The organism is bacterium (genome assembly GCA_016703265.1).
Classification (GTDB): Bacteria; Krumholzibacteriota; Krumholzibacteriia; order LZORAL124-64-63; family LZORAL124-64-63; genus CAINDZ01.
The window spans coordinates 346030-403700 of the sequence record JADJCK010000004.1; the positions used below are offsets into that span (position 1 = coordinate 346030).

A 57671-nucleotide genomic window follows, 5' to 3' on the forward strand; every position below is an offset into this window, starting at 1 on the left:
ACGCGCCGTGACGCCCTGGCCTGGGGGCTGGTGGCGGGCGCGGGCCTGGCGCATCACCTCACGGCGCTGCTGCTGCTGGTGCCGTTGACGTTCGTGCTGGCGAGGGCCGCCGGTCGCCGGCTGTCGGTGGGCCTGGTGGCGATGGCCGTGCTCGGCGCGCTGGCGCCGCTCGCCGGCTACGGCTGGGTGGCCTGGCGTGCGTTCCATCCCGGTGCGGCGCAGTGGCCCGCGCTGGCGCCGACGTGGGGTGCGGTGTGGGACCATGTGACCGCGTCCCAGTACGCCGGTTATTTCGGCGCTTTCCGGCCGTCGGCGGGGCAGGCCGGCCTGCTGGCGCGATACGCCTATCCGTTCCTGGCCGTGGCCGCCGTGGCGCTGGCTCTGGCGATCCGCGCCGCGGGCCGCGGTCCGCGACGGCTGGTGCTCGCGGCCGTGGCGGCCGGGTGCGTGCTGCAGCTCGCGGTGGTCTTAGCCTACGGCGTCTCTGATCCCGGTTCGTACTTCGTACCGGTGCTGGGATTGGGCTTGATGGCGCTGGCGCCGGCGCTCGTGAGCCTGGCGCCGGGAACACGCGGCACGCGCGGACTGTGGGCGGTCGTGGCGCTCGCGATGCTGGTCTCGGTGTCGTTGGGCGCGGTCTGGACGGGCGCCGCCCGGCAGCGCCGCGCCGTGTTCACGACGCACGAGACGCTGGTGCGCCGCATGTGGTCGTCGATCACGGTCGAGCCCGCGTTCGTGCTCTGGCACAGTGACATGGTGCACCAGCTGCTTGCCTGGCAGGTGCTGGACGGCGAGAAGCCGGGGCTGGTGGTGCTGAACCCCGCCACCCTGACGCATGCGTGGCCGCGGGCGCAGTTCGCCGGGCGCTACGGTGTCGACCCGGTGGCCGGCCTGGCCGTGCCCAAGCCGGGACGCGAGGCGGTCGGCGGTGAGGCGGCGCTGGTCGAGGCCATCGCCGGGCGCCTGAACGAGGGCAGCGAGCTGCCGGTCATCATCTTCGATGCGGCGGTGCCGTCGGTGCACATGTTGCGGAAGGGCGAAGTGCCGGCGCCGGGCTCATCCCGCCCGTAGCTTCTGCGCCCGCTGGATCAGGCGCTGCGCCATGTCCTGCTGTTCGGGAAACCCGGCCGCCCGCGCCAGCAGCTCGAGCGCCTGGTCGCGACGGCCCAGCTCCAGCGCACAGTAACCCTGCATCAGCCACGCGCGTCCCGACTCGTCGCCGTCGGCCGCCACGCGCGCGAACGCGTCGAGCGCCGCGGCATATTCCTCGCGCAAGTAGTGCACGTCACCGGCCAGCGACCACAGGCGGGTCGTCGGCGAGCGCTCCAGCGCCGCCTTCAGGACGTCGAGCGCCTGCTCCGTCTCGTGGGCCGCCACCAGGGCCGAAGCCAGGCGTTCGACCTCGGCGGGCGTCGCCTCGGGCGACAGGCCGCGCCGATAGTGTTCGCTCGCGAGCTGGGCCACGCCGGCGGCGAGCAGCAGGTCGCCCATCTGCTTCTCTTCGGCGGGTGACAGCGGTCGCAGCAGGCCCACGACGCGCAGGGCCACCGCGGCGGCCTGGAAGTCGCGGCGGGCGGCATCGTACTGGTAGCGCAGGTACCAGGCGTCGGCATCCTCGGGATTGGCGTCGAGCAGGTGATGCAGCGCGTGGGCCGCCAACTCGGGCTTTTCCAGGCGAGTAGCGGCGGCGAGGTAGGCCTGCACCCAGCGCAACTGCGGCGGCTGGGCGGGGTCGGTGGTGAGCCGCTCCAGCACGCGCACGGCTTCTTCGGGACGCTCGGCCATGAGCCACGAGGCGGCGGCGTAGTAGAGAACATCGACAGGGCGCGCGGGGTCCACCGCATAGCCGCGCTCGAAGGCGTCGGCCGCCACGGCGTACTCGGCCAGGTCGTAGGCGGCGTCGGCCAGGCCGAACCAGGCGCGCTCCAGGGCCGGCTGCATCTCGACGGCGCGCCGGTAGTTGTCGCGCGCGGCGGCGGCGTTACCGGCATCGGCCTCGTTCTGCGCCAGGTGCAGGCGGACCAGCGGATGGTCCTGGTCGGGGTGATCGCGCAAGTGCTCCTCCAGGATGCGCGCCGCATTCACGAAGTCGCCGGACTTGGTGTACATGGATGCGTGCATGAGCGCGCGGCGCTCGAAGCGCGGGGCGCTCTCGATATCGTAGTAGTCGGGGCGTACGGGAGGCTCGGCGCGCACGCCTGCCGGCCAGCACGCCAGGGCCAGCGCCAGCAGGTTGCAGCCGAGGAACGGAATGGCCCTGCGGGCGGGATGGTGGTTGGTCATGTCCCGACTCCCGTCTAGTTCAGGTCGAAGCGCAGCGTCGTGGTCACCCAGGCGGCGACCGCGTCGTTGCCGAGCCGGCCGGGCTGGAACTTCCAGCGCACCAGCGCGCGGCGCACCGCGTCGTCGAAGACGCCGGCGGGCTGCGCCTTCAGGATATTCACGTTCCCGACGCTGCCGTCCGGTCGCACCAGGAACTTCACGGCCACGTAGCCTTCGATGTTCTGCTCGCGCGCCTTGAACGGGTACTCGGGCGGCACCTGCACCATCGCCACGGGCGCCTGGTCCAGGTCGATGGAATCGAAGATCGCCTCGCGCGCCGCATCGTCGCGCGTGGCGCCGCCGATGTTCACGTCGATGGCGATGTCGCCGATGCCGGCGCCCAGGTCGGGCTGGAACAGGTCCGGTTCCACTTCGGGCTTGTCCTCGGCCGGCGGCGGCGGCGTTTCCTCGCGCGCCTTCTCCTGCTTCGGCGGCGCGGGCGGGGCCAGGTTCACCAGGCTCACGCCCACCGGTACGGTGACGTCCTGTTCCGGCGCCCGGCTGGCGTTGATCAGGTACGAGGCCACGCACAGCAGCGCCACGTTGATGGCGCCGGCCACAAAGACCATCAGCACCGCGCGCGCGGCGCGGCGCGGGCCTCCGCCCGATGGGACGCCCGGCTGGGCCATGGGTGCCAGCGACGGCAGGCTGCCGGCCAGGTCCGTCACTGCCCGCCCTCGGCGCGGCTGGCGGCGAGGCTGACGTCCTTCGCGCCGGCCAGCCGGCACTGGTCCATCACGCCGACCACGGCGCCGGTGCGGCTGGCCTTGTCGGCCACGACCACCACGCCGCCGTCGGGGTTCTCGGCCAGCGCGCGCTCGATCAGGCCGCGCACGCTGCGCACGTCCACCTGCTTGCCCTCGAAGTAGACCTGCCCCTCGGGCGAGACGCCGATCATGACGGTGGCCCGCTGCTTCAGTTCGGCCGTGGCGGCGCTGGCGCGCTGTACGTCGATGCCCGATTCCTTGACGAAGCTGGTCGTCACCACGAAGAAGATCAGCAACAGGAAGACCATATCCACCAGCGGACCCATGTCGATGTTCACGCCGGTGTTGCCGCCGCGATTCTTGCGCACGTTGATCATGAAGCCGCCTCCATCAGGCCCGTGGCGCGCGCTTCTTCGCGCAGCGAGCGGTCGAGTGTCAGCGAGAATTCGTCCAGCGCGCTTTCCAGCCGCCGCGCCCGGCGCGAGAGCGCCCCGGCGACGAAGAGCCCGGGAATGGCGATCAGCAGGCCCGTCTCGGTCGTGATCAGGGCCACCGAGATGCCGCTGGCCATGGCGCGCGCGTTGCTGGTGCCGAACTGCGCAATGACCTGGAACGTCTGGATCATGCCCAGCACCGTGCCCAGCAGCCCCAGCAGCGGGGCGATGGCGGCCAGCGTCCGGATGACCGGCAGCCGCCCGTGCAACTGGCGGCGGGCGCGGTCGGTGACGTGCCGCAGCACGGCGCGGTCGATGTTGACGCGGCCGGTGCGCGCCCGGAGATAGCGGTGGAGCACCATCCGCCGCAATCCGCTGCCGCCCTCCGGCGCGCGGCCGCCGCCCAGCACGGCCAGGGCGGCCGGCGCCTCGATATCATCGCGGTCCAGTTCGGCGAACGTACGCAACCGGTCGATGATCAGCGCCCACATCGCGATGGAGCCGATGATCATGGGCACCATCACCCAGCCGCCGGCCATGGCGTAATCCCAGGTGGACCAGGCCAGTTCGGTCAGGTCGAGACCGGCGATTGCAATCGTCCCGGGCGCCGGCGCCATCATCACGCACCACCCGCCGCGGCCATCGTCCGGCCGCCACCGCTGCCGCCGTTGCCGCCAGGCCGTACCTGGCTCGCGCGCGCCGCCAGCTCGTCCTCGCGCCGCGCCTGCAGGATGTTCGTCAGCTGCACGGCCTTTTCTTCCATCTCGCCGATGATGTGGTCCGAGCGCCGCGACAGCAGCGTGTGCAGGAGCATCACCGGAATGGCCACGATCAGGCCGAACTCGGTGGTGACCAGGGCCTCGGAGATGCCGCCGCTCATCAGCTTCGGGTCGCTGGTGCCGAAGAGCGTGATGACGCGGAAGGTGTTGATCATGCCCGTCACGGTACCGAGCAGGCCCAGCAACGGAGCGACCGCGCCCAGGACTGCGAGCACCGACAATCCCCTCTCGATGCTCGGCAGCTGGTGCAGGATCGCCTCCTGCAGCACGCTCTCCTGGGTCTCGCGGTCGCGGTCGCGCACGGCCAGGCCGGCCTTGATGACTTCGATCACCGGCATGTGGCGCTTCGCGTGACGGGCGACCATGTCGTCAGCCGCGGCCCAGTCGCCGCGCGCGGCCATGCTGTTGACCTCGGTCATGAAATGGTCGGTGTTGGCGTGGATCCGGTTCAGGTGCCAGGCGCGGGTGATGACCAGGAAGAGCGCCACCAGCGCCACCCCGAGGATGGGCCAGACCACGGGGCCGCCCGTCTGGAACTGCTCGAGGAAGCTGATCTTGTAGGCGATCTGGCGCACGGCGTCGCCGCCAGACAAATCGAGCGGGACGATGTCGGACTCGCCCTTCAGGTAGTTGCCGAGGTTGCGGCCGACGCTGCCGCCGGGCAGCTCCGAAGTGGCGAAGAAGGTGCGCGAACCGGCGACCCAGTTGAGGAAGCCCGCTTCTTCCGGCACTTCGTACGCGGCGGTGAAGGGCCCGAGCGTCATGATCGTGCCGGAGGTGATTTCGCCGTCACGGCCGATGAACTCGCCCTTGTGCAGCGCCACGCGTCCGTTGAGGTCGAACTCCGAGAGCATCACCGACGCCATCGCCGAGATGTCGTCGATGCCCGGGTAGTAGCCCGTGTCCAGCAGCGGGCTGATGTGGGCCACCCGCGTCGTGTCGAAGGCGGAGAAGTACGACTGGTTGAGCATGATCTCGAGATCGCGCGCGGTCAGGCGCACGTTGCCGGAGATCTCGCGCGTGTCCAGTTCGCGCGTGCCCCACTCCTTCTCGAGGGCGTCGCGCCGCGCGGTGGACGCGGTGACGCGAACCTGCGCCGCCTTCAATTCCGCTTCCAGCCGCGTGCGCGCCGATTCCAGCGAATCGACCGCCGCCAGCAGGCGCGTGCGATCATTGAGCACGGCCTGCTCGCTGGCCGCGGCGCGCGCGCGGACAGCCTCGCGCTCCTGCTCGGCCTTGCGGAACGCCTCGCGCAGGTCCTGCGCGGGGGCGGGGGCGGCGACGGCCAGCGCCAACGCCATCAGCGTCAGCGCCATCAGGCGGTTGCGGTTCATCGGCTGATCCTCCCGAGCGGCAGCGTGACGAGGTCGATCGGGCGCGTGCGGGCTGCCATCTCCATGGCCTGCGAGATCACGCGGTTGTGCTTGCCCGGCAGTTCGGTCCAGGCCGTCGTCGCGGGATCCCAGGTGCCGACGCGCTTGCCGTCGGGGCTGCGCCAGAACAGAGCCAGCCGCCCGATGCGCAGGATGTCGGCGTGCGTTTCGCGGCCCCCGACCATGATGGTCTGCGGCTCGACCTCGACGCTGTTGCCGTACTGGGCCTCGATGAGCAGGGCCTCGAGCAGCAGGCGCAGCTTCTCGGCCGGCGCCAGGTCGGGCTGGGCCATGGCCAGGCGCAGGTTCTTCAGCCGATCCTGCCGCTCGGCGGCCAGGAAGGGCAGGTCGCCCGCCACCGCATTCTCCAGCCGCCCGAGCACCACGTTGAGCGTGTCCTGGATGACGGCCTGCATCCGCGTCGATTCGACCATCCGGCGCTCGAGTTCGCGGATCGAGGCATCCAGCGCGGCCTGCTTCTCGTCCTCGCGCGCGACCTGGTCCCCATACCAGTCGGCCGCGGCCTGGGCAGCGCGGTACCGGCGCTCCAGGTCCTTCCGCTCCTGGGCCCAGCCGTCAAGGCCGGCCTGGGTCTGCCGGGCGGCATCGATGGTCCGATTGACGGTGGCGGCGAGGGAATCGGGGGCGGAGGCGGTGGCGGCCGGTTCCGCGGACTGGGCCGTGGTGTGGGCAAGTGCCATCAGCACCGCCACGGCCCCGGAGCAAGCGAGACGTCGAAGCATGGTCCACTCTTTCGTGATCGGCCCTGATGGATGCGCGGCGCGACGTTGGTGACGCAGCCAACCTACCGGGGTCCTGTTAGGGAGTGGTTATGGACCAGCGAATTGTTGGTGAATCCGGGGGTGGGGGCGGGGAATCGTGGTGGCGCTATCGTGGCGCAGGCTCGACTGCGGGCCGGTGAATCGCGACGGCATCTTGTTCTCGGACAGTATGATGCGCCGTTGCCGACGCATTACTCAGTATGTTGAGTAAAATATCTCACCATGATGAGCAAAGCCGGTAGCGCGAGATTCTCACGCTTCTGCGAGGACTTGCGCCGGCGCAAGTGGCGGGTGTTGGGTGCCCAAGCCGGGCGCCGTTTTCGCGGAACTCACGTCGCGACACCACTTGCGCCGGCGCAAGTTGCTAGCGAACGCCAGCCGCACCCTCCTCCAACAGCGTCACCGCCGGCGCCAAATCGCCGGCCTCCTCGGACGGCTCCCGCCCGAACCCCTCCAGCAACGCCAGTCGCCCATCTTCCAGAACCAACAGCCGCGCGTCAGCCGCCGCGCCCGGCACGGCCAGATACACGCGACGCACCAGCGCGCCGTTCGCCGTGAACTCATCGAAGCACGCCACCACGCCTGCGGGCAACTGCACTCCCAGCGGCTCGACCCAGAGATGCCCGTCGGGACGCCAGCGCACCAGCCCGATGGCGGGTTCCGTCTCGAAGATGTGTCCTGTATCGCTGCCGATTTGGCGCCGCGCTTCTGACTTGGCCGCCGGGCTGCGGTCCACCGGCCGCCAGGGCCGCTCCAGGACGAATCCCGTGCCATCGACTTCGCGCACAGCCACCAGCCAGCGGTCGCGCTCGGGGGCCATGGCCAGCCTGCCGGTCGCACTCAGGTCGCAGCGCCCGGAGGCGAAGGGCTCGTAGGTGTCGCGCTCATCGGTCACCGGTTGGCCGAGAGCCAGCGAGTGCAACTGCCTCGCCACGATCTCCCGTTCACCACTGGCAGCATCGAGCAGGCTCAGCTCAAGCACGGACGTCATCTTCGGCGGCTGCACCTGCGCGCGGTAGGTGACCGCGAGGATCCTTCCGGCCGCGCCGCGCACATCGCGCGGCACGCAGACGGGCACGCCACCCGGATCGCCACCGGCCATGAGCTCGCCCGCGGGCAGGTCATCGCGATCAAGGATGACGATGTTGCCCCGTGTCCCGAACTGGATGCCCGGCGCATCGCAACCGTCGGCGATGCCCATCCGGCCGTCGGGCAGCGTCACGGCGCGGAACGCCCCAGTCAGCTCGCCGGGGCCATCGCCGCAGCGACCCACGGTGCGCTCCACCTTCCCTTGCGCGGACACCACCAGCACGTGGCACAATTGCCCATCGGCCAGCAGCACGCGGCCGTCAGGCGCGGCAGCTACGGACACGATGTCGCCGATCAGGGGCTCCGCATCATCGCCGCACTCCAGGCGCCAGATCTGCTGCAGCGGGAGCGTGACTTCCGCGGGGGCGCGCTCCGGTACCGGCCGCGTGGGCCAGGCGGTGTGGGGGGTGATGGGGAGCAGTTCGGCGTGGGCATTGGCGGCTAAGGTGAGAACGCAGACCGCAGATATGAATGCGGAGGCCAGCACGCGAGTGCGGGCGCGCGGGTGCCGGCGAACGGCGCGGGGGGCGGGAGTTTCGAGATTTTGAACGTTCATGGATTTGGCCCCCTATACGCGTCGGGCTTCATGCTGGCAGGCGATGACGGTCGCAACAGCATGAACTTAGGGATGGACTGTGTCGATTCGATTTTGGGAACTTGGCACGGGCGGCATGGTGATCGCGATACTCATCATCATTCCTGGTTCATTGGGCTGAGGCGGCCAAGCCGCGAAGACTTGCGCCGGCGCAAGTCGCGGCCGGCGGGGAGGCGGTCCGGCTATCGGAACGAGGCCTTCAGGTCTCCCCACGATGTGGACTCGGTCGGCAGGGACTGGCCGGCGAAGGGGCTGTAGAGCACAGTCGCGTAGATACTCGGATCGTCAACCATATCGATAATCCATTCCTGAATCTGTGATTCCTCCGAAGCGCCCCAATAGTTGTTTGCAACGTCGTGTGCTACCAATCCAAGGGCGGCCTGTCTGGAGCTCCTGATGACCGGCCCGCTGCCACGCACAAAGTCACAGCCGTGGATCGTCACGGCATCTGCATCTCGCAACCGCACCACAGAATCGGAACCACCACTGAGTATCGAATTTTCCACAAATGCGGACGTCCTGTGGTCAACCCGAAGAGCGTAGAAAGTTGCTGAGATCTGAGAATCGTGTATTTCACATCGCGAGCCCACATAGCCTGTCGTTAGGCCGATCTCGACGTCTGAAATCGTGCAATCCCACAATTCGCAGGTGCCGCGGGCAGAATAGAAACCAATGATGTCCGGCCCGCGCATGTCGCATCTGCGAAAAACTGACTCGGAATTGTCAACCAGCGGATATGCTCTTACGAACTCACAGTCTTCAACCAGTACCCCCGCAACGCCTCGAACATACAGGCCAATCGGATCAAGTGCATCGGTTGTCGAGAACCGACATTCCTGAACCGTGCCGCCCGCGCCTCGGGCCGTCCAACTCAAACCAAACTCATTGTTTTCGACGTGACAGCGCTCCATCTGAAGACTGCAACTGAGCGCAATGCCCTTGAAGCAGTTGCGAACTGTCAAGTCTGAGATCGCAATGCTGTCCTTGGGCGCGTCGGTGGCGAGACCTTCCGGACTTTCTGCATTCCAGTCTGGAGCGTGCACCGTCGGGCCGATGATGGTGACGTCGGCGCCGGCACCGATGATGGTCAATCGCTGTTGCCGGATCTCCCCATACACTTCCAAATCACCGGGCCAACCTGGCGGGTGAATTGTCGTCGTCTCCGTATATTCGCCCGGCCCAATCAGGATCGTGTCACCGTCCGCTGCCGCATCCAATCCCTGCTGGATCACCGAATAGTCACCCGTCCCATCCCTACGGACCGTGATCGTCGCCGCCGAAGTCGATAACGCCGACAGCAGGCAGAGCCCAAGAAGGAAGATTCGGAAGCACATCGCCAACCTCTCATGCATCCGCATATTCACAAGAGACAGACTTTCCGACCAACTGCAGGCAGTTCGATTTCCAGACCGCAATTGAGTATACACCCCTAGCAGCAGGCAATCCAACCCGACGAACCGCTCGCCGCCGTAAACCACCCCCCAACAAAACAGAAAGGGACGCCGGTCAACCCCGGCGCCCCTTCCCCATAACGGCGCGGTCCTGTCTGTGCAGTCGGTTGCTACTTCACCAGCTGCATCTTCTCGGTGACCTGATAACCGTCGCCGCTGAGGCGGTAGAAGTACGTGCCGCTCGGCAGGCCTTCGCCGCTGAACTGCAGCGCGTGGTCGCCCGCCGCCAGTTCGCCGTCGACCAGGCTCGCGACCTTGTGGCCGCGCAGGTCGAAGACTTCCAGGGCGGCCCGACCGGCCTTGGGCACGCTGAACTTGATCGTGGTGCTCGGGTTGAACGGGTTCGGCTGGTTGCCCAGGGTGACCCGCAGTTCCGGCGTTCCACCCACAGCGGAGGCCGGCATCGTGTAGTCGGCGTCCTGCGGGTTGAAGTTCGTCCACCAGGCAGTCCACTGGCGGCTCATCGGCAGGGCCGGGTCGAACGCGCCGCGGTAGCTGACCTGCTGGAAGTACGGGTCGGCCAGGTAGCTGTCGGTCCAGTCGGCCGAACCGATCAGCACGCTGCCGGCCTGGGGCACGGCATCCGGGCTGTTCAGGCTGATCGACGCGCCCAGGCCGACGACCGAAGGCACGCGCACGACGGTGTCGAGGTTGGCGTGGGCCATGAACCAGCCGCCCAGGCCGGCGTTGCCGGCCACCGAGTTCCAGTTGGCGCGGTCGTGGATCATGTTCGTGGCGTACAGGTAGTTGCCGGTCACTTCGTTGTTCTCGAAGCGCAGCGTGTCCTGCTGGGCCTTGGTGACCGACAGGTTGCGCACGCTGATGCCGCGCGGGAAGCCGGCGATGACCGAGTTGAAGATGCTGGTGCGGCTGTTGCGGCGGATCAGCGCGGCATGCTGGTAGCGCTGGCCGACCGGCAGGGGATCCTGCACGTACAGCGGGCCCACCGAGGTCACGTTCGAGTAGATCGGGGCGGTCTGCGGCCAGGCCGACGTGCCCGAGCCGTCGTTGTCCGACTCGAAGCTGTTGCTCTCGCCGGTCGGGTCCCAGGTGTTCGGGTCGCGCAGCGCGAAGGCGAACTGCACCTTGCCGCGGTAGCCGAAGTCGGTGTCGAAGTCGTCGTCGGTGCCGCCGAAGGCCACGATGTGGTGCAGGTTCACGGTGCCGCCGAAGCACTCGTAGGAGTCGTCGTCGGCGTAGCTGACCTGGATGTGGTGGATTTCGGTGCCACGGCCAACGCCACCGAGGGTCAAGCCGTTGATCTCGTTGTTCAGGGCGAAGCGGTAGCCCGGGTACTCGATGCGGACGTACTTGAAGACGCCGCTGTTGTCGTCGTCATCCGTGCCGCCGTAGGTGCCCTGCGAGATGATGCCGCCCTCGATGATCGGGTTCAGCTGGTTCACGCGGGCCCGGCCCAGGATGACCACGCCGCCCCAGTCGCCGGCCAGCCGGTTGCCCGGGGCCTCGCTGCTGGTGAAGATGATCGGCTTGTCCCAGGTGCCGGCGGCATTGATGGTGGAGCCGGGCTTGACGATCAGGGTCGCCGCAGGCACGCCCTGGATGACGGTGCCGGCGGGGATCGTCAGGGTCTGGCCGGCTTCGACGTAGTACTGGCCGTACAGCGTGTACAGCGTGTCGGGGCTCAGGGTGCGGCTGGTGTTCTGGTTGAACACAGCCAGGGGGTTGCCGTCGTTGGTGCCCAGAGTCTCCGTCCCCACAAAAGCGAGGGCGGGCAGGGTGGCAACGGTGGCGACCAGCCCGAGCAGCAAGGCGATCGCGTTCTTCTTCATAAAGTTGCTTCCTCCTAAAGGAGCCTGGATGCGGGGGACGGCCGGCCTTGCGGCAGACCGCCCCGGAACCTCTTCACCGTCGCCCTTGCCGGGCGCACGTGTCCGGTGGCCGTTTGTCAAGAGATGGACCGTCACGTGGTGGAAAGGCGTGTCGGGCCGGGGAGAGGATGACGTCGAAAGTGCGAAGGCTTGTCGTTAGGAATACCTGAGACGCCCTCGTTCGAACTGGCCTGCTCCCCAGCGTCGACAGGGCACAGTCTAGCGGTCGATTGTTGGCGCTCGGTCAGCGGTTGGTGGATTCATGGCCAATCCGGCGTAAGCAAACGGCGATGATCAAGTCAGGATCCTGTTAACGAAGGCTAGAACTTCCCCGAGACCGACAGCGAATAGGCCGTCGATTCCGACACATCCGAGTACGTGTACCGCTCACCCGCTTCGGTGCTGCTGGTCTTGATCGTCGGCTTGGCCAGGATGTCGGTCACCGCGAGCTTCAGTTTCAGCGACTTCAACGACTTGGGCAGCTGCTGCGTCGCGACCAGGTCCAGCCGCGTGCGCGGCTCGAGGTAGACGTAATCGAACATGTTCTCGGACAGCTTGTCGAGACGACGTCCCACGCGATTGGCCAGAATGCCCAGGTTCGTATCAGTTTTCGGATTCTCCCATTGCAGGGCGAGGTTCACCGACCAGGGCGCCTGGCCCTGCAGCTGGCGCTTGTCCTGTTCGACCACATCCAGCGTGCGCGGGTTGTCGAAGATGACCTCCGACCAGACGCGCGTGTAGTTGGCCGAGAAGGTCAGGTGGCGCGTCACGGCGAACCGGTCCAGCTTGCGGACCACCTCCACCTCGAAGCCCCAGTTGCGGGCTTCCGGCGTGCTGGTGAACGTGGCGGTCGGACGCTCGGCTTCGGCCGTCAGCAGCGTGTCCTCGATGGCGTCGGACATCCGCTTGTAGAAGGCGCTGGCGGCCAGCACCTGCCCGGGCGCCGGGAAGTGCTCCAGGCGCACATCGTAGTTGTGGATCTGGGCCCGCTTGAGATTCGGGTTGCCGCGCTGGTTCTCGAAGGTGCGGTAGTCACGGCGCAGCACGGGCGCCAACTCGCGGAACTCCGGTCGGTTGACCGATTTGTAGTAGCCGACGCGGACGTTCGTATCCTCGTCGTACATCCAGGTCAGGGCCACCGAGGGAAGCACGTCGCGCTTGTCGATGCGCGAGGTGTCCTGGACATCGGGAAAGAGCTTGTTCTGGACCGAGTACACGACCTGGTCGGAATCCTCGACGCGCGCCCCGCCGGTCAGCCGCATGACCTCCTGGCGCACCGAGAACGGCAGGTCGACCATCGCATACCAGGCGTCGATCTCGTGGTTGCCCACATAGGTCCCGCTCAGGACGGTGTCCTGCACGAACTCCCACTTGGTGCCCCGCCGCGGATCGGAGACCTCGTTGTAGTTCTCGGACGGAAGATCGAGTCCGGCGGCAGGAAGGCCAGGGCGCCGTCGAACCGGTTGGACTGGGACCGCAGCGTGTACCACGACTCCGAATCGAACGTGCGCGAACGCTGGTCGCGCTTGAAACCGGCCTTGATCTCCAGGTTGTGTTCGCGCGCCAGGTCGTCGTTGGTCGGCGACCAGGCCAGGTCCACGCCGTGGCCCCGCCGGGTCTCGTCCAGCCAGGTCCAGGTGCGCATGTTCTCGTCCATGGCCTTCGGCTCGAAGTCGAGGTTGTAGGCGAGGTAGCGCCGGTCGGGCTCGGTGGCGTGCGATTCGCCGTAGGAGACCTGCCAGTCCAGCTCGAAGCCGCCGCCGGGGCCCGGCAGGTGGTGGCTGCCGTCGATCTTGTCGACGAACTGGTAGCGCTCGTGCCACGACATCGTGCGCCACTCGAAGGTCTTCTGGTCCTTGCCCGACATGAACGTGATCTGGCTGTCGGTGGTGCGGTTGTACAGGTTCGTGAACCCGATCCGCTGCCGCCCCCAGCGCAGGAAGATGTTGGCCAGCCCGCCCAGGGTGGTCTGCGTGTGGTGCGTGGTGCCGCCGGCGATGATGGAGTTGCCGCCGATGCGGACCTCGTTCTCGTCCTCGATGTCGGCCTTGTCGCCGTACGACGCGGCGCCCATGAAGCCCACGTCGACGCCCAGCAGCCGCACCTTGTTGCCGTGCGAGAGGTTGAACGACATGCGCGGCGGGGCAGGGCGCCCCTCGGTGGTCCAGCGGTTGGGCAGCGCCCGGGCCAGGTACGGGTTGCGCAGCGAGAGGTTCTGGTAGGTGACCGTGCTGTCGCGCAAGGCGTCGGGAAAGTCGCGGCCGCCGTCGTCGATGCCCAGCCAGTCGGTGTCGCCCCGGATCGCGTCGTACTGCAGCGTGCTGCCCGTCGCACCGCTGATGGCGCCGATGGTGTAGCCGGCCGCGGTGGTGGGCCCTTCCGGGAACTCCAGCGTGCTGATGCGCACCAGGCCGCCCGAGAAATCGCCCGGCAGGTCGGGCGTGGCCTGCTTGATGACGGTGATGTTGGACAGCAGGTTGGCCGGCACCATGTCGAAGTTGAAGCTCTTGCGGTCGCGGTCGACGTTGGTGCCGCTCATCTGGACGCCGTTGACCTCGGTGACGTTGTAGCGGTCGCCGATGCCGCGCACGAACACATACTTGCCGTCGTTCACGGTCAGGCCGGGCACGCGCTTGAGCGCATCGCCGCTGTTGCCGTCCGGCGAGCGCGAGATCTGGGCGGCGCTGATCGCATCGCCGATGACGCCGGCCTGCTGGCGACTGAGCATCAGGGCGCTGTCGGTCGACAGCACGCGGGTGCCGCTGACAACCATCTCGTCGGTCTCGTAGGCGCGGGTGCCCTCCAGCTCGACCATGATCTCGGCCGCCGGACCCGGCACCACCCGCACGTTCGTGATGGTGCGGGGGTTGTAACCCGTGTAGGTGGCGCGCAGTTCGTAGGTGCCGGGCAGCAGGTCGGGAAACTCGAAACGCCCCTTGATGTCGGTGGCGGTGCGGTGGTCCGAGCCCAGCAGCACGACGTCGGCGCCGATCAACTCCGATTTCGAGTCGAGGTCGCGCACCTGGCCCTTCAGGCCGTCAGCCAGGGCGGGGGCGGGCGCAGCCAGCAGCCAGCCGGCCGCCGCGAGCAGCAGGAGTCGACGCATGGGCACCGTCCGGGACGGGGATGGCGGGAAGCGCCGGCGCGCCGCACCCCGGCGGGCGCGGGCGGCGCGGCTCTGTTTGCGACAGGTTAAGAGGCGAAGGTCAACGACAGGTTAGGGAATGGAAAAAAGGGGGCCAATCCGGGGGAGTTGCGCCGGCGCAAGTCCCGGGGCGGGGCGGGCCGCACGCTTCGATCCCATTGGGCTGGAATCAATTGTCATCATTGTCCAGTTGCGCGGGTGGAAGTCCCCTGCGATCCGGGGTATCATTGTGGATACCATGAACGACCAACTGGAATTCCTGGGATTCGTCGTGCGCCGCCTTGATGCGGCGCGCGTGCCCTACATGCTGACGGGTTCGGTGGCTATGTCGCTCTACACCCAGCCGCGGATGACGCGCGACATCGACCTGGTGGTCGAGTGTGCCTCGACGAAGGCGGCGGACTGGGTGCGCCTGTTCGGGGCCGAATGCTACGTCAGTGCTGAGGCCGTGGCGGACGCCATCGCGCGGGGCGGCATGTTCAACGTGATCCACAACGAAGGTGTGGCCAAGGCGGATTTCATTGTCCGCCGCGACGACGAGTATCGTCAGGTTGAGTTCGCCCGGCGGCAGCGCAAGCACATCGCCGGGCTCGAGGTCTCCGTGGTGGCGCGCGAGGATCTCGTGCTGTCGAAGCTCGTGTGGTGGAAAGAGGGTGAGTCTCCACAGCAGCGCGCGGACCTGGTCCTGCTGCTGGAGTCGACGGCCGGCATGGACCTCAACTACCTCGAGGACTGGGCCGCGCGACTGGGTGTCGTCGCGCAACTCAGGGAGTTGCTCGGATGAGCCAGGATACGTCGGCGGAAGTGCGCGCCCGCTATCGCGACATGCTGATGGCGCTGACGCCGGAGGAGCGGCTGGTCATGTGCACGCGCATGTGGGCTGACGCACGCGCCCTGGTCGTCGCCGGCCTGGCCGACGAGCCCCACCCCGAGGGCCAATCGCTGCGCGCCCGGATCTTCCTGCGCATGTACGGAGGGGATTTCGAGCCTGCCGAGCGGGCGCGCATCGTGGCCTGGTTCAATGACCGTGCGGGCGAATCCGCCGCCGAATGACCGTTCGAGGTCCGTGCCTTGCCCTGATGAATGAACGCCGGCGCTCGGAATCGTGAGACTTGCGCCGGCGCAAGTGGTTTTCGGTCAGGGTTGCGTTGCCGGAGCCGGTGCCACCGCCGCCCGCAGCTCATCCCCGAACGCCGCCGCATACCGCCCATACCACCGCGCCGCGATGTTCCCCTGCCTGTCGACCAGCAACGCCGCGATGCCGTCGTTGTCCGCCGTCCCGAGCTGCCCGCGGAACCAGTCCACATCCAGGTACAAGGTGATGGTGCGGTCACGCTGTGCGCGGTCGGGAATGCCCTGCTTCATGCCGCCGTCGATTACCGCGCGCATCCAATTGTAGTTGGTGCCGATGGTGGGCAGGTCGTAGTAGGCGATGACGTTCATATCGATAGACAGGCGCAGTCGGCGGTCGCGAGGGGACTCGGTGCACGCCGGCCTCAATAGAATCGCTGAGGCGACCGCATCGCATACTCCCTCAAGAAGACGAAATCCATCGCAAAGAAGCGCACGACTTCCAAATGCGAATCAATTGCCAACAGTTGGCTTGACCAGCAGTGAACAGGTGCGCTAAGGTCACCAGCGATCGGACAAGGGCGTACCGACATCATGGCAAGCATCTCAGCTCGGCCCGATATCCGAATCTCAAAATTCTGCCGTTATCAATGTGGGAGGCCGTCCATGAACTGCCGCCGTTTGTTTCCCCGGCCATCTTGTTTCTTTCTGGTCTGCATGGTCGCCATGAGTGCCGGGTTCTCGCGAGCCCAGGACCTCATCTGCCATGCGCAGCCTGATACGATCGATGCGCTTTTGGAGCTGAATCGCCAGGCGCCCTACGAAGACGGCGCGGTCCTTCCCGCCCTGCAACTGGCCCTGCATGTGCTGCACGAAAGCGATGGATCGGGTGGTTACGGCCAGTCCGCCATCGATTCCCTACTGGCTGGTCTGAGTGCCGATTTCGCGTCGGTGGGGATCTTGTTCGTGCCCTTGGCAAGAAGCGACATCAACAACAGCCAGTTGTTCCATAGCGCGATCGATAGTGCGGGCACGCTTTTCACGACGTACTCGGACTCGACGCGCATAGACATATTCCTAGCCGAATCCAGTGGGGCGATTGAAGGCACGACGGCAGGCGTTCCGAGCACCGCTCTCGTGTTGACCGGTGCGGCGTGCGGAACGTCGGCGTTGAGCCACTTCATGAGTCACTGTCTCGGGCTCTACGATACCGACGAAACGACCTTTGGTGTGGAGCTCGAAAGCGGGGCAAACAGTGAGGTGGCGGGCGACCTTGTTACGGATACGCCGAAGGTCGCGCCAGCCACGAATATCATGAAAGAGCCGGATGTCGGCAGTTGGGCAGGGTTCACTGCTGAGCAGGGTCGGCGCATGAGCACTGCGGCGCTGGCGCTGCCAGAATTGCGACTGGCATCCTACACGTCGGGCGTCGTGTATCGAGACGGGTCGGAGTCCACCGGCTTGGAGGACACATATGAGGGCGTACCGCACAACTCAATGGCGGCAGATTTGAATAGTGACGGCGCGCTTGATTTGGTCTTGGCGGCAGATCGGTCAGCCTTCATTGCCGCAGACTACGACGCGACAACCGGGGTACCTCTCTTCGACGACCTCACCTTTGCTGTGTTTCCATCAGGTGTCAGTGCGAGTGTTCGTGACGCAGCAGGTGTGATCGTTGCGGACTACGACAATGATGGAGGGTTGGATATATATCTGCCCGGCGCCAATGGGCACCGGCTCCTTCACAACAACGGCTCCGGAGTGTTTGCGGACTCTACCATCGCTTCGGGGATCAATAGTTCCACCTCCTCCGAAAACCAGACGATCTCTGGCTCTTGGGGCGACTACGACGCCGACGGCCGGATCGACTTGCTTGTATTGGTAGAGAGTGCGACCCTCGAGGGTTGTGCTTCAACGCGACTGCTCCGGAACACGAACGGGATCACTTTCACTGAGGTAACCGCGGCCGGAATCTCGGGTTCCGGGTGTGTCTCCGCACTATGGGCCGACTTCAACTCGGACCACTGGATGGATCTCGTCCTTGTGCAGGCCGGACCGGACGGAGAAGGGCAAGGAGATCCCTATCATGGCGGCTTGTCGCGCTACTTCATCAATGATGGAGACGGCACGTTCACCGACGCTACCGCTGATGGCCTGGATGGAGAGAACGACCACTGGACCTACGTGAACTGTGCGGCCGCCATCGCCGATGTTGAACCAGACGGCGACCTTGACATCGTGTACGCGAACAACAACGAGTCCGGCTATTTCAAGTGCGTGCCGCTGTCGGGCGTGGCGCCCATCACTTTCGGATGGTCGGGAGGGTTCGTGATCAACAATACACGAGATCCGCTCGACCTGGATGTCTGCGACTACAACCTCGACGGCCATCCCGACTATGTGTTTGTTGACCCGGACCAGTACGCCTACACGATGCTGAACATCGACCCGGAGGGGGGTACCCAGCCGTTGCAGTTCACCAGCGAAGTACACGAATGGTATCGAGTCAGCGACGGGGGAACCGCGGAGTATCGCAATACGGGCCCGGCGGTGGTGGCGGATTTCAACAGGGACGGCGCGGTCGATGTCTACATGAGTCGCATATGCACCGACGGTCAGTTCTTTCACTACTACCCAGTGGACGAGAACGATCCGGCCCACCCGCTCGGAAACTGGATCGGCATCAGTTTGCGCTGTTTCGATGCTGAGAAGAGCAATCGATTCGGAATCGGCGCGACGGTGAAGGTCAGCCACGGGACAGACGTTCAGGCGCAAGTGGTCGACGGCGGCAGCGGCAAGGCGGGGCAAGGCGCGTTGGATCTGGTGTACGGACTCGGCGATCACCAAGGCGAGGTGGACGTGACGGTCATCTGGCCGGACGGTGAGACCACGCAGGCCTACACCGGCCTCGAGACGGGCCTATATCACACATTGGGACAATACAAGATTCCGCAGAGCAGCCTCGGCTTCACCAAGAGCTACGACCCTTACCTTGCGATGTACACGTGGGAGTTCACCTGGACCACGGAACTTCTCACGGAGGAGGCGGGAGACGAAGTGACTGTCACGCCCGCTTCGGGACATCCCGAGTGCGGATCCAATTCGTTCGTGCTGAACTCCGGCAACTCTGAGATCGAAATCACCTACGACGCCACCAATAAGAACTACCGACACACGCTCTCCTGGGACGGCGGCACCTGCACCGACAGCTGCCAGTACTCATTCATGGCCGAGAGCGCGCTGTATGGCATCGCAACACAGAGCGCGTCGCCGAAGAGCTTCAAGACGAGTTCCTGTGTTCAGATTCGATAGGGGGGTTGGTTATGATCAGATTCATCTTTTCGGCGATAATCGTACTCCAGGGCCTGTCTCTCGGCTCCGCGGAGCCCGCAACGGCCGACAGCGTCATGCCGGAGATCGATGGCGTGCTCGGGCTGAGTGCGGTCGCAGATTCGACGGCACTGGCATTCTGGGTGCCTTTGGCTGAAGGGGAAGCGCTGACGGGATTCAGCTGGTACAACAACGACAGCGCTGCGGCATTTCCGCAGGTGCTCGCGACCAGCGGGGATCCTGGGTCTCGTCCGTCGATTCGGGATGCGGTCGTTGTCAGCTCGGATGTCGCCGGCAACGACTCCGCGTGGAGCCATGTCGAATTCTCCGAACCCGTTGCATCTGGAACCTCCGGGCTTTATGTCTTCCTACAGTTGCCGGCCTCCAGCTCATGTGTGAGCCTGGGGCGAAATGGAGGGGCCGGAATCGGATACTGCGCGGGTATAGGTCGGCCAAGCGCTTGGATCGTGACAAGCGAAGAATCCTGGGACGCACTATCGGGCAGCTGCCAGCTGGCAATTGTCGGGGACATCAGCGCCGACAAGAGTCGAGCGGGGACGGCAGGCGAGCGAAAGGCGGGGACCATTCTGGCGCCCGCAGAGCCCACGACGTCTACAAGCGCCGCGGCAATCACACTGGCGGCGCATCCTAATCCGGCGAATCCCGGAACCGAGATAGTGTTCACGCTCCCGGGGCCCGGAATCGTAGATCTGTCGCTATATGATTTGCGCGGCGCCCAGATACGGACGCTGATCCATGGCATCGCTGGACCAGGCCAGCACGGCGCAACATGGAACGGACGGGACGACCGCGGCAATCCCGTACCAAGCGGCGTGTATCTGGCGAAGCTGACGACCGCGAACGGTTCACTGACGTCGCGAATCACACTGGTCCAGTGAGGGCGGCCATGCGAATGTTGGTATGTTTGGCCGCCTGTATGTGCCTGGCCATTCCGGCAATCGGCACCACCTGGCATGTTGCGAAGGACGGTTCGGGCGACTTCAGCGTGATCCAGGACGCGGTCAATGCGGCCGCATCCGGAGACACGATCCGTGTCGGCGCGGGGAGGTTCGACGACAAGCATCAGATTGGAAATCCACCAGCACAGAAGTACGTGCGATTTCACGTCACAATCGAAGAGGTCACGATTATCGGCGCAGGTCGGGATCTGACCGTCATTGGACCGGCGCAGCCTTGCTCCATCATCCAAGGCAATGATTGCGGCGCGTACCTCGACAGGTACTATGGAGCGGCAGTGGTTCGTATTGCCGGCATCAGGTTTGAGAATATGCACTGTGGGGTCATGTCCATGAGCTCGGTCGATTCATTGATTGTGACCGGCAGCGCATTTGGCGGACACCGCATAGGCATCAGATCGGAAACTACGCATTCGGAGGTGCGCGATTGTCGGTTTGATTCGGTAGCCTATACAAGCTACTACCATCTGGGAACTTCCGGCCCTGACGTCCTGCGGGTAGATGGATGTACGTTCATTCTGGACCTCCAGCCCGCCACACCGCAGCAGCATATGCTGATACAGGCGACGGCAGATGCAGAGGTCGACAATTGCACGTTCCTGCGAGGAACTGCGGGAGTGGTCGTGACGCTCGGCTCGGATGCACGCATCCATGAGTGCCTGTTCGATGGCCAATCGCAGGGCGGAGTGGCCAACGGTGGCCAGAGGATCGCCCTTGAACGCTGCGAATTCCGCAACCAACGTAGCGCGCTGAGTCAATACGGCACCCAGGCCCTCTGGGCTGTAGACAACATCCACGTCTCCGACGTGACCCTGGCCACGCTGGAATACGTGGCCCTGTTCGGCGGCTACATCCGCAACTCCACGCTGGCCCGCGGCGAGCGCTATGTGGTTTGCGACATCACGCCGGAAAAGCGCGCCGACGCGACGCCGGCGACACTGGACATGACGAACAACTGGTGGGGCACTGCCGATCCCGACAGCATCCAGGCGTGGATCTACGACGGCAATGACCGCCCCGAGGACCCGTACTTCATCCAGTGGGACCCGTTCCTTCCGGGTCCGCTGCCGGCGCAGAAGAAAAGCCTGGGGGGCGTGAAGGCGTTGTTCCGGTAGGCGCAACGGATGTGCGCGGGGGCGCCGCTGTGCCGGACTTGCGCCGGCGCAAGTCGCGTACGGTCAGGGTCCGGAGTTCAGGCTGACCGCCGCCCGCAGTTCATCCCCATAGTCAGCCGCATACCGCCCATACCACCGCGCCGCGATGTTCCCCTGCCTGTCGACCAGCAACGCCGCGATGCCCGGGTTGTCCGCCGTCCCGATCTGCCCGCGGAACCAGTCTACATCCAGATACAAGGTGATGGTGCGGTCGCGCTGCGCGCGGTCGGGAATGCCCTGCTTCATGCCGCCGTCGATCACGGCGCGCATCCACTTGTAGTTGGTGCCGATGGTGGGCAGCTCGTAGTAGGCGAAGTCGGGCAGCTGGGGCGCCAGGGTGTCGAGCACGGCCAGCCAGGTGTCGATGTCGGCCTGCTGCTCGCGCTCGTAGGCGACGATCAGCAGGTTGCGCTCGCCCTTCAGTTGTTCGGGCAGCCGCACGCTGCGGCCGCGCAGCGTCTCGGCCGCGATGACCGGGAAGGTGCCGGGCTGCTCGGCGCGGCGGTCGATGATTTCGGTGGCGTGGGCCTGGATTGCGGTGGCCAGTGCAGTCACGAGCAGCGTTGCGACGGTGAATCTCGATTTCATGATGTCCTGTCCTGTTCAGGCCACGATCTCGGCCACGTTCAAACGGCTTCCCGCCACGCGCCGCGCCACGTTGCGCCGCACCAGCCAGATGGCCACCGGCAGCGCCGCGAGCAGCCCGTAGCGCACCGGTGACACATACGCGGCGGCCAGGTTGACCAGCGCCACGCCGATCAGGATGCCGAACAGGGCCATGCCGCGCAGCATGGTCTGCGACGACTGGTCGCGCGTGTAGGCCCGCGAGAACGGCAACAGCGGCTGCAGTCGCTGCGCGAGCAGCAGCAGCAACTCGCACTCGAAGGCCATGAGGCCCAGCGTCACGGCCAGCGCCAGCCAGCCCACGCCCAGCAAATGACCCCGGACGGCCATGATAACCAGCAGCGGCACCAGCGCCAGCCCGCGCACCAGCCCGCGTTGCGCGGCGAGCAGGCGCCCGGCATCCAGGTCGGCCAGGGCCACCACCCACAAGGCCTTCGGCGTGCTGCTGAAGGCGATCAGGAACGGGATCGACATCGACATGATCAGCAACGTCTGGCTGCCGCCGAGCATCAGGTCCAGCCCGGGGTTGGTGCTGTCGGCCTCGGGGCGGGTGTAGTACCAGAGCATGGCGCCGAGCACCGCCACATTCAGCAGCGTGTTGGCGCCGAAGCGCCAGTCGTCGCGCAGGTGAGCCGCGAGCAGCCGTCCGGTGACCCAGCCTTCACGCCCGCGCAGCCACGGCCGCAGCAGCAGCGGCAACACGTCGGTCCAGTGTCCGCGGCGACGCCCGGCAGGCTCGGGCGCTTCGACCGTGGGTGAACCGGTGCGCGGCGTGGCCAGCCGCCAGCCCACCGTCAGAACCAGCAGCGTCAATGCCGCGGCGAGCGCCATGCCGCGCCAGGCGTCTGGTCCGCCGAGCGGATCGCCGAAGCGCGCGAACCACACCGGCGGCAGCCAGTTCACCACGCCGGGATGGGACTTGATGTACCGCGACAGCGGCTCCATCGCCGGCAGCAGCAGCAGCGGCAGCGCCGCCAGGTTGCCGTCGACCAGCGGCGCCGCCAATCGCCGCGCCTGTCGCTGCCCGACCGCGCGCACCAGCGCGGTGGTCAGCGCGGCGGCGCCGATCGCCAGGACCACGGTCTGCACCAGTACGGCGATGAAGAGCAGCGCCGCCGCCAACACCAGGGGCCGCCCCGTGAACACCAGCGTCATCAGCGGCACCACCGACAGCGCCGCGCTCAGCTGCAGCGCGGGCACCAGCGCGGTGCCGATCCGCGCCAGCAGCAGGTCGCGCCGCCGCAGCGGCCACCAGCCCACGGTGAGCTCGTCCTCGGCCAGCAGCAGCGCCGGCACCACCTGCCCCACCAGGTTCGTGGCCAGCAGCAGCACCTGGGCCACGCACAGCACCGCCGGCCCGAGCAGCGGCCGGCCGCTCTCGGCGCCCGCGATGAAGGCGAAGACCAGCCCCACCGAGCCCAGCGCCGCGATGACCAGCATGATGAGGTGCATCGACTCGGGCGGGATGCGGAAGCCGCGCGGGTCGCGCGATCGCAGGCTGAGGTAGATGCCGCGCGCATCCTGCCGCAACGCCTTCAGCAACGGCAGCACTACCGCCGGATCGCCGCCGGCCGCGCGCACCAGCAGGCTGGAAAGGCGCGTCACGCTTCCGCCCCGCCGCCGGTCAACTCCAGGAAGATGTCGCGCAGCCCGGCGCCTTCGTGCGTGGCGCGCAGGTCGCCCAGCGATCCGTCCCAGCGCAGCCGCCCCTGGTGCACGAGCAGCACGCGCGACACCACTTCCTCGACCTGCTGCAGGATGTGACTCGAATAGACGATGCAGGCGCCGCCCGCCGCCAGTTCGAGCAGCAGGTCGGCCAGCGTCTTCTGGCTGCGCACGTCGAGCCCGTCCATCGGCTCGTCGAGCAGCAGCACCGGTGGCCGGTGCAGCAGCGCCGCGGTCACCAGCACCTTGCGCCGCATCCCCTTGCTGAAGGTGCCGAGGCGGTTGCCGCGCGCCTCGGCCACCTCGAACCGTTCGAGCAGCGGTGTCGCGCGCGCGGTGATCTCTGCTGACGTGAGCCCGCGGATGCGCCCGGCCAGTTCGAGATACTCGTCGGCCGTCAGGCCCTCGTACACGGTCCCGTGCTCGGGCACATAGCCGATCGCGCGCCGCACACCGGCGCCATCGGTACGCAGGTCGCACCCGGCCACGGTCGCGGTGCCGTCGCTGGGCTCGAGCAGCGTGGTCAGCAGGTTCAGCGTGGTGGTCTTGCCCGCGCCGTTGGGGCCCAGCAGCGCGGTGATGGCGCCGGCGGGGATGGTCGCGGTGAGCGCATCGACGGCGGTGGTGGCGCCGAAGCGGCGGGTGAGGTTGTCGAGGGTGATCACGGTCGGGCTCCCGGATTCAGGGCAGGTTGCCGCTGCTTACAGCACATTCCATGAATACACGGCTGCTGTCGATCTGTTCACGCAGGTGTCGCCGCCATAGACCAGCGCGGCTGGCCCGCCGTCCTGCCCGGCCAGGGCCTGCCAGTGGCCGAGCCAGGCCAGCGCGTCCTCGGAGATCGTGAGCGCCGACTTCGCCTCCACGGGGACCAGTTCATGCCCGCGGTCGATGACGAAATCAATCTCCTTGCCGGACGAATCGCGCCAGAAATACAGGTCCGCCTCAAGCCCGCGGTTCAACTGGTTCTTCATCAACTCCGAGAATACGAAGCTCTCGAAGACAGCGCCGCGCAACGCGTGTGTGCGAAGTTCTTCGGGCGAGCGGATGCGCAGGAGGTAACACAACAGCCCGGTGTCCAGGAAATAGAGTTTCGCACTCTTGACCAGGCGCTTGCTGAAGTTGCGGTGGTGCGGGCGCAGCAGCTTGACGATGTAACTCGTTTCCAGCACTGACAACCAGCTGCGGGCGGTGGGATGAGTGATGCCACAGTCGTTGGCCAGCGACGTCAGGTTCAGCAGTTGCGCATTGCGCCCGGCGCACAGGCCAAGGAACCGCCCGAAGGCCTCGAGGTCGCTCACTTGCAGAACTTCTGCGACGTCGCGCTCGACATAGGTCCGCACATAGTTGGCCAGCCAGTCGCCGGGTGCGATCCCTTTGTCGTGCAACCGCGGGTAGCCGCCGGCGAAGAGCGTGTCCAGCAAACCCGGTGTTGCAGGAGTGTCGCGAGTGTTGTCCCGCACGTTCGGGATAGCTGACGCAGGCGGCAGGGGGCGGCCCAACTGCTCCAGATCGATGGGGGCTCGGCCACGCAACTCGGCCAGCGACAGCGGCAGCAGGCGAAGCACGGCTGCGCGCCCGGCCAGTGACTGCCGGATCGACCGCATGAGCAGGAAGTCGTGGGAGCCCGTCAGGATGAAGCGCCCCGGTGAGTCGTCCTGGTCGACAAGCGCCTGGATATAAGAGAACAGGTCGGGCGCGCGTTGTGCCTCGTCGATGATCAGTCCGCCGGCTTGACTGCCCAGGAACTCGCGCGGGTCGTGGAGCGCGTATTCGCGTTGACCGGGATCCTCCAGGTTGGCGTACGCCAGGCCGGGAAAGGCCTGGCGGGCGAGCGTCGTCTTGCCGGACTGGCGGGGGCCGGTAAGGGTGACCACCGGGTAATGGAGGGCCTGCCGCCTCAGCGTGGCGGCCATCGTGCGCGCAAACACGGCGGCTCCTTAGGGGTAGAGGCTTCAGTGGAGCGGGCGCTATCCTATCGTCTCCAAGTGGGCCATGTAAATGGAAAATCCGATTTACAATTTACACGAGCACGCCGAAAAATTATCTATCTTGTTGCTAAATATATACTTAGATGGACGGCGTTTCTTTGGTGGTGGGTTCGATTCGTGCCAGCAGACCACTTGCGCCGGCGCAAGTGCCGGAACATGGCGGCGCCATTGAAAAGACGCAATCAGCCAGCCCGGAACCGGCGCCCCGCCGCCATGTTCCTATCTTGATGTGCCAGCTTCACCCCAGGACTCCGGAGGGCTGCCCATGAATCGGCGACACGTGGCCATGTTCCTGCTGCTCGCGCCCCTGGCTGCCGGCGGCAGCCGCGCCGCCGGTGAAAGCAGCTTCGACCCGGCCGCCGCGACCAACGCCTTCGGCGTTGACCTGTACCGGCAGCTGCGCGCCGAAGGCAGCAACCTGTTCTTCTCGCCGGCCAGCATCGCCGGCGCCCTGTCGATGACCAGTATCGGCGCCCGCGGCGTCACCGCCGACGAGATGGATCGCGTGCTGCACCTGTCGGGCGATGATGCAGGAGTGGCCGCCGCCTTTGGCGATCTCATGACGACGCTCACCGCCGCGAACGACCACGCGACCCTGAACGTGGCCAACCGCCTGTACGGTCAGCACGACTTCGGCTTCTCGCCCGCGTTCCTCGCCCTGCTCGATCAACACTACAAGGCCGGGCTCGAACAGGTCGACTTCCGCGCCAATCCCGACGCCGTCCGCCGCGACATCAACACGTGGGTCGAAGAGCAGACGGCACAGAAGATCCGCAACCTGCTGGCCCCTGGCGCGCTCCATGCCGGCACCCGCCTGGTGTTGGTCAACGCCATCCACTTCCTGGGCACCTGGCAGCAGCCGTTCGCCGTCGATGCCACCACCGACGGTCCGTTCCATCGCGAACGCGGCGGCGACGTGACGCTGCCGTTCATGCACGTGACCGGCCGCTTCGGCTATGCCGAGGACGGCGAGGTCCAGATCCTGGCCCTGCCCTACAAGGGCGGCGCCCTGGAGATGGTCCTGATCCTGCCGGCCGAAGGTACTTCTTTGTCTTCGGTCGAAGCCGGCCTCGACGCCGACAAGTTCGCCGGCTGGCTGGCCGCGCCGGCGCCGGCGCGCGTCGCCGTCGGTCTGCCACGCCTGCATCTCGAGACGGCGTTCGACCTGGCCGGGACGCTGGCGGCGCTGGGGATGCCGACGGCCTTCACCGCCGCCGCCGATTTCTCCGGCCTGACGACGACCGGCGCACCCCTGAACATCGACAAGGTGGTGCACAAGGCCTATCTGGATGTCGACGAGAAGGGCACCGAAGCCGCGGCCGCGACAGCGGTGACGATGGAGGTCACCTCGGCCCGCCCGGTGGAGCAGCTGAAGGTGTTCACGGCGGACCGGCCGTTCATCCTGGCGATCAGGCATCAGGCCAGTGGGGCGGTGTTGTTCCTGGGGCGGGTGGCGGATCCTTCATAGGTGGGCCGACCGCTCCGGCCACTATCACTTGCGCCGGCGCAAGTCGGGCGATCGCCACTTGCGCCGGCGCAACTACTTCTCTGCCGCCCCCGCAATGAGCTCCGTCACCCGAGGTTGCACCCCGTTCGGCACCGCGATCGACAGCTGGTAGTGCACGATCTCGAGGCGCTCGCCCGCGACACGCATCACGCCCGTGGCCTGCAGCACGCCCATCGACGAATCGAGCTGCTCGTCGAACCAGATCATCGCGCCGTCTGCCGACCCGCGAACGTGGCGCTCGCGCGGCACCAGCGTCCAGGCGCTCTCGCGCTCGAAGAAGCGCGCCGCCCAGGCCTTGAAGGCGTCGCGGGTCCAGCGCTCGGTGCGGTCGGTGCCGATGTAGATGCCGTCGGCGGCGATCTTGTCGAAGAAGGCGGGCCGCGCGTGCGCGGCGTCGGCATGCCACTCGTCGACGAAGGCGTTCACGCGCGCGGTCAGCGCGGCGTCGTCAGCGCGGGCCGACGGTGCCGCGCCTGCCAGCGCGAGGACAGTGGCCAGGATCACGAACGTCTTCATCGATGAGCCTCCATTCAGCCCTGATCCGGAATCTCCGGCTCGACCAGCTGTGTCAGCAGCGTGAGCGACTCATGCCAGCCAAGGTAGCACGCCTCGGTGGGGATCATCTCGGGGATTCCTTCCTGCACGATCGACACCTCGGTGCCGCACGAGACCTGCTTGAGGTCCACGGTCACGACCATGCCGCCGGGCAGGTTCGGGTCGTCGAAGGCGTCGGTGTGGCGGATGCGCCGGCCCGGCTCCAGTTCCAGGTACTTGCCCCCGAACGAATGCGAGCTGCCGGTGCTGAAGTTCGTGAACGACATCTTGTAGGTGCCGCCGACGGTGGCGTCGAGGTGGTGCACCTTGCCGGTGAATCCGTGCGGGGGCAGCCACTTGACCATCGCGTCGGGATCGAGGAACGCGCGGTACACGCGCTCGGCCGGGGCGCGCAGCACGCGGTGCAGTCGGATGGTGTTGCCGGGCATATTGGGCGCCTTTCGCGGAAGGCGGGGCGTAGCGGATTCGCCTGATCAACGCACCTAGTGCGCTGGTCGGGGCGTGGAGCGGTCATGATACTGCGAGTGGGGTGGGGCGCCAGTGTGCGGACTTGCGCCGGCGCAAGTCCCGGGCGGACCTCGGCGCAACCCCCTGTTGGCGTGAAGATTGACGGGATGACTGCCGAAGTGGGACACTCTCCGGGCCGACGACATCGCGGGATGCGTCTTTTGACATGATGCCGGCCAAGCAGCCCCGAATGCACATGCAGGGATGAGGAATGAATCGTGCCGCATAGCGCCATCCGGATAGAGCATCTGGTTCGCGAATTCGGATCCGTCAAGGCTGTGGACGACCTCAGCCTGGACATCGGTCCTGGCTCCGTGTTCGGCTTTCTCGGCCCGAACGGATCCGGCAAGACGACAACGATCAGGATGCTGCTGGGCCTGGTGGTGCCGACCACGGGGACGGCAATCGTCCTCGGTCATGACATCCGAAACGAAGCGCACCTCATCCGGCAGCACTGCGGCGTGCTGTGCGAGCACTCGGGACTCTATGAGCGGCTGAGCGCCGAGGACAATCTGCAGTTCTATGGGCGCGTCTGGCACTTGAACGCTGCTGGCCGCGCCGCACGCATCTGCGAATTGCTAACCGCAGCCGGGCTATGGGAACGACGCCATGAGCGCGTGGGAACCTGGAGCCGCGGGATGCGACAGAAGTTGGCGATCGCCCGGGCGGTCCTCCATCGGCCGCGGGTAGTGATCCTCGACGAGCCGACGGCGGGACTGGATCCACAGGCTTCGACGGAACTCAGGGCGGCGCTGCTGGCCATGGTTGCCAGCGAAGGCACCACGGTGTTCATCAATACGCACAATCTCGCCGAGGCGGAGAAGCTGTGCACCTTGGTAGGCGTCATCCGGCAAGGGAAGCTGCTTGCCGTCGGCAGCCCGGATGAACTGCGTCGGCGTCGCACAATTCCCTGCCTCGAGATCCGCGGACGAGGCCTGGATTCCGGGCGGTTGCTGCAGGAGATGCGAACAAACAGCGCGGTCATCTCCGCGGTCTGCGAGGGCAACGCGCTCTTCATCGAACTCGGCGATGCGGCCGCCGTGCCGTCCCTGGTCAGCCTGGCCGTGGGGATGGGCGCGGAGATCGAGGAAGTCAGGAAGCCGGACCGCAGCCTGGAGGATGCCTATCTGGCGGTCATGGAGGAGAATCAATGATGGACGATATCCGGGCCGTCTTCTGGAAGGAATGGCGGGAATTCGGCGTGTTCTCCGGAGGCCGGCGCGAGTTGGGCCTGATCCTGTTCATTGCCGTCATCGGTATCTATGTGCCGTTCGAAATGGGTATCCAATGGGTGGAGTCCCCGCTGTTGCTGATGATCTGGGCATGGCTTCCCACGCTTCTGGCCGGTCCGCTTGCGGCGGATTCGTTTGCCGGCGAGCGCGAGAGGCACACCCTGGAGACGTTGCTCTCCAGTCGGCTACCGGATCACGCCATCCTTTTCGGGAAGCTCGCGGCGCTGGCCACCTATGCGCTGGCGATCACCTGGATCGTCATGCTCGTCGGGATCGTGACGGTCAACGTGGCGCATGGGCACGGGGCGCTGATTCTCTATGCGCCGTTGAACTTCGCCGGCAGCATCGGAGTCAGCATCCTGGGCGCGGTGATGGCGTCCGGATTCGGAACACTGGTCTCGCTGAGGTCGGCCACGGCTCGCCAGGCCCAGCAGTTGCTCGGTCGGTTGCCGATCGTGCTGGTTCTTCTGGCCGCGATCGGCGCCAAGGTGATTCCCCACGCCTGGCAGACCCGCGTTTCGGCGGACATCGCGGCGGCCGGAGTGGCCCCGTTGATCGCAACCGGTCTCTGCGTGATCGGCGCCCTGGCGGCGATCGTGGTTCGGCTTGCCGTCCTGAAGTTCAGGCGTGCGGGGGCGATTCTGGACTAGGCTGCCGTTGCGGCACCGGGGTGTCCGCGTGTCGCCACGCACCGCCGCGCTCGACTTGCGCCGGCGCAAGTCTGCTCCCGGAATCTTCCAAGCCCACGGCGTGCGCCCGCTCAATTGTGTCAGGCGCATGGACTCGTCTCCATGGCGGCGGTTGAAATAGCATGAGAGTCATGCTATCATGGTCCGGTCGTTCAGGGATCCGACAACTGAGGATATTTGCCGGTACGAGGGGTTTCGTCATGGTGCGCGTCCCGACACATCGAGAGCCGACCCATCCGGGCGAGATGCTTCTTGAGGAGTTCCTCAAGCCGCTGGGCATCTCGCAGCGGGATCTGGCCGATGGCATCCATGTCCCGTACCAGCGGGTCAACGAGCTGGTCAACCAGCGTCGCGGGATGACGCCGAGTACGGCGCTCCGCTTGTCGCGCTATTTCGGCAATAGTGCCGACTTCTGGATGTCGCTGCAGTACCGCTGGGACCTGTACTGGGCCATGCAGAGCGAGGAGTCCGAGCTGAAGAAGATCCGTCCGGTGCGGGTGGGCGGCTAGGCGGCGGCGTTGTCGAGGCGGTCGAGCAACTGCATTGAAAACTGAAGACGGGCGCTCCCTGGGGAGCGCCCGCCTCTTTTCGAACAGCATGGGTCACGACTTGCGCCACCGACCCACTTGCGCCGGCGCAAGTCCTCAGCCCCGGACTACCGCGGCCGCCCAAACGTCCGCCGCGGCCCGCTCTGTCCCTGCGCCGCCGGCCTGCCGCCCGTGCCGCCGTTACCGCCCGAGCGCGCCCCCGCGCCCGACGAACCACCCGTACCAGCCCCGCGTCCACCGCTCCGGCGCGCCGCCGGCTTCGCAGCCGCCACCGGCCCGCTCTCGCCGCGCGGCGTCCAGTTGCCGTCGCGCTCCATGCGCGGGCGGCCCTGACGCGGCGGCGTGGAGCCGTAATCGAAGCCATCCAGGAGCCGGCGCTCGATGCGCGTGCCCAGCACGCGCTCGATGCCGCGCACGAGCGGCTCGTCTTCCGGAGTCGTGAAGGTGAAGGCCTCGCCCGTCAGTTCCGCGCGGCCGGTGCGGCCGATGCGGTGGGTGTAAGCTTCGACCGTCGACGGCATGTCGTAGTTGATCACGTGCGAGATGGCGCTGATGTCGATGCCGCGCGCGGCCAGGTCGGTCGCTACCAGGATGTCGAAGCGTTCCTTGCGGAAGCCGTCGAGTGCGGCCTGGCGGCGGTTCTGCGTCATGTTGCCCTGCAGTGCGGACACGCGGTGGCCCTTCTGCTCCAGGATCTCGGCCAGGTGGCGGGCACGACGCTTGGTGCGCGTGAAGATGAGCACCTTGCCGGTGGCCTCGCGCTCGAGCATCTCGAGCAGCAGCGGACCCTTGATGTTCTCGCGCATGGGGTACAGCGCGTGCGAGACGGTGGCTGCCGGCCGCGAATGGCCGATTTCCACGACCACGGGATCGCGCAGGATCTGGTCGGCCAGCTGGCGGATGTCCTTCGGCATGGTGGCCGAGAAGAACAGCGTCTGCCGCTGCGTCGGCAGCTGCGCGATGATGCGCCGCACGTCGGGCAAAAATCCCATGTCGCACATCTGGTCGGCCTCATCAAGCACCAGCACCTCGATGCCGCGCAGGTCGATGGTGCCGCTATCCACGTGGTCGAGCAGCCGGCCGGGGCAGGCTACCACCACGTCGACGCCGCGCCGCAGCTTCTCGTCCTGCGGACGCTTGCTCATACCGCCGTACAGCGCCGCGCCGCTCAGGCCCACGACACCGCCGAACTGCGCGCCGGCCTGCCCGATCTGGTCGGCCAGTTCGCGCGTCGGCGCCAGGATGAGGCAGCGCGGGCCGCGGGGGCCCATCAGGCGCGGGCCGTTGGCCAGGCGATGGGCGATGGGCAGCATGAACGCCGCCGTCTTGCCGGTGCCGGTCTGGGCGATACCCAGCACATCGTACCCTTCCATGACGACCGGGATGGCCTTCTGCTGGATGGGCGTGGGCTTGGTGTAGCCGGCCTTGGTGACCGCCGCCAGCAGGCGGGGCTCAAGGGCGAAAGCGGCGAATTCGGAAGGCTTCGTATTCAAGTTCAAGTCTCCTCGGCCCGGTCAGGGCCGTTCTGGGCCCACACAGGGCCCGGATGGGTTTGGTTCAGCGCTCATTGCCGCGCTTGAAATTTCCGGTCACCTTGGCCATGGCCAACTGCTGACCGACCGCATCCAGGTCCGGCACGCGCCGGAGGAAGGACTGTGCGGCTTCGTCCTTCAGGATCGTGACCTGCCGACCACGCCAGGTGATGAACACCTTGCCGCCCGCGCCTTCGCGCCAGGCGAACGGGGCATCGTCAAGGCCCCCGCGTCCTGTATCGGTCATCGGCAACAGCCTCAGGTTTGTGCGAAGGCGAACGCGTACGCGCACGGCGGCACACGGGTGTGCAGCACGCGGCATCGCGCTTGTCGCTCACAAGGGTACGAGGTGACCCGGTCCACAGGCGTCAGAAGCCCTGTGATATCGCCGCGGAGCAGCGGCCCCGCCCAGCGCGGGTCCAGGCCAGATGGCAGAGGAATCGCCCAAGCGGCATGGCGGCGGGCACTTTCGGCGCGCCTGCCATGTGCATCCATGATCGTCGTTCAACACCGAATCCGCAACTTGTATCTCCGCAGGCGGTTTGGGGCGCCGGACAGGGGCGGTTTGCGACACCGCGGATGTTGTCGCAATTTGTCGCCTCGCGGGCGGCGAACGGACCCACCTTGTGCAGGGAGCATGTGACATGAAGGACAAGCTCGAATCACTGGCCCAATCGGCCAAGGACGGCGTTGGCGGCGGCGCCGGCGCGGTGCGGGACGCGGTGGGGCGGCTGGCGGAAATCGGCACGCTCAGTTCGGAGGCCGCCAAGACGCTGGCCGATGACTTGAATGAGCTTTTGCCCGCCATCCGGCGCGCCGGCTACAGCGTGACCGGTATCGATATCGACGTGGCCATCCCCCCGCACATTGCGGTGCATTGCCAGCTCCAGGCCGAGGTGGCCGAGACCGAGCGGCAGGCGCTGCTCGACTCGCTTGAGGGTCGGCGGCTGGCGGCCAGCGCCATCCGCGCGCTCTTTCAGGTGGCCGACCTGCAGAAGCGGCTGTCGGCGGGCGACCTGAAGCCGACGGACGTGATCCTCGACCTGGGCGTGAATCCGGGGGTGAAGGTGCGGTACCGGTAGGCCAGTTGCGCCGGCGCAAGTTGATAACATGCTGTAGAATAAAAGATTAACAAATCTGCGAATACGATAATCGCGCGCGTTCTCAAAACGTGACAATAGATGACAATTGCTGTACGCTTTCAGCATGTCCCTGCCCACCAAAGCCGAGGTCACCCGCCTGCTCCTGGGCCGCGGCGCCCTGGAACACGAGCAGCTCCTGGAGCTGCTCTACGCCGAGTTGCGCGGCGCCGCCGGTCGGCTCATGGCGCGCGAACGCGACGCCCACACCCTGCAACCCACCGCCCTGGTGCACGAGGCGTGGCTGCGCCTGGTGGACCAGGATCGCATCGCCTGGACCGACCGCGCCCACTTCTACGGCATCGCCGCGCGCTGCATGCGGCAGGTGCTGGTCGACCATGCGCGGGCCCGCGCTGCGGACAAGAGGGGCGGCGGCTGGGCGCAGGTCACGCTCGACGAAGGCTTGCTGGCGGGGGAACGTCGCGAACTCGAGCTGCTCGGTCTCGACGAGGCGCTCAGCCGGCTGGCCGAACTGGACCCGCGCGCGGCGCAGGTGGTGGAGCGTCGCGTGTTCGGCGGCATGACGATCGAGGAGATCGCGGCCGACCTGGGCGTGTCGCCGCGCACCATCGACGGCGACTGGGCCACGGCGCGGCTGTGGCTGGCGCGCGAGCTGGAGAACACCTGACCATGGATGCTGCGCGCTACCAGCGGGTGAAGGCGGCGCTGGTCGGGGCGCTCGAGCGCCACGGAGCCGAACGCGCGGCCTGGCTGGACGAAGTGTGCGGTGGCGATGCGGCGCTGCGCGCCGAGGTCGAGGACCTGCTCACGCGCGACCGCTCGGCGCCCGGACTCATCGATCGCGGCCTGCCTGATGCGGCCGCTGCCGTGCAGGCGCTTGCGGCCGAAGCGGCGCCGCCGACGCCGCCGCCCGCGAACATCGGCCCCTACCGCATCACCGGCGTGCTGGGCGAAGGCGGCATGGGCACCGTCTATCGCGGCGAGCAGGACGTGCCGATCAGGCGCGAGGTCGCGGTCAAGGTGCTGCGTCGCGGGCTGGATACCGGGCGCATCCTCGAGCGCTTCGCCTGGGAGCGACGCACGCTCGAGCGCATGGATCATCCGCACATCGCGCGCATTCTCGATGCCGGCACGGCCGCCGACGGCAGGCCGTACGTGGTGCTCGAGCTGATTGTCGGCGAGCCCGTCACGCGTTGGTGCGAGTCGCATGCGCTGCCCACACCGGCGCGCATCGACCTGATGGTCGCGGTTTGCCGCGCCGTGCAGCACGCGCACGATCGCGGCGTGCTCCATCGCGACCTGAAGCCGGGCAACGTGATGGTGCGCGAGATCGACGGGCGCCCGGTGCCGTGCGTGATCGACTTCGGCATCGCGAAGGCCCTGGACCCGACCGACGGCATGCTGACCATGACCGGCCTGCCGATCGGCACGCCGGCGTACATGAGCCCCGAACAGCGGGCGGGCGATACCGCGCGCATCGATGTGCGCAGCGATGTCTATGCGCTGGGCGTGATCCTCTACGAACTGCTCGCCGGCGCGCGACCGTTCGCCGACGCTGCAGCGACCGGCGATGTACCGCCGCCACCGAGCCGCCGCCTCCGTTCCGATACGACCGGAGCGCGCGCGATACGCGCCCTGCGCGGCGACCTCGACCATATCTGCCTGATGGCCATCCGGCACGAACCGGAGCGGCGCTACGCCTCGGCCGGCGCGCTGGCCGACGACCTCGAACGGTATCGCCAGGGCCGCCCCGTGCAGGCCAGCGGCGATGCGTGGAGCTATCGCCTGCGCAAGGCGGCGCGCCGGCACCCGGTGGCGACCGCGGCGGCGGTGGCGGTCACCGTGTTTGCGCTGAGCGGCGCGGGCTTCCTCGTCTGGCACAGCGACCGCCTGGAGCACGAGCGCGCGCGCGCGCTGGCGGCCGAGGAACAGGCGCTGCGGCAGGAGCGCACCGCGCGCGGCACGGCCGAGTTCCTGGAGAACCTGCTGACGGACATTGACCCCGAGCAGGGCGCAGGCGCCGAGGTCACTGCCCGCGCACTGCTGGAGCGCGGCGCCGAAAAGCTGGAGAAGGAATTGTCCGACCAGCCGCTGCTGCGAGCGCGGCTGCTGCGCATCATCGGCCAGTCGCGACACAGTCTGGCCGAGCACGAACCGTCGCTGGCGCTGGTCGACCGTGCGCTGGTCGCGGCGGCGCAGGAGCCGGACACCGCGGCCGCCATGGCCGAGCAGGCCGAACTGCACGAACTGCGCTCGACCGTGCTCTACGACATGGGCCGGTATGCGGAGTCGGAGGCGGCCGACTATGTGGCGCTCGACCTGTATCGGCGCCTGCACGGCGAGGGCAGCCGCGAGCAGGTCGTCGTCATGGCCGACCTGGCGATGGCGATGCAGGCGCAGTCGCGCGTGGACGAGGCGGTGGACGTGTTGCGCGAGTCCATACGCATCGGCCTGCTGCTGGGCGAGCCGGCCGCGCAGGATGTGGCCTGGTCGCGCAACAACCTGGGCTACCTGCTCTACCAGAAGGGTGCCTGGGCCGAGGCGGTCGAAGTGTTGAACCTGGCGCTGGACGCGCAGCGCCGCCTGATCCCGGACGACAACATCGAGCTGGCCGGCTCGCTGAACAACCTGGGCGGGATGTACGTCGAGCTGGAGCGGTTCGACCAGGCAGAGAGGCTGCTGACCGAAGCCCTGGACATGTACCGGCGCATCTACGACGGGCGGCACCCTGCCGTCGCGCGGGGGATGATCAGCCTGGGTGGCGTGGCGCTGCGGCAGGGCGATGTTGAACGCGGCGCGAAGTTGATCGAGCCGGGTGTGGCCCTGGCCCTGGAGCTGCTGGCGCCCGACCATCCGCACGCGACGGCCGCACAGCTGGTGCTGGCGCGACTGCGGCGCGACCAGGGGCGCGCCGCCGAGGCCGAGAGGCTGTTCCGCCAGGTCGTGGCGACGCGCGAGCGCGTCTTGGGTCCCGACCACCGGCGCACGCGCGATTCCCGCGGCAGCCTGGCCGAGTTCCTGCTGCACGAACGCCGGTGGGCCGAGGCGCGCGCGCTGCTGCGCGACCTGCTGTCGGCCGAGGAGGCGCGGCTGCCGGCCGACCACCCTGGCCTGAACGAGCTGCGCACGCGCCTGGCCGAAGCCGAACTGCGCCTGGACGGAGCCAATGAGGCGCGTGCGCTGCTGCAGGCGGCGCTGCCGAGGCTGGAGCAGGCGCTGGGACCGGAGCACTCGGCCACGCGGCGGGCGCGGGAGCTGCTGGCGGCGGCTGGGTAGCACAGCCCCCGGACAAGCGGCGGGCGGGCCGCCTTCGACCCGCCCGCGCCGTTCCCCGCTGTTGTCCCCCTACAGCGAGTACTTCGCCAGCAACTGCTCCACCAGCCAGTCGCGCTGCGCGTCGTTGATTGCCTCGCCGTAGGCCTTGATCTCCGCGATCTCGACCAGCGAGCCCGTGCTGCTGCCCAGGCGCGCCCCCACGAACTCCAGCAGGTCGTCCGTGAATGCGGGAGCCTCCGCCACCGGGTTGGCGGCGCCGCCCAGCCACACCTTCATGCCCTCGGTGGCGCTGAACCGGAACGTGTAGACCTGGAATCCGGTCAGCGGCAACGCCACCGGTGCATCCAGACGCGGCCCCAGATGACCGATCGAAACCTGCGACGGGTTGCGGAAGCCGACTTCCAGGCTCGTGCGCGCGTTCACGCCGCCGCCGAACACGAAGTTCGTCGGGTAGCTCATGGTCGCGCTGACCGTGCGGGCCACGGCGATGACGGTGTAGTCGCTGTGCGTGAAGTCGAGCCCGGGGAACGACAGCGCGTTGCCGAAGGCACCGGTGGCGCCGCCGAAACGCACCACCGGCAGGCCGTTGATGGCGTTCGTCCGGTACAGGCCGGCGCTGGTGATCCCGCCGCCGGGCGGCGTGGCGTCGCGCGTGGCGTCGGCGAAGGCGTTGGCCCACTTCGTGACGCGATTGGAGCCGTCGCGCGTGACACCCTGGTCGCCGCGGTACCAGAACAGCGGGTTGGCGAACGACTCGCCCACCGGCACGCAGGTGGTCACGTCGTACTCGGTGGCCACCGCCACGCTGACGATGCGGTCGCGATGTGCCACGCTGCGCACCACGTACGACAGCGGCATGCCGGTGTCGATCTGCCCACCCTGCGCCAGGTAGTTCTTGAGCGTCGTGAAGTCGGTCGTGATGGCGCCGAGCGCGGCCGAGGCCTCGCCACCCAGCGCGTAGGCCGAGATCTTCACGTTCTCAAGGTCCTTCACGTAGGTGGTGTTCACGCCGATGGTGCCGCCGGCGGCCGCCGTGCGGAACGAGGCGTCGACCGAGGCCTCGATCTCGGTACGCGTCGCCGTCGACTCGACCAGCAGGTAGAAGATGCGTCCGTAGGTGACCGACGAGATGAACGCCGGCGGGTTGCCCGGGCCCACGAACGGGTCCAGTTCCGCCGGCGTCACGTCGGCGGCGAAGAACTGCTCCACGGCCGTGGGGATCTCGAAGGCCATCGTGAAATAGCTCTGCACCAGCTTGACCAGGAAGCGGTTGTACTGCCGGTCGCGATGGAAGGCCAGCGAGGCAGCCACGTCGCCGAACAGGTTGCCGGCGCTGACATCAAGGGCCAGCGAGAACTCCTCGTCGGTGCGCACCTCCTCCATCGTGAAGGTGAACCGCGCCGGGATGGTGTTCGAGGCCGTGGCGATGATGTCGTTCTGCGCCTGCAGGATGCTGCCGAGGGCGACTACGGGGATGTCGCGCGCCACCGCCGGCGATCCGTTGAGGATGGTCATCACCACGCGGCCGCCGCCGCGGCGTACGGGAATCGGGTCCGGTGTGGCCCGCCCGAGCGTGCTGCCCTGAAGCAGGTTGCCCGGGAAGATGATGTCGGCGTTGGGGTCGAACTGCGGGAACGAGCCCGGCGCCTCGACCACGTTGTAGCGCGTGGTCGTGCAGAAGAAGTCCTCGTTGCCGACCGTCTGGAGAACAGTGTTCTCGGAAACGATCTCGTTCTGTGGTGCGACGGTCTCGAACTCGCCGCCGGTCGCGATGACGGCGTCGAAGCCCGTGGCGTCAGGTGAGGCGGAGTCGCCGCCGCAGGCGATGCAGCCGACCACCAGGGCCAGCACCGTCGCCATCGTCAGGATGCGCTTGATCATGCCGTTTCCTCCTTCAGGTGACGGGGTGTTCACAGGGTCGGTTCCGCGGTGTCGACCACGACCTTGACCTCGGCGGCGATGCCGCCGGCACCGTTGTTGCCGTTGCTGTCGGGCCGGATGCCGCCCTGTCCGGGCTGGCCCAGGGCGATGGTGGTGTCGAGCGAGAGGTTGACCGTGCTCGACGACGACTGCAGCACGCCGAGGCTCGGTCCACCGCCGCCGCCGCCGCCATAGCCGCCCTTGCCACCGGTGCCGCCCTTGCCGCCGTCGCCGCCGCCGCCGACGTCGACCAGGCCGTTGTAGCCGTCGCCGCCGCTGCCACCGTTGCCGCCGCCGCCACCGTTGCCGCCCACGCCGCCGTAACCGCCGTTGCCGCCGTCGCCGGCCTGCAGTTCGCAGTCGATGATCTCGACCGCACTGTTCCGGCTGATCAGGACCGCGATCGAGGCGCCGCCGCCATAGCCGCCCAGGCCGCCCCTGCCGCCGACGCCGCCGCCGCCGCCGCCACCACCACCGCCGCCACAGGCGCTGATCGCGTTGCCGCCGCCGCCACCGCCACCGCCACCGCCGCCGCCCGGCGCACCGGTCGCGCCGGTATCACCGCGATTGCCGGCGTTGGCATAGGAGGCGGCCGTGAGCAGGCCGAAATCGATGCCGCCCGCGCCGTGGCCGCCCGGTCCTCCCGGTCCGCCGTCGGTGCCGCGGGAACCGGTGTTGTAGGTGCCGCCACCGCCGCCGCCGCCGCCGGCCGGTCCGTCACCGCCGCTGCCGTCGGCGCCGCCGTAGAAGCCGCCATTGCCGCCCCTGCCGCCGGCCCGGTCCGTGCCGCCGTTGGCGCCGCTGCCGCCCGCGCGCGCGGGGATGCAGCCGCCCTCGTCATCGCCCCCACTGCCGGTGTTGCCCGGGCCGCCGACCGTGCCGCCCGTGCCGTTGCTGCCGTTGCCGCCGCGGCCGGCGCTGATGCGGTTGTGGCTGAGCACGATGCCGGTCGCATTGTCCAGCCGCACGCCGATCGAGCTGGCGTTCGGCGCGGCGTCGGTCGCTGCGATCTCGAAGCCGTCGACGGTTACGTCGCTGACCTGGTTGCCGGACAACGGCAGGTCACTGCCCGTGATCAGGCTCACATGCACCGCCGGATCGCGCAGCCACGTGGCTGCGTCGTAGCCGCCGTGCAGGTCGACACCGTCGGCCAGCGTGAACCGTCCGCTCCAGGTGCCGGCGGCCACGTGCACCGTGCCGCCGCCGATCGCTGCAGCCGCGTCGATGGCCGCCTGCAGGTTGTTCGTGGGATTGCCGATGCGGCCCGAGTCCGAAGCACCGCCGTCGGCAGTCACGAAGAACGCACCGGTGGCATTATCGGTCACGACGACTGCGACCGTGTCCGGCGCGCTGGGCGAGCCGTTCTCGCTGACGACCAGCTCGAACAACAGCGTCGTGTTCTCGTCCGGCGCGACGAACGACGGCAGCACACCGGTCAGGTTGCCGACGTACGCACCTTCGACCTGCGACCAGGCGTAGGTCAGCGGGCCGCCGCCGAGCGGGGCGCTGCCGCGTCCGTCGAGTGTGGTTGGCGCACCCCGCGTGGCGACCACGTCGCCGCCCGCATTGGCTACTGGCTGGCCGGCGGTGCGGAAGCCGCCGTTCCATCCGCTCACCAGGTTGTTGCCGGCCAGGTCGCGCACGCCCACGCTGACCTGCACCACGACATCCGCGTCGGCCGGGAGCAATCCCGTGGGCGTGAACGTCGCCGTGCTGCCCGAGGCGCTGACCGAACCCGAGACACCCAGCACCGAGATGGTGGCGGGCGTGGCGCTGTCCGGGTCGATGGGTTCGGAGAATGTGACCACGATGGCCGCGCTCACCGGGACGCCGGTTTCCTGGTCGGCCGGGGCCACGGTGAGAACCGACGGCGGGGTCGTGTCCGGCTGGGTGCCGCCGCCGTTGGCGTTCTTGCCGCCGCAGCCGGCGGCCAGTAATGGGAGTGCTGCCGCTAGAAGGACCGCCGCCGCCATCGATCGTCTGTTCAAGCTGTTGTCAAAACGAAAGTTACAAAACATGAGAGGCTCCCTGGCCAGTGTCCGCGGTCCATCGCCCCACATACAGGACGAATTCCATCATCCATGACCAGATGCGGATTCAATGGCCGGAGCACGCAATGCTTTTGCGGGGTTTATTGTGAAAATGCTTATCAATCGCTAAATATGAAAGAACCCCTTCAACAGGCGGGAATTCTCCTGTATGCTGCGCCGTCCCCCACGCGAAGGGGACCAGGCCCGAACGTCAGCTGCCGGAGGACCTCTGCATGCGCTACCAGGACGTCCACGAGCTCTCGGTGTCGAACCCGCGCTTCTTCTGGCGCCAGAAGATGAACCTCATCAAGTGGTTCGAGGAGCCGCGGGAAATCCTCACGCGCGACAGCAGCGGCCTGTATCGCTGGTTCCAGGGCGGCGTGCTGAACACCTGCTACCTGGCGCTCGACTACCATGTCGACCACGGGCGCGGCCGGCAGATCGCGCTCTACTACGACTCGGCCTCGGCCCACCTCAAGCGCAGCTATACATATAGAGAGCTGCGCGACGAGGTCGCGAAGTTCGCCGGTGTGCTGAAGGCGCAGGGCGTGGAGAAGGGCGACCGCGTCATCATCTACATGCCGATGGTGCCGGAAGCGGTGATCTCGATGCTGGCCTGCGCGCGGCTGGGCGCGGTGCACTCGGTGGTGTTCGGCGGATTCGCGCCGCACGAGCTGGCGGTGCGCATCGACGATGCGCGGCCGAAGCTGCTGATCACGGCCAGCTGCGGGCTCGAGTTCACGCGCGTAGTGGAGTACAAACCGCTGGTCGATGCCGCGCTCGAAGAGGCGCAGTTCCCGCCGGCGAAGGTCATCGTCTTTCCGCGTCCGCACGCGCAGGCGACGATGATCGAAGGCCGCGACCTGGACTGGCACGACCTGATGCACCATGCGCAGCCCGCCGACTGCGTGCCCGTGCAGTCCACCGATCCCCTCTACATCCTCTACACCAGCGGCACCACCGGCAAGCCGAAGGGCGTGGTACGCGACAACGGCGGCCACGCCGTGGCGCTGAAGTACTCGATGAAGACCGTGTACAACACGAATCCGGGCGAGGTGTTCTGGGCGGCGTCGGACGTGGGTTGGGTGGTCGGGCACTCGTATATCGTGTACGGGCCGCTGATCAACGGCTGCACGACGGTGCTCTTCGAGGGCAAGCCGGTGCGCACGCCGGACGCGGGCGCGTTCTGGCGCGTGATCCAGGACTACGGCGTGAGCGCCTTCTTCACGGCGCCGACCGCGTTCCGCGCCATCAAGAAGGAAGACCCCGACGCGCACCTGCGGCGGCAGTACGACATCTCCACATTGCGCACGCTGTACCTGGCCGGCGAGCGGCTCGACCCGCCCACGCACGAGTGGCTCAATCAGGTACTCGATGTGCCCATCGTCGACCACTGGTGGCAGACCGAGACGGGCTGGCCCATCGTCGCCAACCCGATGGGCCTGGACCCGCACCGGGTGAAGGTGGGCTCGGCCACGTTCGCGGTGCCGGGATTCAAGGTCGAGGTGCTCGACGACGCGGGCGTGCCCGTGGCGCCGAACGAGACCGGGAACATCTGCCTGAAGCTGCCGCTGCCGCCCGGTTGCCTGCCCACGCTGTGGAACGATGAAGAGGGCTTCCGCAACAGCTACCTGAAGTCGTTCGAGGGCTACTACCACACCGCCGACGGCGGCTACCTCGACGAGGACGGCTACCTGTTCGTGATGGGCCGCACCGACGACGTGATAAACGTCGCGGGGCATCGCCTGTCGACGGGCGAGATGGAGGAGATCATCGGCGCGCACGCGGCGGTGGCCGAGTGTGCGGTCGTGGGCATCGACGACGAGTTGAAGGGCCAGGTGCCGATCGGCCTGGTGGTGCTGAAGGACGGCGTGGCGGCCACCGAGTCCGTGGTCGAGGAGGAACTGGTCACACTGATCCGCTCGGAGATCGGCGCCGTGGCCGCCTTCCGCAAGGCCATCGTGGTGCCGCGGCTGCCCAAGACGCGCTCGGGCAAGATCCTGCGCAAGACCATCCGGCGGCTGGCGGTCGAGGAGCAGATCGTCACGCCGCCCACGATCGACGACCCGGCGATCATCGCCGAGATCCGCGCCGCGCTGCGCAAGCATCGCGTGGGGCAGTACGCGCGGCTGCCGCTGGGGGATGAGGACGCCGAAGGCATGTAGGGAAACATGAGACCGGATTGACAGCGGACCTTTGGAAATGGTACTACCGAGGTCCGCAATATGCCGGACGACATGCACGACTGACCGCGACAGGTTCGAGCTTTACCCTGACCGTGGAGGCCGGAATGAGCAAAGCCAAGGATTACTGGAAGGCGAACCTGAGGCTGGTGGCGATGTGCATCGCCATCTGGTTCGTGGTGTCGTTCGTGTTCGGCATCCTGCTTGCCGAGCAACTCAACTCCGTCCGCCTGGGCGGCTACAAGCTGGGCTTCTGGTTCGCCCAGCAGGGCTCCATGTACATCTTCGTGGCGTTGATCTTCTTCTACGCGCACCGCATGAACATCCTCGACCGCAAGTTCGGCGTGCGTGAGGACTGACGCGAGCTGATCGTCGCCCGGCCGCGCCGCGGCCGGGACTGAGCGCCAGAAAGTAAAGGAGCCTGAGACATGGACCTGAAGACGACGACCTTCATCGTGGTCGGCCTCTCGTTCGCGGTGTACCTGTACATCGCGGCGCGCACGCGCGCCAAGTCGACCAAGGAATTCTACGTCGCCGGCGGCGGCGTGCATCCCATCCTCAACGGCATGGCCACCGGCGCGGACTGGATGTCTGCCGCGTCGTTCATCTCGATGGCCGGCATCATCTCGTTCAGCGGTTTCGGCGCCTCGGCCTACCTGATGGGCTGGACGGGCGGCTACGTGCTGCTGGCGATGCTGCTGGCCCCGTACCTGCGCAAGTACGGCAAGTTCACGGTGCCGGAGTTCATCGGCGACCGCTTCTACTCCAAGACGGCGCGCGGCGTGGCCGTCCTCTGCCTGATCGTGGCCTCGCTGACCTACGTGATCGGCCAGATGAAGGGCGTGGGCGTCGCCTTCTCGCGCTTCCTGGAAGTGCCCTACAACACGGGTGTGTACGTGGGCATGGGCATCGTGTTCGTCTATGCGGTGCTCGGCGGCATGAAGGGCATCACTTACACGCAGATCGCCCAGTACATCGTGCTCATCTTCGCCTACACGGTGCCCGCCATCTTCATCTCCATGCAGCTGACCGGCAACCCGATCCCGCAGTTGGGGCTGGGCGGTTCGCTGGCGGACGGCAGCGGCTACCTGCTCGACAAGCTCGACCTGATCTGCAAGGACCTGGGCTTTGCCCAGTACACGACACAACGCGGGTCACTCATCAACATGTTCCTGTTGACGATGACGCTGATGATCGGCACGGCGGGCCTGCCGCACGTGATCACGCGCTTCTTCACGGTGCCGAGGGTGCGCGACGCGCGTTCGTCGGCCGGCTGGGCGCTTGTCTTCATCGCCATCCTCTACACCACGGCCCCGGCCGTGGCGGCGATGGCGCGCATCAACCTGATGCACACCATCCAGACCGGTCCGGTGGGCGCCGCCGACGCCAACCTGGAGTACGCAAAGGCCCCGAGCTGGTTCAAGAACTGGGAAAAGACGGGTCTGCTGAAGTTCGACGACAAGAACAAGGACGGCCGCATCCAGTACTACGGCAAGGGCCTGGACGCCAAGGCCGCGGAGTTCGGCTGGCAGGGCAACGAGCTGGTCAAGGTCGACAACGACATCATGGTGCTGGCCAACCCCGAGATCGCCCGGCTGCCGAACTGGGTCATCGCCCTGGTGGCGGCCGGCGGCATCGCGGCGGCCCTCTCGACGGCGGCCGGCCTGCTGCTGGCCATGTCGTCGGCCGTGTCGCATGACCTGCTGAAGGGCATGTTCATGCCGAACATCACCGAGAAGAGCGAGCTGATGGCCGGACGCATCGCGATGGCCGGCGCCATCCTCGTGGCGGGGTTCCTGGGGCTGAATCCGCCTGGATTTGCCGCGCAGGTGGTGGCCCTGGCGTTCGGGTTGGCGGCCTCGTCCATCTTCCCGGCCATCATGATGGGCATCTTCAACAAGCGCATGAACAAGCAGGGCGCGATCGCCGGCATGCTGGTCGGCCTGGTCGCCACGCTGGTCTACATCTTCTGGTTCAAGGGCTGGTTCTTCATCAAGGGCACGAACATGGCGCCCGATGACGCGAAGCACTGGCTGTTCGGCATCTCGCCGGGCTCGTTCGGGGCCGTGGCGGCCTTGCTGAACTTCTTCGTGGCCTGGGTCGTGTCGAAGATGACGCCGCCGCCGCCCGACCACATCCAGCACCTGGTCGAGGACATCCGCGTGCCGCAGGGCGCGAAGGGGGCGATGGGCGGGCACTAGGCCTGCTTGCGCTGACCCGTCGGGTTGAATGCGAACCGCCGGTCACTTTGTGGTGACCGGCGGTTCTTTCATGTCTTGTACGGAGATCTCTCTTCGCACTCTTTCTGCGCTGGTTGGTTGACCTATCAACCTGCGCACACCCCCTGCCGGGTTGTTGCGTCGTCGCGCCCATCAACCTACGCCGCCGGCGCCTTCCGCTTCCTCTCCCACTCGTCCCGGCTGCGCCGGTAGTCCAGGAACAGCAGCACGCTGTGGATGTTGTCGGTGTTCGCGTCCAGGTAGGCGTTGAAAACTCGTCCAGCCCGCAGTCGCGCATGCGCAGTTCCTCGGCCGTGCGCAGCACCACGTGCAGCCGCAGGCGGTTCTCCCTCCTCGAACGCCGACCACCACTTGCGCGCGGTCAGCATCGACTTGCCGAACTTCAGCGACTTCTTCACCGCATCGAGGCGCTTGCGGATCTGCTGCGGCGTCAGGTCGCGGGCGTCCGTGAACGTGAAGGCCTCGCTGCCGCTGCTGCCCGTTGCCTCCTGCGGCGATGACTCCGGCACCGCCAGCGCCACCGCGCGCAGGTCTTCGGCCACGGTCCGACAGGCCGGTTGCGCGGCATCGCCGGGCACCCCGGGGCGCCCGGCGCGGACGCCCGGCCGCCGCACCGCGCGGGGGCGCGAACGCGAACGCTGGAAGTCCACGCTCTTGCCGCCGCGCACCGAGGCCGCCGTGACCGTCACGCGGGTGACGCCCTCGGCCGCCAGCTCGGGCAGCCGGTAGTCGACCTCGGCCAGGCTGCGCAGCACGGCGCGGTTCAGCCCGCGCGCGCCGGTGCCCAGGGCGCAGGCTTCCTCGGCCACGGCGCGCAGGGCGCCCGACGTGAAGTCGAGGTCGATGCCGTGCACCTCGAACAGCCGGCGCTGCCGCGGCAGCGCCGATTCCTCGGCGGTCTCGAGCACGGAGACCAGGTCGTCGACGGTCAGGGCCCGCGTGGCCGAGATGGTGGCAAAGCGCCCGATCAGCTCGGGGATGAACCCGAACCGCACCAGGTCCTCGGTGTCGGGCAGATCGTCGGGCCTGAGCGCGTCGGACTGCAGCGGCGCGGGCCGCGGCCGTCCGCCGCCGCCCGTCACCGGGTTCGCGGAACCGAAGCCGATCCCCGCTTCGCCCCGCCGGCGGCGGCGGGCCTGTTCATCCAGCCCGACAAAGGCGCCCGCGCAGACGAAGAGAATGGACGACGTGTCCACCTCGCCCATCACGAAGTCCGACGAGCCGCCGCTCGACACCTGCACCACCCGCCCGTCGAGCACCGAGAGCAGCGCCTGTTGCACGCCCTCGCCGCTCACGTCGGGCCCCGAGGTGCGGCCGTGCGAGGCGATCTTGTCCACTTCGTCGATGAGGATGACGCCGCGTTCGGTGGCGCGCCGGTCGCGGTTGGTGGACTGGTACAGCGTGCCGATCGCGTTTTCGATGCGCGTGCCGACATAGCCGGTCTGCACCAGCGAGGTGGCCGCGATGAACGTCCAGGGCACGCCCAGGAATTCGGCGATCAGGCGGATGAGGTACGTCTTGCCCGAGCCCGTGGGGCCCATGAGCAGGATGTGCTGCTTGCCGAACGGCGCACCCGCCTGGCTGCGCGTCGGCGCCGCGGCGGCCGCGACGGGATGGTGGTCGTGATAGCCGATGCCGAGGTAGTGGTTGTAGAACGCGACGGCGAGGTCGCGCTTGGCAAGTTCCTGTCCGAAGACGAAGAGATCGAGATGGGCAACGATTTCACGAGGGGTCGGAAGCTGGCGCTGGGTGAGGTTTGTCATATGGGGATCCTCCTGCATGTGCCGACCGGGACGCGATTCTCCTGATGGTCCCGTGCGCAGGAAGTCTAGCCGATCGCGCGGCGCGTGTGGGGCGCGTCATCGCGCGTGAACGCTGAATCCGGTGGATAAGGCTGGGGATGTATACCGTATGGAGAATATGCGGGATGCATCGCAACAGCATTGTCGTCGCACTGGAAAGCGCGGACCCGAGTTGCCCCGGGTCCGCGTTCACGCTTCATCGTGCATCGCTGTCGGCACTTGCAGCCCTAGTGCAGCGTGATCTCGACTTCCGCGCCATCGCTGTCGTCGATCGTCACCCAGTTGCTGCAGGTCGGCACATGATCTTCATGCAGGACCCACACACGCACCCGCCTGGTGATCGCCAGGCCGATGCTGCCGTACGGCTCACCCACTGCCGGAAACTCGAACTCGAACGGCAGGCATCCCTGGCCGAGGCGGAAGTGGCCGCTCTCCGTCGAGGTAGTCTGGGCAGCGACCTCGCGACCTTCGGGCAATCCTGCGTAGCCCAGGTTGGCCATCAGAACCGGCCGGACCCAATTCTCGGTCGGTGTCACCAGATGCACCCAGTACACACCGTCCGGGACCAGGCGGTCTGCGTCATCGAGGCCGTTCCAGACAACCGCATACTCGGCGGCGGGCAGCGATTCACTGAGCAGCATGCGCACCGTATCAGCGTCACAGAAGGACGTGATCCAAAGTTCCGCCACGCTCGGGTCCTGCATGGTAAACCGTATCGCCAGGTTCGGCTTGTCTGCCGGCGTGGGAACCACTTCCTCGAACTCGAGCTCCAGCGCGATGGCTGCGTTCGCCACCGGCCGGCCGTCGGCGTCGACCACGCGGCCATGAATGTCGCTGCGCAGGTACGAGGGACTTGTCGACTCGTTGCAGGCGCCGAGGACGAGCAGGCATGCGGACACGGCCATGAGGGTTCGAAGTTTCATGATTGCGACCATCCTTAGTCCTGTATCAGCGGGCAGGGGTCTGCCAGGGGGATCCTCAGCATACGGCGTGCGCGCGTGGAAGGAAACAGTGATTGCGCCGGCGCCAGCGTTGCGCGGCAAGCGGAACGGGGCCCCGCGCCATCGCGCGAAGCCCCGCTCGCCGTCATCGACCTGATGCCGCCACCCCGTCGCCGCGCAAGGCTCAACGCAACAGCGTGACCCTTTGCTCGACGCGATCGGTGGCGGTCTCGAGCCTCACCGTGTAGGTGCCGCTGGCGACGCCGCGTCCGGCGGCATCGTCACCATTCCACACCACGTGCTGCACGCCTGCCGCCGCCTGGCCGGCCAGCAGTTCGCGCACCAGGTGTCCACGCAGGTCCAGCACCGTGACCCGCACCCGGCCCGCCGCCGGCAGCGCCAGTTCCACGGTCAGGCGCGGGTTGAAGGGGTTGGGACTCGCGCGCACCTGCAGCGGCGAAGGCACGACGGCGCCGGCCTCGACCGTGTCGAGCACGATCTCGCCCCCGGCGGCAAGGGCCACCAGGTCGTACGTGCGCGGCCAGTCGCCCGGGTCGTTGTCGGTCACCACGCCGCCCGAAGCGACGGCATCCCAGCGACGTGCACCGAGCCGCGCCGTGGCACGGCGCACCACCGACACATCCATCGCTACCGTGTGCCGGAAGTCGAAGGACAGCGACACTCCACCCGCGGCGGCAACGGCGGTCAGGTGGCCCGAGACGGCTGCCACGGGTGCGTCCTGCGTGCGCAGCCAGGGAACCGTGAATTCGGCGCCGTTGGCCGGGTCGCCGTCGCGGTCGAAGGAGAGGCCGCGCGCCGTGAGCACGGCCTGCGCCGCGTTCTGCAGCATGTCATCGAAACTGCCGCCTACGACCATCGCGGAGCGGAAGGTCACCGTCTCGCCCGGCGCCAGCGAGGGAATCGGCGGCGCCGAGAGCAGCACCCGGAAGTCCGAGTAGGCCTGGGGCGGAGAGTCGGAGTCCAGGCCCGCGGTGTGCAGCAGCCAGTAGCTCTCGGCATCGTTCGTCGGGTCGCCGCCCTGCTGGAACGATGCGTTGCCCGAGAACCGGTTGAACGACCAGACATCGAGCGCGCCACCGGCCAAGCCGGCGGCGGCATCGGTCTGCACGCCGCACATCACCCAGGCGGCCACGCTCGGCAGCCCGCCCATGGTGGGATGGTCGCGCGTCCAGGCCAGGTTGACGGGAACCGCTTCCCCGTCCACGTCGACCATGCCGAGCCAGCGCCCGGCCTGGTCGTTGTCGGACGCTTCGATGTCGAAGTCGGCGAACATGCCGCAATGCACGCCGGCGATGGTTTCCATGCCGATGTTGGTGACGATGTACTCGTAGCCGATGAAGTCGTCGGCTGCCGGGTCGGACCACTGCAGCGAACGCTGGACCACCTTCAGGTTCAGCGGCACATGGTCCGGCATCATCTGCTGCGCCAACGCCGTCGTGTCCCACATCACGCAGTGGAATTCCTGGTCGGCCGCAGCGGCGAAATCCTCGTCGATGAGCCCGTCGCCGTCGTTGTCACGACCGTCGGGGGCGTCCTCGTCCTCGAGGCCGTCGCCGTCATCGTCGGCGCCGTCCCAGGGGTAGCGCTGGCCGCCTTCCTGGCCCCGGCTCGTGGCGTAGATGATGTCCACGGGATCGAGGGTCGCCATGAACTCGGTTCCCCACTGGCCGGTGCTCACCAGCGGCTGACCCTGCACGGTGCCGCCGACCCACAGGCCGGCAGACCACAGGTGGTCGTAGCCGCCAGCGCCGGGCCAGCGCCCGGAAGGGGCGCCGCCGTAAGGCGACGTCACGCCGGGCCGCGCGCCGATCAGGCCCCAGTTGGTGACGTGATTCCACAGGCTGCCGACGGAGTGCACCGCCGAGCCGTCCACGATGAGCGTCTTGTCGGATAGCGGATCGGGTAGCGGATCGTTGATCGAGGCGATAGCCGAGCAGGTTATCGCTGTGCAAACAGTCGCCGCGGACAGCACACTTATCACCACGGCGCGGAAAGGCGTCGGGACCTTCCGCATGACACAATCTCCCAGATGCCCCTGGGTCATGACGATCGAATCGGGGCCTGATGGCCCCCGCATCAGTCTAGGGCAGCGGGACGATCGGGTCAACCAACTACCCCAGCGCGCTCGTCCGGTACCGCCGCGCCACCGCGCCCTGCATCTCGCGGATGACCCCGAACGCGTCCTTCAGGTGGCGCCGCTGCAACGACGACAGCGCCTTGAGGTTCACGTCGTTGTCCGGCGCGCCGCCGCCGGCCACCGCCGCCAGCTGCTCGCGCAGGCGCAGCTGCAGCAGGAAGCGGTAGGTCTCGATGAGCGTCTGGCCGAGGTCGCGGCTGACGACACCCGCTTCGATGGCCGCCTCCAGGCGTTCGCGCGTGGGCCGAGCGCGCGTGCCGGCTTCCAGGCCGTAGACGCGCGCGGCCGCGACGATGGGGGCGATGCTGCGCTTCTTCAGGTCGACCTTGTCGTCGGTGGCCTGGATCTGCTGGAACAGGCCCAGCGGCGGCTTGAAGCGCAGCGACACGCGCGCCAGGTGCGCCATGAACAGCTGGTTGCCGGCGGCGGCGGTGATGCGGTCGTCGAGTGCCGCCACGTCGAGCGTGCCGGCCACGGCGCGGTAGTCGAAGAAGATCGAGGACACCATCAGGTTGTCGGGGGTGGGTTCGTCGATCCAGCCGCGGATCGTCTCTTCCCACGCGGCCAGCGGCTTGTTCCAGTTGGTGGCCATGCAGCCGCCGGGACAGGGCGGGAAGCCGGCCGTCACCAGGTCGCCCACCACACGCGCGGCCAGGCGGGCGAAGTACTCCGGCGCGCCCGTATCGTCGCGCGCATAGACCAGCGCGTTGTCCTGGTCGGTGAGCAGGGCCTGCTCCATGCGGCCCTCGGAGCCGAACACCAGCCACGCGTACGGGCAGGGCGGCGGCCCCAGGTCCACTTCGGCGAGGCGGCAGAGCCGGCGGATGAGCGCATCGTTCAGGCTGGCGAACACGCGCCCGATCTGGCCCACCTTCAGGCCGCCGCGGAACAGGCGCTCGACCATCGCCGCGGCATCGCGACTGTACGTGGCGAGCGTGGTGTCGCGATCGAGGTGCTCGACGCGCCGCATCAGGTACAGCGGGTTGGTGGTCTGGTGGCGCAGCAGGTCGGTGGCTGTCAGCACGCCGATGATGTGGCCCTCGCGCAGCACCGGCAGGTGGTGGATGCGCTCCTCCAGCATGTAGAGCAGGGCGCCGTGCACGGGCGTGTCGGACGGCAGCGTCTTGAGCGGACGCGTCATCACGCGCGCCACCGGCGTGTCGGGGCCCAAGCCCTCGGCCAGCACCTTCACCTGGAAGTCGTGGTCGGTGACGATGCCCGGCGGCGTGCCCGCCACCAGCGCGAAATCGTCGCGCGCGTCGCGCATGGCGCGCGCCGCCTCGGCCACCGTGGCGCCCGGCGGCACCTGCACCACCGCGCGCAGCTCGAGATCGCCCAGCTCGGTGGTCAACTCGCCGCCCAGGGCCGTCACGCTGGCGCCGGTCACGCGCTGCAGCCGTTCGCCCAGGCTGTGCAGGAAGAACTCGGCAAAGGCGGCGTTGCCCAGCAGTTCGCGGAACACGGCCTCGGGCACGCAGTGCACCTGCACCTCGCCGGCGGCCACCACATCGAAGGCCGGTGCCGCGCGGTTGATCATGGACGGGTAGCCGAAACAGTCGCCCTCCTCGAGCACCTGCAGTTCCTCGCCGTCGCGCACCAGCCGCACCTGGCCGTCGACCAGCAGGTAGAGGCAATCGCTCCGCGTGCCGTCCTGCTCGAGGATGCGCGCGCCGTCGGCAAACGTGCGCGCCGAAGCGGTGGCATCGACCCGTTCGCGCTCGGCCTCGGTCAGCAGCGTGAAGGGGTGCTGTTCGCGCAGGAAGTCGAGGATGCGGGGAATCATGGCCGGGCTCCTTTGACGACGGCTGGGACCTGGAAAGCGTGCGGGGAGGCGAACTTCCCGTCAATACCATTCCGCAGCGGGCTGCGGATTGGTGTGAATAATTCCGCAGTTGCCTTCGGAATGGTTATGTTCATTGTGCTGCAACGGGTTAGCCGATCGATTTTGTCTCCGGCCATGGGGCGCCGCGCCTCAAGGAGCCGGCACCTGCCAAACCTGACGCATTGCGTGACAGCGCTTCCTGTCCAAGGGTAGACTCGTCCCATCCGTCGATTTCTGCCGTTCCCATCGATCGAGGTCATGACCATGCCGCATTCCCGCTGCACCAGGCACCTGCTCCCTCTCGTGATGGCCTGCCTCCTTGCCGCCAGCGCCCCGGCTGCCACCGCGCCGGTGTCCGTGGCCGTGGATGAGCGCGTCGAACTGATGTCCATCATCGCACGCCTGGCCGGAGACGAGGTGTACAACGCGCCGAACTCGGCGTCACCGTATGCAGAGCGGGTCGAACGTCACTTCGGCGCGTTCCGTGGGCATGCGGTGGTCGCTGCCTACCGGTCCATGCAGGAGCAATACGGGGTCGGCTACGACGCCATCCCGTCGCTGGCCGTGCACCTGGGCGGCGTGCCGACGCTGGCCGAGCGCATCCCCTTCGAACAGGGTCCTCCGCGGCTCGACCCGCGCTGGTCGGTCGAGCCCACGCGCGCATTCCTGTCCGCCTTGCGCGACTTCGCCGTCGCCAGCGACGCACGCGGCTTCTTCGACAGCGAACGCGATTTCTACGCCGCGTGCGCGGCCCGCTTCGCGCCGGGATTGTCCGAGGCCCGCGCCGTGGAATGGTTCGACGCGTTCCTCGGCGTCAAGCCCGGCGCCACCTACAAGGTCATTCCCGGGCTGCTGTGTGGCGGCAACAACTACGGCACCGGCGTCAGCTTCCCGGACGGCTGCCCGGAAGAAGTACTGCCCGTGCTCGGCTGCGCCGTCTGGGACGCGGGCGGCCTGCCGGTCTTCACCCCAGACGCAGTCAGCATCTATGTCCACGAACTCTGCCACACCTACACCAACCCGGTGGTCGATCGCCATCTTGCGGCGTTCGAGCCGGGCGCCAGCGCTCTCTTCCCGCTCGTCGCCGACCAGATGTCGCGCATGGCCTACTCCACGTGGCGGATCATGACCTGCGAGACGCTCGTGCGTGCCTGCGTTGTCCGCTATTTCGCCGACAGTCAGAGTACGGGGGCGGCACTCAGGGAGTCGGCGCAGCAGGGGGCTCTGGGCTTCACATGGGTGCCGGCCGTGGCGGTGTCGCTCGAGCGGTTTGCCGCGGCGCGGGATCGCTACCCCACGCTGGACGACTTCGTACCCGAGATTGCCAAGGTGATGGAAGGGTATGCCGACCTGCTGGCCGCACAGCTCAAGGCCATGGAGCGGGCCAGGCCCCGCATCGTCTCGATGGTGCCGGCCAATGGCGCGGTGGATGTCGACCCGGCGCTCACGACGCTGGTCATCCGTTTTGATCGGCTGATGAGGGGCCAGTATACCTTCATGGGTGTCCCTGCCGACATCCCTGCTGCCGTCGGCGCGCCGCACTGGGACGACAGCCAGATGTCGCTGTCCGTGGATGTTCAATTGACGCCGGGCCACACCTACCACTACTGGCTGAATCAGGGACAGAACCTGGGCTTCCGCGCCGCCGACGGCACCCCGCTCACGCCGGTCGAGGTCAGGTTCACGGTGGCTGATCGGTGATGGAGGACTTGCGCCGGCGCAACTCTCACGAACCCGTGAAACTTGCGCCGGCGCAAGTGACGTGACCGTCCGCACGGCCCGATTCCCCGCCTTCTCGAATGCCACAACCCTAACGCCACCCACCCCTACCGCAAGAGCGTCGCCCGCGACGTCGACGTCCCGTACCCGGTGCGCAGCTCAAGCAGGTACACGCCGCTGGGCAGCGGTTTCCCGCGCGCGTCGGTGCCGTCCCAGTGCAGTTCGTTCGGGCCGGCGGCGGCTTCGGGCACCACGAAGGAGCGCACGCGGCGGCCCTGCGCGTCCACGACGTCGAGGCGGGCCGGACCCGCGGCCGGCATCGTGAATCGCAACGTCGTCGCCGGGTTGAACGGATTGGGCCGTGGGGCCAGCAGGACCGCGGCGTGCGGCAGCAGGCCTCCCGGCGCATAGGACGCCGCGCCCAGTTCCGCGAGCAGTGTACCGTCCCCGTCCCAGGTGCGGGCGGTCGTGACCGTGACCACGACGCCTTCGCCGGTGAAGCGCAGTGCGACCTCGGCCGGCGTGTCGTCGGTGCGGGCGAGGGCCAGGCGCAGTTCGCCCGGCTCCCGTCGCTCGGCGCCCTGGAAGCCGGGTGTGGCGGTCCATTCCACGAGGTCGCCGGCGGCCGCGTCCCACCGAGCCGTCACGTCGAAGCCCGCCGCCGCGGCGACGTCGAACCGCAGCACGCCGTCGTCGTAAGTCGCCTCGAGGTGAGTCGCCGCGGCGCCCGCCTTGGCCGGCAACCCGACCGCGCGGGCCAGCACGGCTGCGGCATCGCCGGCCTCGATCTCGGCGTTGCTGTTCATGTCGGCGCGGCAGAACTGTTTCGCGTCGGGGAAGCCGATCCCGGCGGCGAAATTCAGCGTGAGCAGGGCGTCCAGCGCGTTGATGTCGTCGTTGTAGAGCACGTCGCCCTTGGGACAGGTGACGGCCAGGGTCAGGGTGTCGGGGGCGCGCCCATCGACGCGCAGGCCGGCCTCGTCGCGCAGGTCGTTGATCGTCACCACCAGCGGCGTCGACGTTTCGCGCGCGGCCAGGTCGAACTCCACGCCCGCCAGCAACCGCCCGCCGAAGCCGGGATCGAAGCCGGCATCGCTGTACATGGACAGATTCAACCACCCGGGCCCCGACGTGGGGTAGATGGTCCAGCCGGTTGGCGCCCAGTTGGTGACGTCGCCGAAGGTGGCCACGAGCGGATCCCAGGCCAGGTCCAGGTCCACGTACGCCAGGTCAATGGGCGAGCCGACGGCGCGCTTGAGGATATCGGCGACCCCAATGGGCACGGTTGCCGATTCGGTCGGTTCGCCCGCGGCATCGGCAGCCAGGATGGCGATGGCGTTCGGGTCGTTGTTCTCGATCGGGGCCGGCGAGGAATTGCGGGGGTTGACGTAGGCGCAGCCTGGGTACAGGGGCGTCATCGGCTCCCAGTCCGTGGCGCCGCAGCGCCGGAAGTCGAGCCCCGAGCCTGTCGGGCCGGGCGACGAGACGGCCTCGAGGCAGACCGAGGCGTCGTCTGTGTAGGTCAGGACGGTGACGGAGCCGGTCGCCAGTTCCACCAGGCCACGGCCGGGCAGGCAGCCGTCCGTCGCTTCCAGGATGTAGTCGTTGCCCGACCCGATGTTCACCAGGCCGGGCGAAGGAACCACTCCCCCCACCACGTTCGGACCGGCGATGGTGAGCCGGAAGCGGACGGCCTCCACGCTGTCGGGCAGGTCGTACGCCAGCACGTGGATCGGGATGACAACGACGCCACCTATCCAGATGGAGTTATCCTGCATGTATTCGTCGAAGAACACCTGCACCGAGCCGGGCGGTGGCGTCGAGGCCTGCGTCGCTGCGGCCCCGAGCAGCGATGCCAGCATCACGCCGATCATCAGGGTACGCATGCTCACCTCACCACCGTGATGCGGGTCCGCGCGCGCCACTGCGGTCCGCGCGCTTCCAGCAGGTATGTGCCCGAACCGACGTGCCGTCCATCATCGCCCGTTCCGCCCCAGGTCAGTTCGTGTTCGCCCGCCGGCAGGCCGGGCCAGGCGCGCGACCACAGGCGCCGGCCCCTCGCATCGTAGATCGCCAGTTCGGTGGGGCTCTCCGATGGATTGCGCCAGCGCACCCGCGCCTGGGGGTTGCAGGGGTTGGGATAGGCCAGCACCATGGCCTCCGCGGCCGTCGGCAGCGGCGCCGCGGTGGCTCCATCGACGGCGATCAGCCCCGAGTCCCATTCCAGCAGCACCGGCAGCTCGAGCGAGGAATGGGCCTCGTGGGCCATCATCCGCAGGGTGGTGGACGCCAGCACCGGGCCGGCGCGGAAGTGCAGCGTCAGGAATGGCTGCTCGTCCGTGCCGAACGTGGTGCCCGCGAACGAGGTGGCCGCCAGCGTGAGGTCTGGTCCGACCGCGCGACCGGCCACCAGCCATCCGGTGGTGCCCGTCGCCGGCGCGACCCCCGTGAACAGGATCTCGTCGGGGTCGTGGGCCAGCTCCAGGTCCAGCGCCGAGAGGGTCAGCTGGGCCAGGGGATCGTCCGAATCCACCGAGGCGCGGATCGTGACGGCGAAGGTCGAGTCCGCCAGCGCGCGGGCGCTTTCGGCGCGCAGGCGCAGGAAGCGGCGATGCCCGCCAGCCAGCACGCGGGCCCGCCCGCCGTCGCCGAGCGAACGGTCCCCGGCGTTGCCCACCAGCAGTTCACGCCGGCCGTCGCCGTTCAGGTCGGCGATGCTCGTCAACGAGGAGGCGGGGATGTCCTCGATCAAGGTTGCGGCGTCGCTCGTGATCGAAACCGTCCGCCTCAGTTCCGCGCCTGAATAGACGCAGAAGCGCCGGCCGGTGAAGACGTCCGGCGCCGTGACGATGTCCGGGATCCCGTCCGCATCCATGTCGGCGTTGCCGTCGATCGTGCGGAACTCGTCCGTGCTCGTGCCGAAGATCGACGGGCCCGCCAGGGGACCGACAACGGGATGCAGGTAGAAGACGTCGAGGCGCCCCGAGTGCGTCGCCACCCCGCTGTACCACGGAGCCCCGACCAGGAGGTCGCGCCGGCCGTCGCCGTCGATGTCACCACCCAGGCGCAGGTGCTGGCCGAAGCGCTCCTCCAGTTCGCGCCCGGTCAGCACGAAGTCCGGCGTCGTGTCGAACGGGCGGCCGCCGAGGAAGATGGACACAGCCCCGTACTGCCCGCCGGTCCATCCGCAGGAGGCCACGGCGAAGTCGTCGCAGCCGTCGTCGTTGAAGTCGCACAGCGCCGCCAGCCTGCCGCCGAATTCGCCGGTGCCCGTCAGGGTCCAGGCCGGGACCGTTTCGAAGGCGGGGCCGCCCCGAAACACCCAAACTCGGTTTTCATAGGCGGCCCCGTAGAGGATGTCGTCGTAACCGTCGCCGTCGATGTCCCCGGCCCCTGTCGCGTGCGTGCCGCGCAGGTTGCCTGGCGAGGGAATCACGACACGCGTGATCGCCGCGGGCGTGGCCGCGCCAAGGAACAGGTACGCGGCGTACATGTTCTCCGAGGTCACCAGGAAGTCGGCGAAGCCGTCGCCGTTGACGTCGCCGGCGGCTCCCAGTTTCCCCCCGAACAGGGTGGTGCCCGAGGTGTTTTCAAAGTCGACGCGCGTGAAAGTGCCGCCGGGAGCGGCCAGGAAGAGCGAAGCGCGGCCTCTTTGGATCGACGTCCCTGTGGCGTAGGCGTAGGGGTCACCAACGACGAAGTCGCCCAGGCCGTTGCCGTCCACGTCACCGACTTCGCAGACCGAGTTACCGAACGCGTTGTCGTATTCACCTGGCCCGGGCGCGTAGAGCACTTCCCAGGCTCCGGCAGGAGCAACGGCGGCGGCCAGCATAAGGCCCGACAGGAGGATCCGCGGGAACATCTTCCCCTCCGGCGGTTTGGAATATGGATATGCGCCATCGGTACTGATCCTACATGATCATCTGGTCGCGCGCAAGACCCCGCCTGCACCGTGTCGGCCTTGGGCCCCCTTTGTCGCGTCTGGGGCGAGATCGTATGCGCCCATCTGCGACCAGGGAGGCTTCCCCATGTCCCGCAAGCTGCAACGAATTCCCCTGCGAACCGGCCCTCTGCGGCTCCTTGCGCCGATCGTGGCCCTGGCGGCCGCTGTCGGCACCGCCGGCGCCCAGCCGACGAACGTCTTCAGTGATCTGCCCTGCGCGGTCTTCCTCGACCTGCCGGCGCCGGCCGGGTCGGGGACGCCGCTCCTGCCGTTCACCGTGCCGCTCTGTGGCGGGGGACAGGTCAACGTGACCACGCGAAACCATCCGCTGCGGGCCGCGCCGTTTACCGACGACCCCTTCTACACGGGGACCTTCTCCTTTTCGCTGTCGGGCGGGCTCAAGGAACCCATCGACCCGGCGGTCAACCCCGGCGACTACGATGGCCGCTACAAGAGCCGCGGAGCCGCCGGCTGGGACATGCTGCTCGACTTCGACGTGCCGATCGCGTCATTCGGCATGAGCACGATGATGTCCCGGTACTACACCTTGGGTATCAGCGACCGCATGCGACTCTTCGATGGCCCGCTCGGCACCGGCAACCTGGTCGCGGAAGTCTTTAGCCAGGGCAACCCCGTCGCTCCTGTCTGG

General features: G+C 67.6%; 46 protein-coding genes (2 of these 46 only partly in view). 18 read left to right on the forward strand and 28 right to left on the reverse strand.

All coding sequences use genetic code 11. The features are described from left to right. Positions 1 to 1071, forward strand: the 3' portion of a protein-coding gene (locus IPG61_08890) for a DUF2723 domain-containing protein (GenBank protein ID MBK6734192.1). It extends 507 nt beyond the left edge of the window; only the last 1071 of its 1578 coding nucleotides appear in the window; its start codon lies beyond the left edge, outside the window; its stop codon occupies positions 1069 to 1071. On the opposite strand, the gene IPG61_08895 is transcribed toward IPG61_08890, so the two are convergent. From IPG61_08895 to IPG61_08945, 11 genes are all read right to left on the reverse strand, one after another. After that, positions 1057 to 2283 (reverse strand): tetratricopeptide repeat protein, encoded by a 1227-nt coding sequence (locus IPG61_08895; GenBank protein ID MBK6734193.1) that lies wholly within the window; start codon positions 2281 to 2283, stop codon positions 1057 to 1059. The two genes, IPG61_08890 and IPG61_08895, sit on opposite strands and share 15 nt — an antisense overlap. 14 nt (positions 2284 to 2297) lie before the next feature. Further along, on the reverse strand, positions 2298 to 2990 hold the full coding sequence (locus IPG61_08900) for a TonB family protein (GenBank protein ID MBK6734194.1): 693 nt from the start codon (positions 2988 to 2990) through the stop codon (positions 2298 to 2300). Then, positions 2987 to 3406, reverse strand: coding sequence for a biopolymer transporter ExbD (locus IPG61_08905; protein ID MBK6734195.1), 420 nt, complete (start codon positions 3404 to 3406; stop codon positions 2987 to 2989). Before IPG61_08905 ends, IPG61_08900 begins: the two co-directional genes overlap by 4 nt. Then, positions 3403 to 4083: a MotA/TolQ/ExbB proton channel family protein gene (locus IPG61_08910; protein ID MBK6734196.1), complete on the reverse strand. Its 681-nt coding sequence runs from the start codon at positions 4081 to 4083 to the stop codon at positions 3403 to 3405. The genes IPG61_08905 and IPG61_08910 overlap by 4 nt, the downstream gene beginning before the upstream one ends. Then, on the reverse strand, positions 4083 to 5576 hold the full coding sequence (locus tag IPG61_08915) for a MotA/TolQ/ExbB proton channel family protein (protein ID MBK6734197.1): 1494 nt from the start codon (positions 5574 to 5576) through the stop codon (positions 4083 to 4085). The genes IPG61_08910 and IPG61_08915 overlap by 1 nt, the downstream gene beginning before the upstream one ends. Next, entirely contained in the window at positions 5573 to 6358 is a 786-nt protein-coding gene (locus tag IPG61_08920; protein MBK6734198.1) for a DUF3450 domain-containing protein, read from the reverse strand. Before IPG61_08920 ends, IPG61_08915 begins: the two co-directional genes overlap by 4 nt. Before the next feature lie 403 nt (positions 6359 to 6761). Beyond that, the gene (locus IPG61_08925; protein MBK6734199.1) at positions 6762 to 8042 is read right to left on the reverse strand and encodes a hypothetical protein; all 1281 of its coding nucleotides are present in this window, start codon (positions 8040 to 8042) and stop codon (positions 6762 to 6764) included. Positions 8043 to 8263: 221 nt separating this feature from the next. Further along, positions 8264 to 9433 carry a hypothetical protein gene (locus IPG61_08930; GenBank protein ID MBK6734200.1) on the reverse strand — a complete coding sequence of 390 codons (1170 nt, stop codon included), beginning with the start codon at positions 9431 to 9433 and terminating at the stop codon, positions 8264 to 8266. 209 nt (positions 9434 to 9642) lie between these two features. Beyond that, the gene (locus tag IPG61_08935) at positions 9643 to 11322 is read right to left on the reverse strand and encodes a T9SS type A sorting domain-containing protein (protein MBK6734201.1); all 1680 of its coding nucleotides are present in this window, start codon (positions 11320 to 11322) and stop codon (positions 9643 to 9645) included. 359 nt (positions 11323 to 11681) lie between these two features. Further along, a complete protein-coding gene (locus IPG61_08940) occupies positions 11682 to 12722 on the reverse strand; it encodes a TonB-dependent receptor (protein ID MBK6734202.1) in 1041 nt (346 codons plus the stop codon). Further along, entirely contained in the window at positions 12704 to 14467 is a 1764-nt protein-coding gene (locus IPG61_08945) for a carboxypeptidase regulatory-like domain-containing protein (protein MBK6734203.1), read from the reverse strand. The genes IPG61_08940 and IPG61_08945 overlap by 19 nt, the downstream gene beginning before the upstream one ends. 277 nt (positions 14468 to 14744) lie before the next feature. Here IPG61_08945 and IPG61_08950 point away from each other — a divergent pair, with 277 nt between their 5' ends. Both IPG61_08950 and IPG61_08955 read left to right on the forward strand, forming a co-directional pair. Further along, positions 14745 to 15290, forward strand: a complete 546-nt coding sequence (locus IPG61_08950; protein ID MBK6734204.1) for a hypothetical protein — start codon at positions 14745 to 14747, stop codon at positions 15288 to 15290. After that, on the forward strand, positions 15287 to 15559 hold the full coding sequence (locus IPG61_08955) for a hypothetical protein (GenBank protein MBK6734205.1): 273 nt from the start codon (positions 15287 to 15289) through the stop codon (positions 15557 to 15559). The genes IPG61_08950 and IPG61_08955 overlap by 4 nt, the downstream gene beginning before the upstream one ends. 84 nt (positions 15560 to 15643) lie before the next feature. Here IPG61_08955 and IPG61_08960 read toward each other — a convergent pair whose 3' ends face one another. Continuing rightward, positions 15644 to 15949, reverse strand: coding sequence for a hypothetical protein (locus IPG61_08960; protein MBK6734206.1), 306 nt, complete (start codon positions 15947 to 15949; stop codon positions 15644 to 15646). Between the two features lie 294 nt (positions 15950 to 16243). On the opposite strand from IPG61_08960, the gene IPG61_08965 reads away from it, so the two are divergent. From IPG61_08965 to IPG61_08975, 3 genes are read left to right on the forward strand one after another with little or no spacing between them, the layout of a single operon-like run. Beyond that, on the forward strand, positions 16244 to 18889 hold the full coding sequence (locus IPG61_08965; protein MBK6734207.1) for a CRTAC1 family protein: 2646 nt from the start codon (positions 16244 to 16246) through the stop codon (positions 18887 to 18889). Between the two features lie 11 nt (positions 18890 to 18900). Further along, a complete protein-coding gene (locus IPG61_08970; GenBank protein ID MBK6734208.1) occupies positions 18901 to 19806 on the forward strand; it encodes a T9SS type A sorting domain-containing protein in 906 nt (301 codons plus the stop codon). An 8-nt stretch (positions 19807 to 19814) separates the two neighbouring features. Then, the gene (locus tag IPG61_08975; GenBank protein ID MBK6734209.1) at positions 19815 to 20999 is read left to right on the forward strand and encodes a hypothetical protein; all 1185 of its coding nucleotides are present in this window, start codon (positions 19815 to 19817) and stop codon (positions 20997 to 20999) included. A 63-nt stretch (positions 21000 to 21062) separates the two neighbouring features. On the opposite strand, the gene IPG61_08980 is transcribed toward IPG61_08975, so the two are convergent. From IPG61_08980 to IPG61_08995, 4 genes are read right to left on the reverse strand one after another with little or no spacing between them, the layout of a single operon-like run. Next, positions 21063 to 21626, reverse strand: a complete 564-nt coding sequence (locus tag IPG61_08980; GenBank protein ID MBK6734210.1) for a hypothetical protein — start codon at positions 21624 to 21626, stop codon at positions 21063 to 21065. 15 nt (positions 21627 to 21641) lie between these two features. Then, positions 21642 to 23267 (reverse strand): hypothetical protein, encoded by a 1626-nt coding sequence (locus IPG61_08985; protein MBK6734211.1) that lies wholly within the window; start codon positions 23265 to 23267, stop codon positions 21642 to 21644. Next, positions 23264 to 23992 carry an ABC transporter ATP-binding protein gene (locus IPG61_08990; GenBank protein ID MBK6734212.1) on the reverse strand — a complete coding sequence of 243 codons (729 nt, stop codon included), beginning with the start codon at positions 23990 to 23992 and terminating at the stop codon, positions 23264 to 23266. Before IPG61_08990 ends, IPG61_08985 begins: the two co-directional genes overlap by 4 nt. Positions 23993 to 24028: 36 nt before the next feature. Next, positions 24029 to 25243, reverse strand: a complete 1215-nt coding sequence (locus IPG61_08995; protein ID MBK6734213.1) for an ATP-binding protein — start codon at positions 25241 to 25243, stop codon at positions 24029 to 24031. Positions 25244 to 25583: 340 nt separating this feature from the next. Between IPG61_08995 and IPG61_09000 the strand changes: the two genes are divergently transcribed. After that, positions 25584 to 26786: a serpin family protein gene (locus IPG61_09000; GenBank protein ID MBK6734214.1), complete on the forward strand. Its 1203-nt coding sequence runs from the start codon at positions 25584 to 25586 to the stop codon at positions 26784 to 26786. 72 nt (positions 26787 to 26858) lie between these two features. Here the strand turns inward: IPG61_09000 and IPG61_09005 are convergent, their stop codons facing one another. Continuing rightward, positions 26859 to 27341: a nuclear transport factor 2 family protein gene (locus IPG61_09005; protein MBK6734215.1), complete on the reverse strand. Its 483-nt coding sequence runs from the start codon at positions 27339 to 27341 to the stop codon at positions 26859 to 26861. A gap of 14 nt (positions 27342 to 27355) precedes the next feature. Next, positions 27356 to 27808 carry an SRPBCC family protein gene (locus tag IPG61_09010; GenBank protein ID MBK6734216.1) on the reverse strand — a complete coding sequence of 151 codons (453 nt, stop codon included), beginning with the start codon at positions 27806 to 27808 and terminating at the stop codon, positions 27356 to 27358. Positions 27809 to 28105: 297 nt separating this feature from the next. Between IPG61_09010 and IPG61_09015 the strand changes: the two genes are divergently transcribed. From IPG61_09015 to IPG61_09025, 3 genes are all read left to right on the forward strand, one after another. Continuing rightward, the gene (locus IPG61_09015) at positions 28106 to 29041 is read left to right on the forward strand and encodes an ABC transporter ATP-binding protein (protein MBK6734217.1); all 936 of its coding nucleotides are present in this window, start codon (positions 28106 to 28108) and stop codon (positions 29039 to 29041) included. Further along, positions 29038 to 29769: an ABC transporter permease subunit gene (locus tag IPG61_09020; GenBank protein ID MBK6734218.1), complete on the forward strand. Its 732-nt coding sequence runs from the start codon at positions 29038 to 29040 to the stop codon at positions 29767 to 29769. The genes IPG61_09015 and IPG61_09020 overlap by 4 nt, the downstream gene beginning before the upstream one ends. A gap of 239 nt (positions 29770 to 30008) precedes the next feature. After that, complete coding sequence (locus tag IPG61_09025) at positions 30009 to 30317, forward strand: HigA family addiction module antidote protein (GenBank protein MBK6734219.1); 309 nt, start codon at positions 30009 to 30011, stop codon at positions 30315 to 30317. Between the two features lie 146 nt (positions 30318 to 30463). Here IPG61_09025 and IPG61_09030 read toward each other — a convergent pair whose 3' ends face one another. Continuing rightward, positions 30464 to 31849 (reverse strand): DEAD/DEAH box helicase, encoded by a 1386-nt coding sequence (locus IPG61_09030; protein MBK6734220.1) that lies wholly within the window; start codon positions 31847 to 31849, stop codon positions 30464 to 30466. Between the two features lie 64 nt (positions 31850 to 31913). Next, positions 31914 to 32135 (reverse strand): hypothetical protein, encoded by a 222-nt coding sequence (locus tag IPG61_09035; GenBank protein ID MBK6734221.1) that lies wholly within the window; start codon positions 32133 to 32135, stop codon positions 31914 to 31916. Positions 32136 to 32532: 397 nt separating this feature from the next. Here IPG61_09035 and IPG61_09040 point away from each other — a divergent pair, with 397 nt between their 5' ends. The 3 genes from IPG61_09040 to IPG61_09050 all read left to right on the forward strand — a co-directional run bounded on the left by IPG61_09040 (position 32533) and on the right by IPG61_09050 (position 36264). Beyond that, positions 32533 to 32970 carry a hypothetical protein gene (locus IPG61_09040; protein ID MBK6734222.1) on the forward strand — a complete coding sequence of 146 codons (438 nt, stop codon included), beginning with the start codon at positions 32533 to 32535 and terminating at the stop codon, positions 32968 to 32970. A gap of 124 nt (positions 32971 to 33094) precedes the next feature. After that, positions 33095 to 33655, forward strand: coding sequence for a sigma-70 family RNA polymerase sigma factor (locus IPG61_09045; GenBank protein ID MBK6734223.1), 561 nt, complete (start codon positions 33095 to 33097; stop codon positions 33653 to 33655). A gap of 2 nt (positions 33656 to 33657) precedes the next feature. Beyond that, positions 33658 to 36264, forward strand: a complete 2607-nt coding sequence (locus IPG61_09050; protein ID MBK6734224.1) for a tetratricopeptide repeat protein — start codon at positions 33658 to 33660, stop codon at positions 36262 to 36264. Positions 36265 to 36333: 69 nt separating this feature from the next. Here IPG61_09050 and IPG61_09055 read toward each other — a convergent pair whose 3' ends face one another. Together IPG61_09055 and IPG61_09060 are read right to left on the reverse strand one after the other, a co-directional pair. After that, the gene (locus IPG61_09055) at positions 36334 to 38145 is read right to left on the reverse strand and encodes a thiol-activated cytolysin family protein (protein MBK6734225.1); all 1812 of its coding nucleotides are present in this window, start codon (positions 38143 to 38145) and stop codon (positions 36334 to 36336) included. A gap of 29 nt (positions 38146 to 38174) precedes the next feature. Then, positions 38175 to 40172: an Ig-like domain-containing protein gene (locus tag IPG61_09060; GenBank protein MBK6734226.1), complete on the reverse strand. Its 1998-nt coding sequence runs from the start codon at positions 40170 to 40172 to the stop codon at positions 38175 to 38177. A gap of 275 nt (positions 40173 to 40447) precedes the next feature. On the opposite strand from IPG61_09060, the gene IPG61_09065 reads away from it, so the two are divergent. From IPG61_09065 to IPG61_09075, 3 genes are all read left to right on the forward strand, one after another. Further along, positions 40448 to 42379, forward strand: a complete 1932-nt coding sequence (locus tag IPG61_09065) for a propionyl-CoA synthetase (protein MBK6734227.1) — start codon at positions 40448 to 40450, stop codon at positions 42377 to 42379. A 125-nt stretch (positions 42380 to 42504) separates the two neighbouring features. Beyond that, entirely contained in the window at positions 42505 to 42756 is a 252-nt protein-coding gene (locus IPG61_09070) for a DUF4212 domain-containing protein (protein ID MBK6734228.1), read from the forward strand. A gap of 69 nt (positions 42757 to 42825) precedes the next feature. Then, a complete protein-coding gene (locus IPG61_09075) occupies positions 42826 to 44598 on the forward strand; it encodes a cation acetate symporter (GenBank protein MBK6734229.1) in 1773 nt (590 codons plus the stop codon). 176 nt (positions 44599 to 44774) lie between these two features. On the opposite strand, the gene IPG61_09080 is transcribed toward IPG61_09075, so the two are convergent. From IPG61_09080 to IPG61_09095, 4 genes are all read right to left on the reverse strand, one after another. Beyond that, positions 44775 to 46400, reverse strand: coding sequence for an AAA family ATPase (locus tag IPG61_09080; GenBank protein MBK6734230.1), 1626 nt, complete (start codon positions 46398 to 46400; stop codon positions 44775 to 44777). A gap of 266 nt (positions 46401 to 46666) precedes the next feature. Continuing rightward, complete coding sequence (locus tag IPG61_09085; protein MBK6734231.1) at positions 46667 to 47362, reverse strand: hypothetical protein; 696 nt, start codon at positions 47360 to 47362, stop codon at positions 46667 to 46669. Between the two features lie 202 nt (positions 47363 to 47564). Beyond that, the gene (locus IPG61_09090; protein ID MBK6734232.1) at positions 47565 to 49415 is read right to left on the reverse strand and encodes a hypothetical protein; all 1851 of its coding nucleotides are present in this window, start codon (positions 49413 to 49415) and stop codon (positions 47565 to 47567) included. Between the two features lie 97 nt (positions 49416 to 49512). Further along, a complete protein-coding gene (locus IPG61_09095; protein ID MBK6734233.1) occupies positions 49513 to 51321 on the reverse strand; it encodes a cyclic nucleotide-binding/CBS domain-containing protein in 1809 nt (602 codons plus the stop codon). 303 nt (positions 51322 to 51624) lie between these two features. Here IPG61_09095 and IPG61_09100 point away from each other — a divergent pair, with 303 nt between their 5' ends. Continuing rightward, on the forward strand, positions 51625 to 53061 hold the full coding sequence (locus IPG61_09100) for a DUF4932 domain-containing protein (protein MBK6734234.1): 1437 nt from the start codon (positions 51625 to 51627) through the stop codon (positions 53059 to 53061). A 125-nt stretch (positions 53062 to 53186) separates the two neighbouring features. On the opposite strand, the gene IPG61_09105 is transcribed toward IPG61_09100, so the two are convergent. After that, positions 53187 to 54971 carry a hypothetical protein gene (locus IPG61_09105; GenBank protein MBK6734235.1) on the reverse strand — a complete coding sequence of 595 codons (1785 nt, stop codon included), beginning with the start codon at positions 54969 to 54971 and terminating at the stop codon, positions 53187 to 53189. After that, positions 54968 to 56941, reverse strand: coding sequence for an FG-GAP repeat protein (locus tag IPG61_09110; protein ID MBK6734236.1), 1974 nt, complete (start codon positions 56939 to 56941; stop codon positions 54968 to 54970). The genes IPG61_09105 and IPG61_09110 overlap by 4 nt, the downstream gene beginning before the upstream one ends. A gap of 166 nt (positions 56942 to 57107) precedes the next feature. Here IPG61_09110 and IPG61_09115 point away from each other — a divergent pair, with 166 nt between their 5' ends. Then, positions 57108 to 57671 carry the 5' portion of a T9SS type A sorting domain-containing protein gene (locus IPG61_09115; protein ID MBK6734237.1) on the forward strand. It continues 423 nt past the right edge of the window, so only the first 564 of its 987 coding nucleotides appear in the window; its start codon is at positions 57108 to 57110; its stop codon lies beyond the right edge, outside the window.

Bases quoted from the DNA above. Each gene is read 5' to 3' on its own strand.
- IPG61_08895 (MBK6734193.1), bottom strand. From the start codon at position 2,283: ATGACCAACCACCATCCCGCCCGCAGGGCCATTCCGTTCCTCGGCTGC.
- IPG61_08905 (MBK6734195.1), bottom strand. From the start codon at position 3,406: ATGATCAACGTGCGCAAGAATCGCGGCGGCAACACCGGCGTGAACATC.
- IPG61_08910 (MBK6734196.1), bottom strand. From the start codon at position 4,083: ATGATGGCGCCGGCGCCCGGGACGATTGCAATCGCCGGTCTCGACCTG.
- IPG61_08915 (MBK6734197.1), bottom strand. From the start codon at position 5,576: ATGAACCGCAACCGCCTGATGGCGCTGACGCTGATGGCGTTGGCGCTG.
- IPG61_08920 (MBK6734198.1), bottom strand. From the start codon at position 6,358: ATGCTTCGACGTCTCGCTTGCTCCGGGGCCGTGGCGGTGCTGATGGCA.
- IPG61_08925 (MBK6734199.1), bottom strand. From the start codon at position 8,042: ATGAACGTTCAAAATCTCGAAACTCCCGCCCCCCGCGCCGTTCGCCGG.
- IPG61_08930 (MBK6734200.1), bottom strand. From the start codon at position 9,433: ATGCATGAGAGGTTGGCGATGTGCTTCCGAATCTTCCTTCTTGGGCTC.
- IPG61_08935 (MBK6734201.1), bottom strand. From the start codon at position 11,322: ATGAAGAAGAACGCGATCGCCTTGCTGCTCGGGCTGGTCGCCACCGTT.
- IPG61_08945 (MBK6734203.1), bottom strand. From the start codon at position 14,467: ATGCGTCGACTCCTGCTGCTCGCGGCGGCCGGCTGGCTGCTGGCTGCG.
- IPG61_08950 (MBK6734204.1), top strand. From the start codon at position 14,745: ATGAACGACCAACTGGAATTCCTGGGATTCGTCGTGCGCCGCCTTGAT.
- IPG61_08955 (MBK6734205.1), top strand. From the start codon at position 15,287: ATGAGCCAGGATACGTCGGCGGAAGTGCGCGCCCGCTATCGCGACATG.
- IPG61_08960 (MBK6734206.1), bottom strand. From the start codon at position 15,949: ATGAACGTCATCGCCTACTACGACCTGCCCACCATCGGCACCAACTAC.
- IPG61_08965 (MBK6734207.1), top strand. From the start codon at position 16,244: ATGAACTGCCGCCGTTTGTTTCCCCGGCCATCTTGTTTCTTTCTGGTC.
- IPG61_08970 (MBK6734208.1), top strand. From the start codon at position 18,901: ATGATCAGATTCATCTTTTCGGCGATAATCGTACTCCAGGGCCTGTCT.
- IPG61_08975 (MBK6734209.1), top strand. From the start codon at position 19,815: ATGCGAATGTTGGTATGTTTGGCCGCCTGTATGTGCCTGGCCATTCCG.
- IPG61_08980 (MBK6734210.1), bottom strand. From the start codon at position 21,626: ATGAAATCGAGATTCACCGTCGCAACGCTGCTCGTGACTGCACTGGCC.
- IPG61_08995 (MBK6734213.1), bottom strand. From the start codon at position 25,243: ATGGCCGCCACGCTGAGGCGGCAGGCCCTCCATTACCCGGTGGTCACC.
- IPG61_09000 (MBK6734214.1), top strand. From the start codon at position 25,584: ATGAATCGGCGACACGTGGCCATGTTCCTGCTGCTCGCGCCCCTGGCT.
- IPG61_09005 (MBK6734215.1), bottom strand. From the start codon at position 27,341: ATGAAGACGTTCGTGATCCTGGCCACTGTCCTCGCGCTGGCAGGCGCG.
- IPG61_09010 (MBK6734216.1), bottom strand. From the start codon at position 27,808: ATGCCCGGCAACACCATCCGACTGCACCGCGTGCTGCGCGCCCCGGCC.
- IPG61_09020 (MBK6734218.1), top strand. From the start codon at position 29,038: ATGATGGACGATATCCGGGCCGTCTTCTGGAAGGAATGGCGGGAATTC.
- IPG61_09025 (MBK6734219.1), top strand. From the start codon at position 30,009: ATGGTGCGCGTCCCGACACATCGAGAGCCGACCCATCCGGGCGAGATG.
- IPG61_09035 (MBK6734221.1), bottom strand. From the start codon at position 32,135: ATGACCGATACAGGACGCGGGGGCCTTGACGATGCCCCGTTCGCCTGG.
- IPG61_09040 (MBK6734222.1), top strand. From the start codon at position 32,533: ATGAAGGACAAGCTCGAATCACTGGCCCAATCGGCCAAGGACGGCGTT.
- IPG61_09045 (MBK6734223.1), top strand. From the start codon at position 33,095: ATGTCCCTGCCCACCAAAGCCGAGGTCACCCGCCTGCTCCTGGGCCGC.
- IPG61_09050 (MBK6734224.1), top strand. From the start codon at position 33,658: ATGGATGCTGCGCGCTACCAGCGGGTGAAGGCGGCGCTGGTCGGGGCG.
- IPG61_09055 (MBK6734225.1), bottom strand. From the start codon at position 38,145: ATGATCAAGCGCATCCTGACGATGGCGACGGTGCTGGCCCTGGTGGTC.
- IPG61_09065 (MBK6734227.1), top strand. From the start codon at position 40,448: ATGCGCTACCAGGACGTCCACGAGCTCTCGGTGTCGAACCCGCGCTTC.
- IPG61_09070 (MBK6734228.1), top strand. From the start codon at position 42,505: ATGAGCAAAGCCAAGGATTACTGGAAGGCGAACCTGAGGCTGGTGGCG.
- IPG61_09075 (MBK6734229.1), top strand. From the start codon at position 42,826: ATGGACCTGAAGACGACGACCTTCATCGTGGTCGGCCTCTCGTTCGCG.
- IPG61_09080 (MBK6734230.1), bottom strand. From the start codon at position 46,400: ATGACAAACCTCACCCAGCGCCAGCTTCCGACCCCTCGTGAAATCGTT.
- IPG61_09085 (MBK6734231.1), bottom strand. From the start codon at position 47,362: ATGAAACTTCGAACCCTCATGGCCGTGTCCGCATGCCTGCTCGTCCTC.
- IPG61_09090 (MBK6734232.1), bottom strand. From the start codon at position 49,415: ATGCGGAAGGTCCCGACGCCTTTCCGCGCCGTGGTGATAAGTGTGCTG.
- IPG61_09095 (MBK6734233.1), bottom strand. From the start codon at position 51,321: ATGATTCCCCGCATCCTCGACTTCCTGCGCGAACAGCACCCCTTCACG.
- IPG61_09100 (MBK6734234.1), top strand. From the start codon at position 51,625: ATGCCGCATTCCCGCTGCACCAGGCACCTGCTCCCTCTCGTGATGGCC.
- IPG61_09110 (MBK6734236.1), bottom strand. From the start codon at position 56,941: ATGTTCCCGCGGATCCTCCTGTCGGGCCTTATGCTGGCCGCCGCCGTT.